The following is a 44541-nucleotide window of genomic DNA, read 5'->3' as shown; positions in this document are numbered from 1 at the left end:
GAGATCTTCTTGTCGTGCAGGAGGATGAAGGGGTCCTCCAGCTCGGCGGTCTGGCTCTGCTGGTTGTTGATGAAGTAGGGCGAGAGGTAGCCGCGGTCGAACTGCATGCCTTCGACGACGTCCAGCTCGTTGTGCAGGCTCTTGCCTTCTTCGACGGTGATGACGCCTTCCTTGCCCACCTTCTCCATGGCCTCGGCGATGATCTCGCCGATGGACTCGTCGCTGTTGGCGGAGATGGTGCCCACCTGGGCGATTTCTTTGTTGTCGGAGCAGGGCTTGGACAGGCTGGCCAGCTCGCTGACGGCGGCTTCGACGGCCTTGTCCATGCCGCGCTTGAGGTCCATGGGGTTCATGCCGGCGGCGACGGCCTTGAGGCCTTCGCGCACCATGGCCTGGGCCAGCACGGTGGCGGTGGTGGTGCCGTCGCCGGCGACATCGGAGGTCTGGGAGGCGACCTCCTTGACCATCTGCGCGCCCATGTTCTCGAACTTGTCGGACAGCTCGATCTCTTTGGCCACGGAGACGCCGTCTTTGGTCACGGTCGGGGCGCCGAAAGACTTCTCGAGCACGACGTTGCGGCCCTTGGGACCGAGGGTGACCTTTACTGCGTTGGCCAGGACGTTAACGCCGTCCATCATGCGGTTACGGGCGTCGGTGGAAAAGCGGACTTCTTTCGCGCTCATGGGTTGCTTACCTCGTTGTTCAGAGAATGGATGCTTCAGCTGCTGACGGCCGGGATCAGGACTCGATCACGCCCATGATGTCGTCTTCGCGCATGACGAGGAACTCGTCGCCGTCGAGCTTCACCTCGGTGCCGGAGTACTTGCCGAACAGCACGCGGTCGCCGACCTTGACGTCCAGCGCGCGGGTGTCGCCGCTGTCCATGAGCTTGCCGTTGCCGACGGCGATGATTTCGCCCTGGATGGGCTTCTCGGTGGCGGAGTCCGGAATGACGATGCCGCCGGCGGAGGTACGCTCTTCCTCCATACGACGGACGACGACGCGATCGTGCAGCGGACGGATGTTCATGCTTGCTTTCCCCTCAGCTTCTGGGTGGGTTAAGGATGTTGAGATGCCGGATGCCGGTGGCCCGCATGGGCCCGTCGGCGGGCACTGGAGCAGGCATCCCGGCTGTGTTAGCACTCAGCGGTAGCGGCTGCTAATAATAGGGCGCGCGCTTTGGGTGTCAAGTGCGGTTTGCCACAAGACGAGCGGGTAGCAGCGGTAGTGCGCCCTCACCTCGCCCCGGCATGCGCCAGACGCATGGCCAGCGTGCGGCGCGCCACGGGCGAGGCTCTTGGCGATGCGCCATCGGCGATGCGCATGTGTGCAACGCGCACGGCGATCGCCGTTGGAGGGGCTTGGCGGAGGCGCGACGAGGCTCAATCCTCGCGGCGCCAGTCGGCGTCGATGATGCGGGGTCGGTGGCCGCCGCCGAGGTCATCGTCATCGCGGCGGGGGCCGAGGGTGTCGACACGCACGTAGCGCAGGATCAGGGCGCGACGCAACGGTGGAATCAGCAGCAGGAAGCCTAAGATGTCGGTGAGGAAGCCCGGCAGTAACAACAGGAAGCCGGTCACCAGCAGTACGGCGCCGTCCAACAGCTCCAGGGCCGGCGCCTCTCCCCGGTCCATGGCCTGGCGCACGCGAAGCAGCACACCGAGGCCCTGCATGCGCACCAGGGCCCCGCCGATGACGGCGGTCAGCACCGACAAGGCGATGGTGGGCAGGGCGCCGATGAAAGAGCCGACCTGGATCAGGAAATACAGCTCCACCAGCGGAGCGCCAACGAAAATGAGCAGGAAAAGCCACATGGAATCGGTCTCGGGATCAGAACTGCGGTGGGCGCCGCCGAGCCATGCGGTGGGCGAGCACGCAGTGCGGCGACAGCGTCAAACCCGTAACGTCTGTCCGGAAAAGCCGATTCAAACCCCGGGGCTCGAGCCCGCGAATTCCGTTAGGCTATGCGCCCGCCGTCGCTGGCAGTTGTGGCACCGACGGCGGGCGCTGGCGCGGCCATGCGCTCATCCATCTCCAGCTGTCCCATCGCGGAGGCCGCCCGCATGTCGAACAACAACCCCGCCGATGTCCATGTGGTCTTTTGCACCTGCCCGGATGCCGCCGTCGCCGAATCCCTGGCCGGCGCAGTGGTCCAGGCGGGGCTCGCCGCCTGCGCCACCCTGCTGCCCGGCGCCGTGTCCATCTACCGCTGGCAGGGCCGGGTCGAGCGCGACAGCGAGGCATTGCTGATGATCAAGACCACGGCGGCACGACTGCCGGCGCTCACCGCGCGCCTGTGTGAGCTCCATCCCTACGACGTGCCGGAGGTGATCGCCCATCCCATCACCGCCGGCCACGACAGTTATCTCGATTGGGTTCGTCAATGCACAACTACCAACGCCTGATCGCACGCGCCCGCGGGCGCCGCAACCAATCAACGCGTCCGCTGCGCCGCCGCGGGTCGGGCCGCAGCGGCCCGATGCTTGCCTTGGTGGCGTTCTGCCAAGTGCTGGCGCTCGTCCCATCGCTGGCCCTGGGTGCCGCCGACGAGTTCCTGCAGCCGGATCAGGCCTTCCGCATTTCCGGGGAGGCGGCGGGGCCGGATGCCGTCATCGTCCGCTGGGACATCGAGCCCGGCTATTACATGTACCGCAGCAAGTTCCGCTTCGACAGCGACAGTCCCGGCATCACCCTCGGCCGCCCGGCGCTGCCGGCGGCCAAGGTCAAGCAGGACGAGTTCTTCGGTGAGGTGCAGATCTACCGGGATCGTCTCGAGGCCAGACTGCCCGTGGCACGGACCGCGGCGGCCGGCGACCTGGTGGCCATCGAAGCCAAGTCCCAAGGCTGCGCCGATGCCGGTCTGTGCTACCCGCCGCAGAAGCAGCGCATTCTGCTGGAGCTGCCGACGCTGGCGGCGGCGGACACGGCAGCCGTGGCGGCGCCGGCGCCCCCCCGCGCGGCATCCACGCCGGCGCCGGCGCCAAGTCTGGCCCAGGCGCTCACGGACGGCGGCGGCGCACAGTCGATGGGGCTCGGCATCGGCGACGACATCCTGCCGGTGGAAGAGGCTTTCCGCTTCACGGCCGACGTGGCGGCGGCGGACCGCCTCGCACTCACCTGGGATATTGCCCCCGGAACCTATCTGTACGAGGAGAAAATCGCGCTGGCCCTCGAGGACGCCGAGGGCGTGCAGATCGGTGCCTACGAGCTGCCGCCGGCGGAGGTGAAGCCGGACACGGTGCGGCCGGACGGCAGCATCGGCGATGTGGCCATCTATCAAGGCACCGTCGACCTGGCGGTGCCGCTCAGGCGCGGCGCCGCCGAGCCCACCGAGGTGACGCTGGTGGCCAAGTATCAGGGCTGCGCCGAGCGGGGCATCTGCTACCCGCCGGTGACCGAGCGCATCGCACTGGCGCTGCCGGCGGCCGCGCAGACCGTGGCGCTGGCCGACATGGAGCCGGCGGCGGTGGCCGGCGCCGGCGCGGGCGCGGCGCCCGCGCGCGTGTCGGAGCAGGATCAGATCGCCGCCCGTCTCGCCGATGCCGGCATCGTCGGCGCCATGGCCATCTTCTTCGGCCTGGGCTTGCTGCTGGCCTTCACGCCCTGCGTGTTCCCGATGATCCCGATCCTGTCCGGCATCATCGCCGGCCAGGGCGACAGCATCACCACCCGCAAGGCCTTCTTCCTGTCGTTGGCCTATGTGCTGGCCATGGCGCTGACCTATGCGGTGGTGGGCGTCATCGCCGGACTCTTCGGCGCCAATCTCCAGGCCACCTTCCAAAACGTGTGGGTGCTGGCGGCCTTCGCCGCGGTGTTCGTGCTGCTGGCGTTGTCCATGTTCGGCTTCTACGAGCTGCAACTGCCGAGCAGCTGGCAGAGCAAGCTCACGGAGATGAGCAACAAGCAGGAGGGCGGCACCCTCGCCGGCGCCGCCATCATGGGGGCGCTGTCGGCGCTCATCGTCGGCCCCTGCGTGGCGCCGCCGCTGATGGGCGCGCTCATTTTCATCGGCAAGACCGGCGATGCCGTGCTCGGCTTCTTTGCCCTGCTGGGTCTGGGCCTCGGCATGGGCGCGCCGCTGCTGGCCATCGGCACCTCCGCCGGCAAGCTCCTGCCGCGCGCCGGCATGTGGATGGACGCGGTCAAGGCCGTCTTCGGCGTGCTGCTGCTCGCGGTTGCGGTTCTGCTGCTGGAGCGGGTGCTGCCGCCGGCGGTCGCCATGCTGCTTTGGGGTCTGTTGCTGATCGCCTCCGGCGTCTACCTGGGCGCGCTCACCACCATCACCCAGGCGGCCGGCGGCTGGACCAAGCTGTGGAAGGCGCTGGGCCTGGCGCTGCTGGTCTACGGCGTACTGATGATCGTCGGCGCCGCCGCCGGTGGGCGCGACACCATCCAGCCGCTGCGCGGCATCGTCGCCGCCGGCGGCGGCCAGGCGGCGGCGCACAAGGCCTTCACGCCCATCAAGACCAGCGCCGATCTGGATCGGGAGATCGCCGCCGCCAGCGCCGCCGGCAAGCCCGTGATGCTGGACTTCTACGCCGACTGGTGTGTGTCCTGCAAGGAGATGGAGCGCTATACCTTCCCCGATCCGGACGTCATCGCCGCGCTCGATCAGTTCGTCGTGCTGCAGGCGGACGTCACCGCCAACGACGCCGCGGACAAGGCCTTGATGCAGGAGCGCTTCGGCATCCCGGGGCCGCCGGCGATGCTGTTCTTCGATGAAAGCGGCGAAGAGCTTCGCGGCTACCGCCTGGTGGGCTTCGTGCCCGCGGACGAGTTCGCGGCCCACCTCAACGAGATCGCCCAATGAATCCGGCCAAGGTGCTGGTGGTGACGGTGCTGGCCGGAACGCTCAGCATCGGCGCCGCCCTGTTCGGCGAGCGCTGGCTCGCGCAGCAGGACCTCGACCTCGGCCGCCGTGGCGACGACGGCCGCATCGCCGCGCTGCCCGAACTGCGCCTGCCCGACCTCTCGGGGCAACCGGTGGCCAGCGATACCTGGGCCGGGAAGGTGGTGGTGCTCAACTTCTGGGCCAGCTGGTGCCAACCCTGCCTGCGGGAGATGCCGATGCTCGATCAGCTGCAGCGTGGCGTCGATCCCGGCGAGCTGCAGGTGGTGGGGATCGCCATCGACGCCCGGCAAGCGGTGGAGCGCTTCCTGACCGAGCACCAGGTGAGCTACCAGATTTTGCTCGGTGACACGGCGACGGTGGCGCTCGCCCGTCGGCTCGGCAATCGCACCGGGGGCCTGCCCTTTACGGTCGTCTTCGATCCCCTCGGCCGGCGCGTCTTCAGCCAGACCGGCGAGATCACCGCAGAGCTGGTGCACACCCGCATTTTACCCCTGCTGAACCGAGAAACCGGCTGAATCAGCACGATTCCGTAGGCATCTGCATCGAAGTCCAATGCATTTGGGCTTTGTAATCCCGCGCAGTTTGCCGTAAATTGTAGGCAATAATCTGCGCACCACTTGTGCGTTCGATCGCCGCAGTTAGCGACGTATCGCCGAATTTTATGCGCTGCGCTTCCGTGTGGGGCACCGTGCGCCCAGCAGTCGTCCACACAGCCCATGGCCCAAATCCTTTGTCTCAACGGTCCGAACCTGAATCTGCTCGGCACTCGCGAGCCCGCCCAGTATGGTCGCGACACCCTGGCGGATATCGGCGCTCGCTTGTCGCAACAGGCCGAGGCCGCCGGGCATAGCTTGCGGCTGGTGCAGAGCAACGCCGAGCATGTGCTCATCGACGCGGTGCACCAGGGGGGCGCCGACGGTGTCGCCTTTGCGCTGGTCAATCCGGCGGGCTTCACGCACACCAGCGTCGCGCTGCGCGATGCCCTGCTCGCCGTCCAGCTGCCCTTTATCGAGGTGCACCTCTCGAACATCCACGCGCGCGAGCCCTTTCGGCGGCACTCGTATTTCTCGGACATCGCCGCAGGCACCATCACCGGGCTCGGCGCCGTCGGCTACGAGCTGGCGCTCAGCGCGGCACTGCGGCGACTCGGTCCCCACCCCTGCTGAGCGCGACGCTCGCACCACAGGCACCGGCGCCCGGCACCCCCGCGCCCAACACCACACCTAAGCCCTGAGGGCCGGCACAACCACATCATGGACATCCGCAAGGTCAAGAAGCTCATCGAGCTCCTCGAAGAATCCAACATCGCCGAGATCGAAATCCACGAGGGTGAAGAGTCCGTGCGCATCAGCCGCCACGGCAGCGCCCCCATGCACGCCATGATGCAGACGCCCGGCGCGGGCGCGGCCACGGCACCGGCGGCGGCGCCCACCGCCGGCGCCGCGGAGTCCGAAACAGAGCCGGAAGCGGACGAGGGCGCCATGGTGCGCTCGCCGATGGTGGGCACCTTCTATCGGGCGCCGTCACCGGGCAGCAAGGCGTTCGTCGAAGAAGGTCAGGACGTCAAGCTCGGTGACACACTCTGCATCATCGAGGCCATGAAGATCCTGAACCAGATCGAGTGCGAGAAGGCCGGTGTCGTGCGTCGTATCCTGGTGGAAAACGGTCAGCCCGTGGAGTACAACCAGCCGCTCTTCGTCATCGAATGATCGAGAAGATCCTCATCGCCAATCGCGGCGAGATCGCGCTGCGCATCCAGCGCGCCTGCCGCGAGCTCGGCATCAAGACCGTCGCCGTGCATTCCGAGGCCGACCGCGACCTCAAGCACGTGCTGCTCGCCGACGAGTCCGTCTGCATCGGTCCGGCGCCGTCGCGGGACAGCTACCTGCATATCCCCTCCATCATCAGCGCCGCGGAGGTGACGGACACCGTCGCCATCCATCCGGGCTACGGCTTCCTGTCGGAGAACGCGGACTTCGCCGAGCGCGTGGAGCGCTCGGGCTTCGTGTTCATCGGCCCCAAGCCCGAGACCATCCGCCTGATGGGCGACAAAGTCTCTGCCATCAAGGCCATGAAGCACACCGGCGTGCCCTGTGTGCCGGGTTCCGATGGGCCCATCGACGGCAGTAACAAGCACACCCTGGAACTGGCGCGGGAGATCGGCTATCCGGTCATCATCAAGGCCGCCGGCGGCGGCGGCGGTCGCGGCATGCGCGTGGTGCATTCCGACGCCACGCTGCTGAACGCCATTTCGCTGACGCAGGCGGAAGCGAGCGCCGCCTTCGGCAACGATACCGTCTACATGGAAAAGTATCTGGAGAACCCGCGTCACGTGGAGTTTCAGGTACTGGCGGACCAATACGGCAACGCCATCCATCTCGGCGAGCGCGACTGCTCCATGCAGCGCCGCCACCAAAAAGTGGTCGAAGAGGCGCCGGCTCCCGGCATTACCCAAGAGCAGCGCGCCTTCATCGGCGAGCGCTGCGCAAAGGCCTGTGAGCAGATTGGCTACCGTGGCCTCGGCACCTTCGAGTTCCTGTATCAGGATGGCGAGTTCTACTTCATCGAGATGAACACCCGCGTGCAGGTGGAGCACCCGGTCACCGAGATGATCACCGGGGTCGATCTGGTCAAAGAGCAGATCCTGGTGGCCTCCGGCCAGCGGTTGCGTTATCGCCAGGGCGACATCGACTGGCGCGGTCATGCCATCGAATGCCGGCTGAATGCGGAGCACCCGGAGACATTCCGCCCCAGCCCCGGCCGGATCAAGGAGTTCCACGGCCCGGGCGGCCCGGGCGTGCGCATCGACACCCACATCTATGCGGGCTATGTCGTGCCGCCCTATTACGATTCCATGATCGGTAAGCTCATCACCCACGGCGAGGACCGTGAGGTTGCGCTAGCGCGCATGTGTAACGCCCTGCGCGAGACCGTCATCGAGGGCATCGACACCAACATCCCGCTGCACCGGCAAATCATGAAGGATTCGGCCTTCCAGCAGGGCGGCGCGAATATTCATTACCTGGAGAAGAAGCTCGGCTTGTAGGCGACGCGGGGCCCCAGCAGCCCCGCATTCGCCGCCCCCAGAGCACCGCCACCCCAAGTCTCATCCCCAAAGCTTCGCTGCGCTGCCATGTCCTGGCTCCAACTCACCATCATCATCGCCCGCGACCACGCCGAGCAGACAGAGTCGACACTGGAAGAGGCCGGCGCCTTGTCAGTCACCCTGGACGATGCCGCCGACGAGCCCGACGATCGCCGTGCCGAGCCCATCGCCGGCGGCATCTGGGAGCCGGCGCCCGCGACCCAACCGCTGTGGCGGCGACTGCGCATCACCGCACTGTTCGCAGACGACGATGCCGGTGCGGCGGCGGCTGAGGCGGCCGCGGCGACGCTCGCCGAGGTCGCATTGTCACCACCCACCGTTGCCAATCTCGAAGATCGCCCCTGGGAGCGGGTGTGGATGGATACATTCGCGCCCACCCGCTTCGGCCAACGTTTGTGGGTCTGCCCGCGCGGAGAACGACCGCCGCAGGCGCAGGGGGCGGATTGGCAGGGCGTCGTGCTGGATCTGGATCCGGGGCTCGCGTTCGGCACCGGCCATCACCCCACCACGGCGCTCTGCCTGACCTGGCTGGACAGCCTGCGCCTGACCGGAAAACGGGTGCTGGACTACGGCTGCGGCTCGGGTATCCTCGCCATCGCGGCGCTCAAGCTCGGCGCCGCAGCGGCGCTGGCGGTGGACCACGACCCCCAGGCGCTGGATGCCACCGTCGACAACGCCATCGGCAACGGCGTGCTCGATCGCCTCACCGTCGCACGCCCGGAGCAGGTGCCGGCGACCACCGCCGACGTGGTGGTGGCCAACATCCTCGCCGGACCGCTCATGCAACTGGCACCGACGCTGGCACAGCTGGCGGCACCGGCGGCCGCGCTCGGTCTCTCCGGGCTGCTCGCACATCAGGCGACGCGGGTCGCCGATGGCTATGCGCCCTACTTCACGATGGAGCCCGCGGCGACACGAGACGACTGGGCACTGCTCACCGGACGACGGCGCTAGCATCGCAGCGCGGCGCGGCACCGCCCAATAGTTGCTGCGCCGGCAAGTACCCGGCGCTGCCGGGTGCGGCCCGGCGCCATGCTGCCCGCAGCGCCCGATGCACCGTTTTGTCGGCCGAAGACGGTCACTGCCCACCACCGCGAATCCTGCTGGCAGCGCCGAGTTTGGCTAAAATTTCGCGCTGATCCCTCTGCGCCGATGATTCATGCCACGCATGTCGACGAGTCCATCGATCCGCGCCAGTGACCGCGCCGCCGACCCCGCACGTCCGTCCGACGGGCGCGCGAGCGCCGGCGCTCGCGCGCCCGTGACGGGACTCGACATCGGCGGCATCAGACTGTCCAATCGCCTGCTGCTGGCGCCGATGGCGGGGGTCACCGACCGGCCGTTTCGCAGCCTCTGCCGGCGCCTCGGCGCCGGCATGGCGGTGTCCGAGATGCTCTCGGCGAATCCCGCACTCAGCGGCTCGCGCAAGAGCCGCGAGCGCGCCGATCACCGCGACGAGCCCGGCCCCATCGCGGTGCAGATCGCCGGCGCCAACCCGCAATGGCTGGCCGACGCCGCCCGCGCGAACGTCGATCAGGGGGCCGAGCTCATCGACATCAACCTGGGCTGCCCGGCGAAGAAGGTCTGCAGGGCCGCCGCCGGCTCGGCCCTGTTACGCGACGAGCCGTTGGTCGCACGCATCCTCGAGGCCGTGGTGGCGGCGGTGCCGGTGCCGGTGACACTCAAGACCCGAACCGGCTGGTCGCCACACACGCGCAACCTGCCGCGCATCGCCCGCATCGCCCGGGAAGCCGGCATCGCCATGCTCGCCGTCCACGGCCGCACCCGCGCCTGCGGCTACGGTGGCAGCGCCGAATTCGACAGCCTGCGGGCCCTGCGCGCCGAGGCCGGCCTGCCGGCGGAGTTCCCGCTGGTGGCCAACGGCGACATCGACAGCCCCGAGCGCGCGGCGCAGGTGCTGGCCTATACCGGCGCCGATGGGCTGATGATCGGCCGCGCCGCCCAGGGCCGCCCCTGGCTGTTTCGGGCAATCGATCATTACCTGGCCACCGGCGAGCATTTGCCACCACCGAGCAGCCACTGGATCTGCACCACGTTGATCAGCCACCTGGAGGAACTGTATCGCTTCTACGGCACCGCTCGCGGTGTACGGATCGCGCGCAAGCACATCGGCTGGTATCTGCGCGCGACAGCAACACCCGATCAGGGGAGACGACCAGTGCATAACAGCCCACGGGCCAGCGGCGGGAATGCAGCACAAGCTGCCGACGAGCATCCAGCACCGCCGGATGCACTGCACACACGCCAAATCCATCTCGACCGCATCAACCGGGTCGAGACACCAGAACAACAGACTCGCTTGGTCCGTGCCCTGTTCGAAGAGGCCGCGGATCTGGAGGACGCAGCATGACGAGCGCGACGGCAGCCAAGGTTACTCCCTTGCAAGCACAAGACACTGATTGGTCGGACCCGACCGTAATCGCCACCCGCCACGACGAGCCGCTGCGTGCATGCGTGCGCACCGCCGTGCGCACCTACCTGCACAACATGGACGGACAGGACGTGGCAGGCCTGCATCGCCTGGTCATGGACGAGGTGGAGCGTCCCCTGATCGAAACCGTGCTGGAGGCGGCGGGCAACAACCAGTCCGTGGCCGCACGCATGCTGAGCATCAGCCGCAGTACTTTGCGCAAAAAGCTCGCCGCCTATGCGACGGCGGACACCGGCGCAGAGCCCTGACACCACCGCCGGTGCCCGGGTGAGCATCGCCGCGGTGGCAGCGCCCGGGGCGTGGCACGCCGCGGCGCCCTGCGCGACCCGGCCGGCGATGGCATAATCGCCAGCGGAGCGCCGCGCCGAGCAGGTCGTCGCGCCGCTTGGCATGCGCGCCGGCCCGTGCGCTGCGCGTTGCATTGCGTCCCTTGCACGCCGCCCCCTGCTGTGCGCTCAGCCTTCGCGAGACCTTCCATGCAAGCTATCCGCCGCGCCCTCATCAGCGTCTCCGACAAGACCGGTCTGGCCGACTTTGCCCGCGCCCTCGCCGAGCGGGGCGTGGAGATCCTCTCCACGGGGGGCACCTCGAAACTGCTCACCGACGCGGACGTACCGGTGATGGAGGTCTCGGATCACACGGGCTTTCCAGAGATCATGGGCGGGCGGGTGAAGACGCTGCATCCGCGCATCCACGGCGGCATCCTCGGCCGGCGCGGTCTCGATGACGGCGTCATGCACGAGAACGAGATCAAGCCCATCGACCTGGTGGTGGTGAACCTCTACCCCTTCGAGGCCACCGTGGCCAGGCCCGGCTGCGACCTCGCCACCGCCATCGAGCACATCGACATCGGTGGCCCGGCCATGCTGCGGGCGGCGGCCAAGAACCACGCCGCCGTCGCGGTGGTGGTGGACGCCGCCGACTACGGCCGGGTGCTCGCCGAGATGGCAGACCACGGCGGCGCCGTCAGCGATGCGACCCGCTTCGACCTCGCCGTGAAGGCCTTCGAGCACACCGCCGCCTATGACGCCGCCATCGCCAATTACCTGGGCGCCGTCATCGAGCATCCGCAGGCACAACCGCCAACGGCGCAGACCGCCCTGCCGCGCACCTTCCACCTGCAGTTCAGCAAGCGCCAGGCCATGCGCTACGGCGAGAACCCACACCAGCGCGCGGCCTTCTATGTGGCCCGGGATGTGCCACCGGCGTCCGTCGCCGGTGCGCAGCAGTTGCAAGGCAAGGCGCTCAGCTACAACAACATCGCCGACACCGATGCGGCGCTGGAGTGTGTGAAGCAGTTCGCCGACGCGCCCGCCTGCGTCATCGTCAAGCACGCCAATCCCTGCGGCGTCGCCTATGGCGAGACCCTGCAGCACGCCTACGAGCGCGCCTTCGCCACCGATCCGGAATCCGCCTTCGGCGGCATCATCGCCGTCAATGCCGAGCTGGACGCGGCGACGGCGCAAGCCATCGTCGAGCGCCAGTTCGTCGAGGTCATCATCGCGCCCACGGTCTCGGCCGAGGCGGCGGCCTTGGTGGCCGCGAAGAAGAACGTACGCCTGCTCGCCTGCGGCGCCTGGGATGGCGCCCCGGCCCCCCACCTGGACTACAAGCGCGTCCTCGGCGGGCTCTTGGTGCAGGACGCCGATCTGGCGCTCACCGGCGAGCTGCGGGTGGTCTCCCGCCGCGCCCCGTCCGAGCAGGAAATGCGCGACCTGCTGTTCGGCTGGCGTGTGGCCAAATTCGTCAAGTCCAACGCCATCGTCTACGCCCGCGGGCAGCAGACCATCGGCGTCGGCGCCGGCCAGATGAGCCGCGTCAACTCCGCGCGCATCGCCAGCATCAAGGCGGAGCAGGCGGGGCTTGCCGTGCAGGACGCGGTGATGGCCTCCGACGCCTTCTTCCCATTCCGCGATGGCATCGACCAAGCCGCCGCCAACGGCATCGCCGCCGTCATCCAGCCGGGCGGCTCCATGCGCGACGAAGAGGTCATCGCCGCCGCCGACGCGCACGACATGGCCATGGTCTTCACCGGTATGCGGCATTTTCGCCACTGAGCAAGGGACGGCTATGCCCATCCACCCGACCGCCATCATCGAGCCCGGCGCCGACGTGCATGCCAGCGTGTCGGTGGGCCCGTACTCGATCATCGAGTCGGGCGCGGTGTTGGGCGCAGGCTGCGTGGTGGAGAGTTGCGCCCGTATCTACGGCCAGGCCCGGCTCGGGGGCAACAACCGCATTTGTCATGGCGTCACCCTGGGCACACAGCCACAGGATCTGGGCTATTCGCCGGACCGGGCCAAGCCGCTCACCATCGGTGACGACAACCAGTTCCGCGAGGGCGTCAACGTCAGCCACGGCATCAAGCACGCCGCTGGCACCCGCATCGGCAGCCGTAATCTGTTCATGGCCTACAGCCATGTGGGACACGATTGCAGCGTCGGCGACGACAATATCTTCGCCAACACCGCCACCCTCGCCGGCCACGTGGAGCTTGCGCATCATGTCTTCGTCTCCGGGCAGGTGGCGGTGCATCAGTTCTGCCGCATCGGCGCCTATGCCATGCTCGGGGGTGTCAGCGGCGTGTCACAGGATGTACCGCCTTATCTCATCGCCAATGGCCAGCGCGCACGCCTCATCGGTCTGAACGCGGTGGGACTCAAGCGCAACGGCTTCGATCAGGCCCGCCGCGCCCACATCAAGGCGGTCTACAAACGGGTGCTGCGCTCGGGCGCGCCGCTGGCCCAAGCCCTGACGCGCGCCGAACAGGAGTTGCCCGGGCCCGACACCGACGCCATCGTCGCCTTCTGCCGTACCTCCGAGCGCGGCATCATGGGCTTCGCCTGAGCCAACGGCACCATAACCCCGAGCAACACGAACCGACATCGCAGACAGGAACCGCAGATGGCAGCAGACGAGCCCTATCGCATCGAAGTGAGCGCAGTCAGCAACTATATCGCCGAGCAATCGGACCCCGCCGACAACCGCTTCGTCTTCGCCTACACCATCACCATCCGTAACACCGGCAGTATCCCCGCCAAGCTGCTGAACCGGCATTGGATCGTCACCGATGCCGACGGCAAGCAGCAGGAAGTGCGTGGCGCCGGCGTCGTCGGAGAACAGCCGCTTCTGCAACCCGGTGAGGCCTTCCGTTATACCAGCGGCACGCAGATCGCCACCCCGGTGGGGAGCATGCATGGCACTTACGACATGCTCGCCGACGATGGCACCCGCTTCGATGCACAGATCCCCGCCTTCTCCCTGGGAGACCGCGGGCGCCTGCATTGATCCGTAGCCTGTCTTCGCCTCGCCCCAGACACCCGCTCGCAGCGACACCATGGCCACCTACGCCGTCGGCGACATCCAGGGCTGCTACGACGAATTCCGGCGGCTACTGGACCACATCGAATTCGACCCCGCCCACGACAAGCTCTGGTCCGTCGGCGACCTGGTGAACCGTGGCCCCGGCTCGCTGGCCGTGCTGCGCTGGTTCAAGGCGCTGGGCGATCGCGCCGTGGTGGTGCTCGGCAACCACGATCTGCACCTGCTGGCACTCGCCGCCGGCAATCGGCGCCTGATCAACAAGCACACCATGGACGATGTGCTGACGGCGCCGGACCGCGACGAGCTACTGCATTGGCTGCGCCACCGGCCGCTGCTGCACCACAGCGATCACAAACGCTTCGCCATGGTCCACGCCGGCCTGCCGCCGCAGTGGGATCTGGCGCAGGCGCGGGCCTGTGCGCAGGAGTTGGAAGTCGCGCTGCGCGGCCCCGGCCATGTCGACTTCCTGCAGGCCATGTACGGCGACCAGCCCGATCAGTGGTCGAACGACCTGCGTGGCATGGAGCGCCTGCGCTTCATCACCAACGGCCTGACACGCCTGCGTTACTGCACCGCCGACGGTCGTCTGCTGCTGCACGAGAAGGCCCTGCCCGGCAACCAGCCGGACGCCGCCCTGCCCTGGTACAAGGTGCCGGGGCGTGCGAGCCGCGAGACCCGTATCCTGTTCGGCCACTGGTCCACCCTGGGCTATATCGCCGAGCACAATGTCTGGGCCCTCGACACCGGCTGCGTCTGGGGCGGCAGCCTGACCGCGGTGCGCGTGCGGCGCAAGAGGCCCATCAAGGTTTACGACCTCGACTGCGTTGGCCACCAGACCCCCGGCTGACTGACATCCATTCATCCGCTCAAGCAGTCTTTTGCCCATCGCGCCCCCGGCTGGCCTTGAGCGCCGGGCTCTTCGCGTCGCGGCTGATTGCCTATGCGCCTGCGATAACCCTCGATAACCGCGCACTGCCAACGATGACCGCCCTATCGATCGCGACTGCAAACGCCCCTGACCATACGCCAAGACTCCTCCGTCCGCCCCTGTCTGCAACGCGGGCGCACCCCCTCGACAAAGGGGATCATTGCTCGACTCCGTTGCTGAATGGGCCAGCATCCGTAGAGCAACTCAGCGCCCCAGTCGTGCGCCGCTTAGGAGCAGATTCAGCCCGCCCGCGTTCCGTGCTCCGGCATCGCTGCCTGCCGGGCCCAGTCATGCGAGTCCGACGACCACGGCCAGGAGACGGTCCAACTCGATCATTTGCTCTGGAGATAGCCGGCCAATCTTCGCACCGATTTTTGCGCTCGGAAGGGTGAGCAACCGATTGGGCTGAACTTGGGATGGTTTCTGCAACCCGTTTTCGGGGTCGGGCTTCAGCGTCAAGCGTAGGAGCGGTGCATCCACCAGATGGCCGGTGACGAGCGCCACGATCGTCGACTGCGCAACCTCATTGAGGAGGTCTGCCTGGATGACGACGGCCGGCCGGGGTTTGCCGTAATCGACCGGCGCCGCGACGGTGACAATATCTCCGCGGCGCATCAATCGCGCCAGTCGGCCGCGGCCTCGATGAAATCGAGGGTCTCGCGGTCATCGGCGTCTGCTTCGACCCGTGCAAGCTGTCGCCTGAGCTCATCGCAGAATCCCGGCTGCCGGGTGTCAGGCACCCAGAGAACGACGGGACGCAGGCCGCTCGCCGCGCGTTGCGCACGGTCGGCTGGATGCATCGGTGCTGGGTTCTGGGTCATTCGCGTCTCGTCGATCAGTGTAGCGTGACGCGTACAGTTTAATCTTAAAATCATCGGCTCGCGAACAGCGGGCGCCCCTTGCTAAGAAGACTCGCCGTCGCGGTCGTGGACTCGCACAGCCCCACATCTCGCGGCTGCGCCCGCCGCGGGGTTCCGAGCACTCTGGGCCACCGAAACCGCCTAGCCCATCTTTGACATTTTCCGGCGCGGATTTTCGGTAAGTCATGGGTCGAAGCCAGCGCACGGTGCTCAACCTCGGGCGCCATTTCGAGGTGCCGCAGGCGCAATGGCCGGCGTTGGCGCAGCGCATCGAGGCCTTGGTCGGCGGGCAGACGGAACTGTTTGTGGCGGACCTGGAACTACGCGGGGTTGAGGTGAAGACCAGGTCACCGGCGCAAGTCGCCGAGCAGTTCACCGACTACCGTGGCCCGCAACTGCATCGGGCGCCGTGTCGGACGAGTGGTTTCACAGCGGGTTATTCGCCCAGCAGCAAATCCTTCGCCGCGTTGATCTGTGCCGCCAGATAGTCGCTGCCACCGCGATCCGGATGCAGGCGCTGCATGAGCCGGCGGTGGGCGGCGCGGACGGCGTCGGTGCTGGCCCCGGGCTCCAAGCCGAGAATGGACCAGGCGTCGTCTTTGGTCATGCCGCGGGCTGCGGCCTGGCCCGTCGTGCCGCCCCCCTGCCCCGCGGCGCCGGCGGCGGCGTCCTCGCGCCAGTCCGGGTGCTCCCGGTCCAGGTAGGCGGTCAGCACCGCCGCCGAGCGGGCATCGCGCTCCTGATAGAGCTCCAGCATGCGCAGCAGCTGCGCCAATGTGAGCGCCGAGAGCTGCTGGCCGGCGAAGGGGCCCTCCAGCACTTCGCCGTCCATGGCGCCGCTGGCGTGCGCCAGGGAGACGTCGAGATAGCGGGTGCGGATGGACGACTGCCCACCGCCACCGGACGGATCGCCACCGGCCTGGCCGCCGCCACCCAGGCCGCCGCCCACGGGCCCGGGCCCCACCAGGCCCAAAGACTGCAGCATGCGGTGGAGTGCCGGCAGCGCCTGCAACAGGTGCAGCGCCCGAAACACCACCGGCACCGCCGCCGCCAGGGCGGCGAACAGGGGATTCAGCCGCCCGCTCAGCACCGCCAGCAGCAGCAGGCCGACGGCCACCCAGATGAGTGACTTGCGCAGGACAGCGGCCACCTGCTGCGGCGGCGTGCGGCGAAACCAATGCAAGAACCACCATAGCGCCACGCCGATGGCCAACAGGACGATCAGGCGACCCATTCTCGCCCCCCGTGAGCGCGTGCGAGCGGCATGGCGGTCATCGCTTCTCCAATTGGTGGGTGAGTTGCAGCACGGCGCCGCCGCGGCGCCGGCCGAAGTCCGTGAGCGCCTTGCGCCCGCCGGCGGCGAACACGGCAACCGCACTCAGCAGGTCTTTCAGCGCCTGCGGGCTGCGGTGGTCGAAGGGGCACCAGGCGCCGCCCGAGAGCCGGGCGATGTCCTTGAGCACCCGCTCGGCCTGGGGCTCGCGCCCCTCCTGGAAGACGAACACCGGCACGCCGAGCAGCCCCAGCTCGCCGGCGGCACCGGCGAGGCGGTCATGATCTTCTTCCACACAGTCGCCGACGAACACCAACGCATTGACGGACTTGCGGCCGGCCTCGGCTTTGGCATGCGCCAGCACGCGGGCGATCTGCGTCAGTCCGGCATTGCAGCGCACGCGCGTCATGCGCGGCAACAGCGCATCGGCGCTGGCGCACCAGGGCGAGGCGTGGAATTCCCGGAAGCCGCCGTAGTGGCACAACTGGACTTCCAGGCCGCCCAGGTCGCGGGTCTCGTGGAACATGGCCACCTGGATGTCCGCCGCCCGGTCCCAGGTGGGCTCGCGGCTCGCGGTGGCATCCATGGCGAAGATGAGCCGCCCGCGCGGGCCCGCCCTAGCCCGCGGCGGAGTCCGGGCTACCTGTTGCAGAAAGGCGTCGATCTCGCCGTCGGAGGACGGACGTTCGAGGTCTTTACGGGATCTTGTCATGAGTGCTGCGGGTTGAGCGTTGCAATGGCGGCGGATCAGTCGGCGCCGGGGCCATCAAGCGTGGGCACGTCGACACGATTGGACCCCGTTGATGATCGCAGGTGCCGCGATGTCGGATCGCCGCCGGCGCATCAGCGCAGATCCCCGGGGCGGTCGATGTCGCGTAATATGCCCGCATCGGCGACTGGTATGGTGACGATGCGGTCTGCCTGCGCCCGTAGCAATCCGCGGGCGCCCTGATCACCGCGCAAGTCGAGGAGCGCCTCGCGAAAGCCCGCCGCGAAGCCCACGGGATGCCCGCGGCGGCCGCCGAAGCTGGGCGCCGCGATGGCACAGCCCGCCGCCAGTGCGTCGGCGACGGCGCTGATGCTCGCCGGCTGCACGAACGGCATGTCCGCCAGCGCGATAAGCCAGCCGTCGGCATCGGTGCTGGCGCGCACCCCGCAGGCCAGGCTATGGCCCATGCCGAGGTGGGCATCCGCACAGGGCACCAGCGCGATACCGAGCCGTGCCAGCGCCGGCGCAACACCGGTCTCGGCGGCGCGCACCACGGCGTTGACCTCACAGCCCGCCGCCAATAGATTGCGTGCGGTGGCGACGGCCACCGGCGTACCGTCGGCGAGCGGCGCAGACAGCTTATCGGTGCCGAAGCGCCGGCCAGCGCCGGCGGCGAGCAACAGCGCACAGAGATGCATACAGCCTCGTCAGCGATTCCAGCATGCCGCGTGCCAGCGTCGGCTCGACATGACGGATCTCGCGAGTCGACAATAGCGCGCCGTTGGACCGGGGCAGCCGGGCGTCGCGGCGTCCATGCGGCCGGCAATCCACGCAGGCGACACATGCCATAGTCGTCATCCCTCGCGAACGACCGCCCAAGCCTATGACCATCAGCGACGACCTCGAACGCCTGCAGCGGCTCAAAGAAACCGGCGTCCTCAGCGACGACGAGTTCCAGCAAGCCAAACAGCGGGCTCTGGCCGGCGAATCGCCGTCGGCATCCACCGGCTCACTGCTTGCGGGGAGCGTCGAGGCGCGAACCCGCGAATGGGCCCTGCTGCTACACCTCTCGCAGCTGCTGGGCCTCGTGCTGCCGCTGGCGGGCTTCCTCGCGCCGCTGCTGATCTGGCAACTCAAAAAAGCGGAGCTACCGGCGATCGATGCCCACGGCAAGGTCGTCATGAACTGGATCCTGTCAGCGTTGATCTACCTCTTGGGAGCGTCCCTGCTGGTGCTGGTCTTCGTTGGCATTCCGCTGCTGCTGGCCCTCGTGGTGGTGGCGGTGGTGTTTCCGATCATCGGCGCCATCAAGGCCAACGCCGGCGAGCTTTGGCGCTATCCGCTCAGCATCGCATTCCTGAAATGACAGCGCGAGGAAGCGACGCCCGGCCCCGCCACTTGCGCCGTCTCGAGGCCCGCGGACGCGCGCCACGGGGAACGGCGGTGGCGGCGTATGTGCGCGCTTGCGCCCCGGCATCAAGGGGCGGTGCGGGGGGCCGCGAAGCTTTCCGCTCCAACTGCGCGGTCGGGCCGATGGCCGGCGCGGTTACAATCGCCCAATGCCACGCATGTCTGCAGACAGATGAGCCGCGACCGGTCTGCACCCGCGGCGCGCCCGGGCGACTGCCGGCGCACCGACCGAACACCCTCCATCGTCACCCTGCGACCGCAATCATTGCACTGAGGACCCGTTATGCTACTCAAGCTCGTTCGCGAAGGGCTCGGACGCACCATCGCCTTTATCGACCACATCACCCGTCCCAAGCCCATGCAGCGCACGCCCGAGGCGCAGCAAGAGGTTGAGCAGGCCCTGCACGGCCTGGCGCTGTATCAATACTTCGCCTGCCCCTTCTGCATCAAGACCCGACGCGTCCTGCACCGGCTCAACCTGCCGGTGGAGTTGCGAGACGCCCAGCACGACCCGGTGCATCGCAGCACGCTCGAGCGCGAAGGCGGGCGCATCCAGGTGCCCTGCCTGCGCATCGATTCGGCCGAGGGCACCCAGTGGCTGTTCGAATCCGACGAGATCATCCGCTACCTGGAGGGCCGCTTCGGCGCAACGGCACCCGCGCAACAGGCCGGCTGACGCACGCCGCCATGGCGCAGCGCTCCGGGCGCTCAGGCCAGTGCCTCTGGCCGCTGCTCCTCGCCGGCCTGCTCGCAGCCGCCGGCGCCGCCGCAGCGCAGGCCCCGCCGTAGCCCGATGGCGCATCGCCGGTGCCCGCCATCCCCTGGGCTCAGGCTATCGACAGCCTGGATCGGGTGGCGTTGCGCCGCCAGATCTCGCGCGCCGGGGGACGGATCAACCAGCGTGGGGATTTCGGTCACGCCCGCCGGCGGCATTGGCATGGGCCCCGTCGCCTGCACCTTGCAGCAGGGCCCCGACCCGCGGATGCCCCTGACTGGCCGCGTGCCAGGCGGCGCCATGCCCTTGCAGGTCCGGTAATGTCGCATCGGCGCCATGCGCCAGCAGGACCTGCACCGTCTCGGCATGGCCGCGGTGGGCCGACCAGATGAGCGGCGTGTAGCCTTCGGTCTGCTCCTGGATGTCGATCATCGCGCCATGTGCCAGCAGCAGTTCCACCACCGCAACATGGTTGTTGGAGGCGGCCAGCAACAGGGCCGTATAGCCGCCCTGGTCGGTGGCATCGACCACGGCACCGGCATCCAGGAGCCGCTCGGCGACTTGCCGGTGACCGTTGACGGCGGCCTTCATCAGCGGCGTCCAGTCGCAGCTGTCGCGCACGTTGGCATCGGCGCGGCGCTCGAGCAGGGCGTCCAGCGCGGAGATGTCGCCCCGCTCGGCGATCTGCAACAGGCTCGACGCCGGCGGCCGCTCGGGCGCGTCGTCGTCACCGCCCACCAGCAGCAATGGCGGCAGCGCCAGCAGCAAGGGCAATAGCCAGACAATCTTCGACATGGGTCAAATGGCAATGGGATGCGTTTGCATGGGAATGCCTGCATGATGCGCGCTCGGCGCGCCCGTGCCAATGCGAATCCGCAAGCAATAACAGCTCGATCAATGACTTCAAGATGATGTCGTCGGCGCAGCGCCCGGGGCGCGTGGCCTGAACTCTACACTAATGACAGCATGCAACGGCGTGCCGCCGGCGGCGCGTGCCGCCGGTCGCTTGCATCCATCCAACAGAAGGAGCATCGCGTGAGTCTCGTCGGAAGTCTGATCGCCATCTCGTTACTGCTGCTCGCGGCCCTCGGCATCGCCGGTGCGCTGCTGATGGGCCGCTCCAGCCGCAACGCCAACGCCGATGACCCGCGCCGGCACGACGACTGAGCCCAGCGCCACCTTAGGGTGTGCGCATGGGGGTCGGTCCATCGCCGCCGGTAATGGTCTCCGCCGGGGCGCACTGGCCGCGGCATGCGCCGGCGAGTGTCAGCGCATGGGCTCGCAAACGCCTCCGCGGCATTTCACGAGCAGGTTGTTGCGACCGACACACTCCACCTCGTGCACCTCGAAGCCGTCGGTCTCCTGTAGCAGCACCGCACCGCGTCCACCGAGCGCGCAGCCCCGCAAGCGCGCGAAGTCTTCGGCGTAGTAGGCCCAGAGGCCTGTGCGTCCTTGTCGATTGAGCACCAGCATCTCGTTGGGTGCGCCGCTGTCGGCGGGGGCTGTGGGCGCAATGGGCGACGGTCCCGTCACAGCGCCGTCGACGCCGGTGACCGCGCGCTGCGCCATGGCGCCCCGCGCATCGCCGCCGCGCCAGTCGTCAATGGCCGGCGGCGTCGTCTGCCCCGTCTCCGGCGATGCGCGTCCCGTGCGCGCCCTGGCATCGGCGGCTTCAGGCGCTGACGTGGGCGCCGGGCGCGCAGCCACCGCGGCTTGCGCCGCCCCTGCACTCACGGTGGTCGCCGCATCACCGAGGTCACCGACCGCATCCGTATCGGTGGCGTCGGCTTCGGTGGTGGCCAGCACCGGGACCTGCGAGCGCAGCTTGTCCCGCGCGGCGATCCAGGACGAGGTGAGAGCACTCAGCGAGATCAGCAGCTGGCTCTCGTAGTCGGCGGTGTAGTCGATACGCCGTTCCTCGGGCGTCCCCGGATTGCTGAGCACGAAGGCACGCAGCGCCACGACGGTGCCGTCGCTGCGCTCGGCGATGTCTGTCACGACCTGAATGCGTGGCGGGGCGAGGACGCTGCCGAGGGCCTGCGCCTGCGGGGCGTCGGGCGGCAGCTGGCGCTCCAGCACCAAGCGATTGGCGTCGGCGGTGAGGATTGTCCAACCCTTGGTACGTGCCGCCGCCATGGCCACGGAGCGCGCTTCCTGCAGCCGGGCCCCGGGAAGACTCACCCGCGGCAGATCGGCCAGATCACCCGCGTCGACCTGCCCGTCACCCCGCCCGGAGCGCTCCAGGCCCGCGCAGCCGGCCAGGGCAAGCAACAACAACAACAAGGTCAGGGTGCGCATGACTGTCAAGACCGAATGCTCCGTCTGGATTGCACGGATGGGCGGATGCCGACGGCGATTGCCCATGGCGATGCATCAGCCCTATGCCACTTGCGGGATGTTAGCATAACGCCCGATCGTACAGGCGTTTACGCCACCGATGGGCGCGCGGCCCGGGGCTGGGTGGGGAGCTGGGCACCGGCTCAAGGTGCGGCAGGCGCCTCGATGAGCTCCACGGCATTGGCATCCGGATCGCGGCAGAACAATGCGCGCCGACCCGAGCGACTGACGGTGAAGGGAATGTCGGCGGCTCGTAGACGGGCGGCTATCGTGTCGAGGTCGTGGACGAGCAGCGCGACATGGCGATCGCGTCCGCCGTGGGCGGGGCGGTCGGTGACAGGATCGGGGTTGGGCAGCTCGAGCAGGTGGATTTGCTGCGGGCCAATGTCCAGCCAGGCGCCGGCGAAACCCAGGCTCGGGCGCTCGGCGGACACCGGCAAGTCCAACAGATCGCGGTAGAAGCCGAGGGCCCGCTCGGTGTCAGTCACCAGCAGGCTGACGTGGTGCAGAGCGTTGACCATTGCCATGGGTTTCGCGTCCTCGCGGTTTCGCGGCGACGAGCCCATCGCCTATACTGACAGATTACGCGTTCGATAGATCCCGCCTCGAGCCCCATGCCGGCGCTCGGTCGACACAGCCTCCGCCCCCAGCATGAATCCCCGACTGGACCGCCTGCAACCCTATCCGTTCGAGAAGCTCGCCGCGCTACTGGCGACGGCGACGCCACCATCCGGGCTCGCGCCCATCCGGCTGTCCATCGGCGAGCCCAGGCATCCGACACCAACCCTGATCACCGCGGCCCTGGCGGCCAACCTGAACGGCGTGGCCACGTATCCTGCCACACGCGGCATGCCAATGCTGCGGCAAGCCATCGCCGAGTGGCTGACCCGCCGGTTCCAGCTGCCGCCGGACGCCCTGGACGCGCAGCGCCATGTGCTGCCGGTGAACGGCACGCGCGAGGCGCTGTTCGCCTTTGCCCAGGCGGTGGTGGACGCGGAGGCAGATGCGCTGGTGCTGCTGCCGAACCCGTTCTACCAGATCTACGAAGGCGCGGCGCTGCTGGCGGGCGCGCAACCCCGGTTTCTCCCCTGCACCGCCGCCAGCGGCCATCAGCCGGACTTCGAGACCGTGGATGCGGCCAGCTGGGACCGCTGCCAGCTGCTCTACATCTGCTCGCCGGGGAACCCCAGCGGCGCCGTGCTGAGCCAAGCGACGCTGGTGCGGCTCATCGAGCTCGCCGAGCGCCACGACTTTATCATCGCCGCCGACGAGTGCTACAGCGAGCTCTACCCGCAGGAGACCGAGCCGCCGGTGGGACTGCTGCAGGCGGCGGCCGCCGCGGGCAATACGGGCTTTCAGCGCTGCGTCGTCTTCCATAGCCTGTCGAAGCGCTCCAACGCACCGGGGCTGCGCTCGGGCTTCGTCGCCGGCGACGCCGACATCATCCGGCGCTTCCTGGCCTATCGCACCTATCACGGCTGCGCCATGGCGCTGCCGCAGCAGCACGCCAGCGCCGCCGCCTGGCGGGACGAGCAGCATGTGGTGGACAATCGGCGCCTGTACCGCGAGAAGTTCGACGCCGTGCTGGCGGTGCTCCGGGGCGTGCTGGACGTCGACCGGCCGGCGGGCGGCTTTTACCTGTGGCCGCAGACGCCGCTGGACGATACCGAGTTCGCCCGGCGCCTGTATGCCGAGCAGCATGTCACCGTGCTGCCCGGGCGCTTTCTCTCGCGCCCCACGGACGACGGCGATCCCGGCCGGGGCCGCGTGCGCATGGCGCTGGTGGCCCCCCTCGCCGAATGCGTCGAGGCCGCCGAGCGCATCGCCCACTTCTGCCGCCAACTCTGAGATCAGCCCCCCAGGGCGGGGCCCGCGTCGGCGACGGCGGCGCGCCCCCGGCACCGCTCACACCGCAGCACCGAGGAACCCATCATGTCCGACAGCCAAGCCATCATCGACAAGGCCTTCGAGCGCCGCGCCGACATCACTCCCCGACATGTCGAGACACACGTGCGCGATGCCGTGCTCGAAACCATCGACCGCCTCGACCGCGGCGAGCTGCGGGTCGCCGAGAAGACCAGCGGCAGCTGGGTGGTGAACGACTGGGTGAAAAAGGCCGTGCTGCTGTCTTTCCGCATCGAGGACAACCAGTTCATCAAGGGCGGCTTCACCAACTACTACGACAAAGTCCCGTCCAAGTACGCGGACACCAACTCGCGGGAGTTCCGCGACGGCGGTGTGCGCGTGGTACCGCCGGCGACGGCCCGCCGTGGCGCGTACATCGCCCCCAGCTGCGTGCTCATGCCAAGCTATGTCAACATCGGCGCCTACGTGGACTCCGGCACCATGGTCGACACCTGGGCCACCGTCGGCTCCTGCGCGCAGATCGGCAAGAACGTGCACCTCTCCGGCGGTGTGGGCATCGGCGGCGTGCTGGAGCCGGTGCAGGCCGCACCCACCATCATCGAAGACGACTGTTTCATCGGCGCCCGCTCCGAGATCGTCGAGGGCGTGATCGTCGGCCAGGGTGCCGTCATCTCCATGGGTGTCTACATCGGCCAGAGCACCAAGATCTACAACCGCGAGACCGGCGAAGTCATCTACGGCCATGTGCCGCCGGGCGCGGTGGTGGTCCCCGGCAATCTGCCCGCCAAAGACGGCAGCCACAGCCTCTACTGCGCCGTCATCATCAAGCAGGTGGACGAAAAAACCCGCGGCAAAGTGGGGCTCAACGAGCTGCTGCGCGATATTTGATGGTCCCATGACACTCTATGGCATCGCCAACTGCGGCACGGTCAAGAAGGCACGCGCCTGGCTCGACGAGCGCGGCATCGACTACGTCTTCCACGACTACAAGCGCGCCGGCCTGGATGAAGCCACGCTGCGCAGCTGGGTGGCCGAGCTGGGCTGGGAGCACCTACTCAACAAGCGCGGTCAGATGTGGCGCAAACTGCCGCCGGCGGTGCGAGACCATCTGGATGAGGCAAGCGCCTTTCAGGTGATGCTGCAGACACCCACCATCATCCGTCGTCCCGTGCTCGACATCGGTGGCAGCCGCCACGTCGGCTTCACCGAGGACCAATACCAAGCGCTCTTCGCATCATGACCAAACAGCCCTCCGCCACCGTGCGGCTCGCCTGCGAGCTGATCAGCCGCCCGTCCGTCACCCCCGAGGACGCCGGCTGCCAGGCGTTGATGATGGCGCGCCTGGAGCGACTCGGGTTCCAGCTCGAGCCCATGCGCTTCGGTGAGGTGGACAACTTCTGGGCCAGACGCGGCGACGAGGCCCCGGTGTTTTGCTTCGCCGGCCATACCGACGTGGTACCGCCCGGTCCGCTGGAGCGCTGGGACACCAACCCCTTCGAGCCCACCATCCGCGACGGCATGCTCCATGGCCGCGGCGCCTGCGACATGAAAGGGGCGCTGGCGGCCATGATCACGGCCACCGAGGGCTTCCTCGCCGTCCATCCGGACCACGCGGGCTCCATCGCCTTCCTGATCACCAGCGATGAGGAAGGCCCGTCCATCGATGGCACGCGCAAGGTGGTGGAGGCGCTGGAGGCGAGGGGCGAAAAGATCGACTACGCCCTCGTCGGCGAGCCTTCCAGCAAGGCGCGCCTGGGCGATATCGTCAAGCACGGCCGCCGTGGCAGCCTCACCGGCAAGCTGTACATCCAGGGCAGGCAGGGCCACGTGGCCTACCCCCAGTTCGCGGACAACCCCATCCACCGCGCGGCTCCGGCGCTCGCGGCCCTGGCGGCCGAGCAGTGGGACCAGGGCAACGCGCATTTCCCGCCCACCAGCTTTCAAATCTCCAACGTCCATGCGGGCACCGGCGCCGACAATGTCATCCCCGATGCCCTCGCCGCCGTGTTCAACCTGCGCTTCTCCACCGAACAGACCCCGGAAGCCATCCAGGAGCGCGTCCACGCCATCCTCGACGCCCACGGCCTCGACTACCAGCTCGACTGGCGCCTCTCCGGCCTTCCGTTCCTGACCCCCGCCGGTGCCCTGCTCAACGCCGGCCTCGACGCCATCGCGGCGGTCACCGGTGTGATCGCGGAGCCCAGCACCAGCGGCGGCACCTCCGACGGGCGCTTCATCGCACCCACCGGCGCCGAGGTGCTGGAAGTCGGCCCGGTGAACGCCACCATCCACAAGGTCAACGAGTGCGTGGCGGTGAAGGAGCTGGATCAGCTCGCGGCGATCTACGCGGAAATGCTGCGGCGGCTGCTGACTTGAGGTGCCCGTCGCGGGCAGCCGCCCGCCCCCCCCTCAGCGCACGCGCTCGATCCGGTACTCCTCGATGCGGGCACCGCAGGCGCGCATCTGATCGGCGTCCAGCTCCCGACCGCGCAAAGCGGCGGGCAGCGTGAGTGAAAGATGCAGATAGCGCGCGCCACGCGCGCAGACGTCCGCGGCGAGATTCACCGGTAGCGAGCCGATGACCCGGTCGCCGGACGTGACGGTCTCGGGGTCCAGATGCGCCACCACCGCATCGACCACCAGGCCTTCCTCGGCCGCCCAGTCGTGGGCGCCGGGATGGCGCGATACGAAATACGTCGTCATCGATGCAACTTCTCCTGCAATCGCTGTAGGGCTCGATGGGGGATGAGCTTAAGCCCCCTGTGCCACCTGTCGGCGTCCGCAAGCTTGCCAAACCGGCGACCGGCGCATGCCCGGTCCATCCTGAACGCCGTGATCACAGGCTTCAGGAGGACAAGAGATGCGCATGGCCGCTTATTCGACAACCCTGGTGGTGCTGGCCAACTCGTGCAAGCACAACGGCCGCTGCGTCGCCGGCAAGGCAATCACGAACCGGCGCTTCGGTCGCTGGATTCGACCCACCAGCGCCCATCGCAGCGGCGCGCTCTATGCCGATGATCTGCCCGTGCTCGGCGGCCCGCTCGCGCCGCTGGATGTGGTCGAGGTACCGCTGTCACACCAGGCGCCGGCCGGCTTCCAGGCGGAAAATTATCGCATTGCGCCCGGGAAGCTCTGGGTCAAGCGCGGCCGGCTGAGCACGGCGGCGCTGAACCGCGCCGTGGACCCGGCGGGCGCACTCTGGCTCGACGGCTACTCCAGCGGCGGCGGCGACAACGACCGGGTGCCGGAACAGCGCCTGGGCGAGGCCGACGGCTCGCTGCGGCTGATCGGACCGCTGCCACTGCATCTGCAGGTGGTCGGTGGGCGCGTGCGAGCGCGTTTCGAACATGCCGGCCGGATCTACAACCTCAGCGTCACCGACCCCTGGGTCAAGGCCGCCTATACCGGGCGCCTGGATGGCTGGTACGGTTTTGGTGAAGCCTTCCTGTGCCTGAGCCTGGCCCCGGTCTTTAACGGCTTCGCCTACAAGCTGGCTGCGGCCATCATTCCTGTCAACGCGGGCTAAACGCCATGTCTTCGATGCTCTACACCATCGGCCATTCCGCTCACACGCTCGAGGCCTTCCTGGAATTGCTGCAACGGCATGCGATCGGCGCGATCGCCGATGTGCGCTCGCAGCCGGTCAGTCCTCGCCATCCGCAATTCAATCGCGAACCCCTGCAGGCGGCGCTGCGCAAGGCGGGCTTGCAGTACGTGTTCCTGGGGCGGGAGTGCGGCGCGCGCAGCGAGGACCCCGCCTGCTATGAGCAGGGCAAGGTTCAGTACGAGCGCCTGGCGTGCACCGAGCGATTCCGTTCCGGCGTGGAGCGGATCTGCGCCGGCGCGGAGCGTTACCGCCTGGCGCTGCTGTGCGCCGAGCGCGATCCACTCAGCTGCCATCGCACGATCCTCGTCGCCCGCGCGCTCGTCGCGCAAGGGCTGGAGGTCCAGCACATCCTGGCCGATGGCAACCTGGAAACGCAGGCGCAGGCAATCGAGCGCCTGCGCGCGCAGCTGGGTCTGCAGCAGCCGGACTTGTTCTGCGACGAGGCCGACTTGGAGGCGCTCGCCTACCGCCAGCAGGGCGCGCGCATCGCCTACACCCTACCGTCTGCCACCGACGGCCAGACAACGATTGCGGAGCCCCGCCGATGATGCTCTCTACCATCGGATTCACGCAGAAGGGCGCCGAGCGGTTCTTCTCGAGCCTGAGCGAGGCCGGCGTGCGGCGCGTGCTCGACATACGGCTGAATAATCGCTCGCAGCTCGCCGGTTTCGCCAAGCGCGACGATCTGCGCTACTTCCTGCGGGCCCTGTGTGGGATCGACTACCAGGAGATCCCGAGTCTCGCGCCGACACCGGCGATCCTCGACGCTTACAAGAAAAACGGCGGCGACTGGGCGGCCTATGAGCAGCAGTTCCTGGCGCTGCTCGCACAGCGACAGGTGGCGCAGACGCTTGATCCAGGGCTGTTCAAGGACGCTTGCCTGTTGTGCAGCGAGCACACGCCCGAGCGCTGCCACCGCCGGCTGGTCGCCGAGTACCTGGCGGCGCAGTGGGGCGGGATCACGATCCGGCATCTGACCTGAGCTACCGCTCGCCCAGTCTACGGATCATCCAGCGCTTGAGTCGGGCGCCACATTCGGTGGCCAAGAAAAATAGGATGCTGGCATAATGAGGATGCTCGCCTGGATCCGGCGGCATTTTGTGGTGGGTCGCAAGCTTGCGAACCTCAGTGATCGTCGGGCACCGGCATAGACTCTGGGCAGTGTTCGCTGGTGGGCAGGCTGGAGTAGCACCGGCACCGCCGACGGCACGGTCATGGCCAGCTTGAGGTAACAAAGAGGATAGTTCGATGACGACCAACGCCGTCGATGCCGCCGATGCCGCAGCCCCTCAGCGGCAGATTCTGTTGGTCGTCACCGGCCTGACACCGCAGGTGGTCACCGAGACCATCTACGCGCTCTGGAAGCATGATCCGACACTGGTCCCAACCGAAGTCCACCTGATCACCACAGCACTGGGCGCCGAGCACGCCCGGCTCAATCTGCTCTCGCCGCGGATCGACTGGATGGGCCGGCTGCAACGCGACTACCGGCTGCCGGCGATCGACTTCAGCCCCGCGCGTATCCATGTCATCCCCGGCGCCGACGGCGGTGGTCTGGACGATATCCGCAGCCCCGATGACAACGTTCGGGCGGCCGACTTCATTACCGGGCTGGTCCGACAGCTCACCGCCGATGAGCACAGCACGCTACACGTCTCGATCGCTGGCGGGCGCAAGAGCATGGGCTACTTCGTCGGTTATGCCCTGTCGTTGTTCGGGCGTGCGCAAGATCGCTTGTCGCATGTGCTGGTCTCGGCACCATTCGAGAGCCACCGCGAGTTCTACTACCCGACGCCCAACGAGTGTCCGATCCATGTCCGACAGGGAGACAAGGAGGTCACCTACGACTGTCGTCATGCCAAGGTCGACCTCGCCTGGATTCCCTTCGTGCGCCTGCGCTCGGCCCAGCATGAGCCGATGCTGACGGGGAACACGCCCTTCTCGGCCTGCGTCAGCACAGTCCAGGAAGCCCTTGCCGAACACGAGCTGGTCATGGATCTGCGCGGCAAGCGGATTCGTGCTGGCGGCCAGATCATCCGGCTGCCACAGACCGAGCTGGCCTTCCTGTCCTGGTTTGCCCGCCGCGCCAAGGCCGACCAGCCGCCCTTGCCCGGCATCACCTTCAAAGACATCGAGCAGCGCGCCGAGCCCTACCGTGACGCCTACGTCGCCGAGCTGCGCCGCATCGATCCGCTGCTCGATGAGGACGGTAAGACGCTGCGCGCCAACGGCCTGCGTCATGGCATGACGCCTGAGTACTTCAACGCCAAGAACGCCAAGCTCAACAAGACACTGACTCAACGCCTCGGCGCCCTGGCGGCACGCCCCTACCAAGTGCTGCAGGAGGACGCAGGAGCGGGGTACTCGCTGGCGTTACCGCCGACTGCGATCCACTACGCGGCGCTGCCAGCGGACGGTTCGCAAGCTTGCGAGCGCGGTGCGGCGTCGACGACCTGAGCGAGCATTGCGTTCTGCAATCGGTCGCCGCGCGGCTGCGCGACGCCCCTGTTACCCAACGCGATCGCCATTTGCCCAAGGAGTCATCGACCCATGTCCCAAGCCTCCCCGACCACCCTGGTCAGCTTTCTCGGCCGGGCGCGCCTCGATCCCAAGACCGGTTATCAGGTCGCGCATTATCGCTTCGCCGACGGCACGACCAAGGAAACCCCGTTCTTTGGCCTGGACTTGCTCGAAGTGGCCCAGCCCGATCGACTGGTCGTGCTGGGCACCTCCGGCAGCACGTGGGACGTGCTGATCGAGCAGTGCGCGGTCGACGGGGAGGAAGAGGAACTGCGTCTGCGGCTGATCGAGGCCGCCAGCGAGCAGCGGGTCGACGCATCTTTGCTCGCGGCCGTCGAGCCGCTGGTGGAGCGGGCGCTCGGCGTGCGCTGCCTGCTGCGCCTGATCGACTATGGGCGCGACGAGCAGGGGCAGGCGCGCATCCTCGAGACCATCGCCGAAGCCGTACCCCGGGGGCGGGTTGTCATCGACCTCACGCATGGCTTCCGCCACCTCGCGGCCATCGGCGCCTTGTCGGCCTTCTTCCTCGAGCGCGTGCGCGGCCTGCGGGTCGAGGGGCTCTATTACGGCGCCCTCGACATGCGCGAGCAGGGGGTGACCCCCGTGGTACGCCTCGATGGCCTGATGACCATCGAGCACTGGCTGGATGCCCTGAGCCGATTCGACCAGAACGGCGATTATGGCCTGTTCGCGCCCTTGCTGGAACGCGACGGCGTCCCCGCCGACAAAGTGCGCTGTCTGGTGGAGGCCGCCTTCTTCGAGCGGACGCTGAACCTCGCCGACGCCCGGCGCCGTATCCTGACCTTTCTGCCCGTGCTCGACACCCCGCTGAACGGCGTCTCGGCGCTGTTCCGCCCGGCGCTGGCCGAGCAGCTGGATTGGGTCCGCGCAGCGGGCTTGATGGCCTATCAGCACCGCCTGGCCCGGTTCTATCTGCGCCAGGGCGACTATGTGCGCGCCGCCATCCTCGGTTTCGAGGCGGTGATCACGCGCGAGTGCGACCGCCGCAAATTTGGTCAGCACGACCATCAGCAAGACCGTAAGCCCGCCGAGGACGCCTTCGAAGCAGAAATCCGCGCGGGCGAGCATCCGCGCGCCGTCGCCGAGGGCTATTGGATGCTGAAAAACCTGCGCAATGCCCTCGCCCATGGCAATCCGGCGTCATTGATTCATGTGCGACAAATCGTCGTCAATCCGCAGCGCCTGCCCGGAGCGCTGAACGATGCACTGCAGCGCGTCCTGGGCTGAGAGCACTTTCCAGCCCGCTTGGGCGAACCCTGTGCAAGGAGTCTTCCCCGTGCCCGACCACCTTGAAGCCACCTACCAGATCGTCACGCCGATGTTCATCGGCGGTGCGGACCAAACACCCGACGACGGCATCCGTCCACCCACGCTGAAAGGCGCGCTGCGGTTCTGGTGGCGGGCGTTGCATTGGGGGGAGTGTTTACGCGAGGCGCAGACCGAGGCCGCCGCATTGCAGGGCTTGCATCAGCGCGAGGCGCGGCTGTTCGGTCTCGCCGCCGACGGCGCGGGCAGCGGGCAAGGATGCTTTCTGCTCCAGATCAAAACCGAGACACACCAGTGCGTCAAAGCGAACCTGCCGACGGCGATCGCAGGGCATCAATACCTGTTGGGCCAGGGCTTGTATCACTTCAAGGAGCAGTATCTCCGCGAAGCCATGGGTACTGGCGAAATGCGGGTGACGCTGCGTTTCCGTCCCGGCACGGCGACGGACGATCGCACTTCGATCGCCAAGGCGATGCTGGCCCTCGGATTGTTGGGCGGCCTGGGCAGCCGCGCCCGCAAGGGATTTGGCGCGCTCGCGATTCAATCACTCGAAGGTTGTCCCCTCACAGTACCCACAAACGCCGACCAAACACGTGCCTGCTTCGAGACGCTGATCACCGAGCGACTCGACGCCTTGCCCCCCTTGACCGCTTTCAGTGCCCAAACACGTATCGACCTGATTACAGCCCACACGTCCGATCCCTGGACGTTGCTCGGCGAGCTCGGCGCCGAGATGCAGCGCTATCGCAGTTGGGGCCAGAACGGCCAGGTTGCGGGCGCGCCGGCAGAGCGCAACTTCCCTGACGACCACGACCTGGCCCAGCGGGCCGCGGCTGGTGAAACCGTCGCAACGCACCCTCGGCGCGCCCTCTTCGGCTTGCCCCACAACTACTATTTCAGCTCGACCAAAGACAAGCTGGAAATCAACGCCGTGGCGCCGAAGCGCGAGGGTGGCTGGAGCGACCTTGGTACCTATCGGCGCGCGTCGCCGTTATTCCTGCATCCGCATCAGTTTCCGGATGGCTCGATGGCAGCGGTCATCGCGCTGTTGCCCGCGCAGTTCCTACCCGACGACTGGCGGATCGGCTTGAAAGACAAACGCGCTCCGATGCGCCGGGTCGATGTCAAGCCCGACTGGCGCGTCATCCATCGCTTCATGGACCGTTTCGCCGGGCGCAACACGCTGCTGGAGGCGCGCTCATGAGTGAGCAAACCTTCCACTTCACCCTCGGCCCGGTGCAGGGCTTCGTCGCCCAGGCGCGGCGCACGCGCGATTTCTGGGCCGGCTCCTTCCTGCTCTCCTGGCTGGCCGGTGCCGCGATGCAGGCGGTCAAGCAGCAAGGTGGCACCATCGCGTTCCCGAAGCCCGACGACGAAGCCATCGCCTGGCTGACGGGCGCCGGCCGGGGCAAGCCACCCCGCCAGGGCAGCATTCCCAACCGCTTCAAGGCGATCCAATGCAGGGTGCCGGACACCTTCGAGCCCGGGCGCGTCACCGAGACCGTGCACCAGGCTTGGCAGGCACTGGCCGAGGCGGTCTGGCGGCACGACCTGAGCCACTTGCCCGCGAACAGCACCACCCGCGCGATCTGGGACCGGCAGATCAACGGCTTCTGGGAGATCAGCTGGGTGCTGGGCGAGGCCAGCAACCTGCTCGACCGACGCAAGAACTGGCGCAGCCATCGACCGCCCGAAGAAGGTGGCGTGAAGTGTTCGGTCATGGCCGGCTGGCAGGAGCTCTCGGGCGCCGTGCGGCCTGGTGACGACACGCTGGAGGCATTTTGGGGGCCGCTGCGGCGGCGGTCGCCGCGCGACTTCGACGAGGCGGAGCGCCTCTGCGCCATCGCCTTCGTCAAGCGGCGCTTCGTCGCCGTATTCGCCGACGTGCGGGCGCCGATGCCGAGGCCGCAGTCGGATGACTGGACCCTGCACGGCTGGCGGCTCGATGGCCAGATGCCCTCGACCCTTGATCTGGCCGCCGCGCACTGGGTGGCGCGGCTGGCCGGGGCCGACGGCGCGGCACTGCAACGGCTGCACACGGCGACCAATGCCCTGCTCGATGAGCCCTCCGACCGGGGACTCGCTCTGCCGCGCTGCGTCCGTGAGACCGACAACCCACAGCTGGCCGGGCTGCATACGAGCGCCCTGTTCCCCCACGTGCTGGACAACCCCAAGCTTTGCCCGGATCGCAGGCGGGTGCAGGCGGTACGGCGCGCGCTGAAAGACCTCGCGTGCCAGCGTGCGCCAGCACCCTTCTACGCCATCCTGCTCATGGACGGCGACAGCCTGGGGCAATTGCTACAGGAGGGCAATGCGAAGACGCCGGAGATGATTTCCGCAGCGCTCAACCGCTTCACCGGCGAGGTGCCGAACTTGGTCGACGCGCACAGTGGATTTCTGATCTACGCCGGCGGCGACGATGTGCTCGCGCTCCTGCCGCTGGAGAGCGCCCTCGGCTGCGCCGCCGCCATTCGCACGGCCTATCTGGATGCCTTCAACTGGGCTTTCGCGACCAACGAGCCTCCCTCGACCCTCTCGGGAGCCGTCACTTTTGCCCATGTCAAGATCCCGCTGACCCGCCTGCTGCACGACAGCCATCACCTGCTCGACGACATCGCCAAAGATGCAACCGGGCGCGATGCCCTGGCGGTGCGGGTGGTGAAGCAGAGCGGCGAGACGCTGCAATGGGCGCGGCCCTGGGCCTGCGCCTGGAGCGAGCGGGCACCGCAGCAGCGACTGGCGATCGAGCAGATTGCCGAGGAGTTCGCGGCCCAAACCACCGATGCCCTGGGGAGCGAGGCCGGCGCGTTCAGCAATCAGTTCTTCTATCGCGTGCGCGAGCGCTTTCAGTTCCTCAATCCGCCGAAGCAGTCGCCGCACGACACGGCGGTCTTCAGTCAGAAAGAGGCGACCGCGCTGCTGGCGGTGGATTACCTCGCCTCGGGGGCCAATCGCACGCGCAAGCTGACCTTACCCCAAGCCCAGCACCTGATCCGCCCGCTGCTGGAACAGTGCTATCCGGTGCGCCGCGTGCCGGCCGATCAGGCGCCGCCAACCGGTAGCACGCCCCTGTCCTGTGGCGACCCCCAAGCCGGCGTCACCTATCACCAGCAGCCGTGCCTGGAAGCCGACGGTGCGCTGCTGGTGCGTTTCCTCGCGCAGAAAGGAGCCGACGACGCATGAACGAAACCCTGCAATGGCGCTTCGATCCGCTCGATACCTGGTTCTTCCGCGAGGCGCGCGGCTTCGAGACCAGCGGCCACAACGAGCTGAGCAGCCTGTTTCCGCCGCCGGCGCGCACCGTCGCCGGCGCCCTGCGCACCCTGATCGGCGAGCAGCGGGGCGTGGACTGGACACGCTTCCCCACGGCGGAGGAGTACGCCGAGCTGCGCAGCCTGATCGGCGCGGGCGATCAACTTGGTCAACTGTGGCTGCGCGGTCCCTACCCGCTGCTGGACGGCGAGCGCCTCTATCCCATGCCACTGCATGTGCTCAGCAAAGACGGCGCCTACCGCTTTCTGCGACCGGGCGCCGAAGACAAGCCGGTGCAGTGCGACCTGGGCCGGGTACGCCTGCCGGAGATCGCCGACGGCGACGCCGGACCACTGCCCGGCGCCAAGCCGCTGGAAGGGCACTGGCTCAAGTGCGATCAGCTGCGACGGGTGCTCGCCGGCGAGCCACCCACGCAAGTCATCCAGGCCAGTGCGCTCTACGACGAGGAGCCACGGCTCGGCATCGCCCGCGACAACCGGCGCCGCACCGCTCACGACGGACTGCTGTACCAGACCCGTCACTTGCGCCCGCGCGCTGGCCTGGCCATCGGTGCCGAGACGCGCGGCCTGCCCGCCGAGCTGGTCCCCGCGTCCGGCACCATCCGCTTCGGCGGCGAGGGCCGCCCGAGCGCCGTCAGCCTGATGCCCGTCGCCCCCAAGGGCTCCGCGCTGCCATTACCGCCCGCGCCACCGGACCGGCACCTGCTGCTGATGCTCGTGACCCACGCCGACTTCGGCGACCGCACCGACGGCGAGGGGTGGCTGCCCCCCGGCTTCGTGCCCAGCGAGCGGGACGGCATTCGGGTCTGGCAGGGCGCCATCGAGGGCATCCGCCTGACCCTGGAATGCGCCGTCATCGGCAAGGCCGTGCGCGAGGGCGGCTGGGATCTCGCGCAGCGGCGCCCGCGGCCGGTGCGCAGCCTCATCCCCGCGGGCAGCCTCTATTTCTGCACCCTGGACGACGCCACCGATGCCGGCGCCGCCATCGACACCCTGCACGGCCGCCAGATCGGCCGCGACACCGCCCTCGGCCGCGGCGAGCTGGCGGTGGGACTTTGGCCGCACGCAATGAAGGAAGACCGATGAGCAAAACAGCCCTGCTCGGCCTGCTGGCCGAGACCTCAATCCATGCCGGCACCGGACAGAGTGGCGGCGTCATCGACCTGCCCATCCAGCGCGAGGCGCACACCGCCTGGCCGGTGATCTATGGCTCGGCGGTCAAGGGGGCGCTGCGCGCCGGTGCCGAAGAGGCCGGCGTGCCCTGGCTGACCCAAGTCTTCGGTCCCGAGACCGCCAACGCCTCCGAGCACGCCGGCGCCCTGTTGGTGGGCGATGCGCGCCTGCTGCTGTTGCCGGTGCGCTCGCTCACCAGCCACTTCAAGTGGGTCACCTGCCCGGCGCTGCTCAAGCGCTTCGCCGCCGACTGCGCCCGGCTGAGTCTGGAGGACCTGGCGCCGACGGCGATTCCCACGATCGAGGAGCGGGACCGGGCACTGCTGCCCGAGCAGACCAGAGAAGCGCTGTATCTGGAGGAGTTCCGGCTGCGCAGCGAGGCCGCCGATTTCACCGCCATTATCCCGGTGCTGGCGCAACTGATGGGCCGCCCGGATGCCGAAGATGCGCTGCGCAGGCAGCTCGTATTGGTGGCCGACGACCGCTTCAGCCATCTGGCCCAGTTCGCCACCCCGGTCAATGCCCATGTCCGCATCGACAATCGCACCAAAACAGTGGAGCCCGGCGCGCTTTGGTACGAGGAAACCCTGCCGCCCGAGACCCTGCTGACGGTGACATTACATGCCCAGGCGGTGCGACAGCAGGAGCAGACCAAAACCGCTGCCGAGGTGCTCGCCCATGTCACCGATGAGCTGTTCGGTCAGCGTCCCTACCTGCAGCTCGGCGGTAACGAGACCGTCGGCATGGGCTGGTGCAAGGTCAGTGTGCAGCGCGTAGGAGAGTCAGCATGAGCAAGCACCCCAAGAGTCCCAGCGCGAAGTCATCCGCCTCGGTGCCGACCACCGCTGCGGCGACCAGTGTGCGGCGTAGACCGGCTGCGTCCGCTGACGCCCCCGCAGCACCTGCCGCATCCAGCCCTCGCCAAGCCACGCCGCCATCCCCGGCCGGCTTGCCGACCGACGCGCCAGAGGGCGAGTCTCTTGAGGCAACGCCCGAGCAGCAGCGCGCCCGCTTTGCCCTGGAGCGCATCCAGGCGCTCGCCGTGGAGTGGCGCGAAGAGACCAAAGCACAAAAGGAATTCAACAGCTATGCCAGCGCCATGCCGTTCATGATCCGCGCCAATGGGCTGGGACAGACCGCCGCCTTCTATCGGCGTAAGGGCACCAAGCACGTCTACTACCGGCTCTATGCGCTGCTCGGCGACTGGCTGTCCCAGCCGGGGCGTCCCTTCGCCGATCATCCGGATGATCTGCTCGAGGCCATCACCCACAGCAATCAGGACATCTACCTGGCCGCCCAGATCGAGGCCCTGCTGTTCCTCCACTGGGTGAAGACCCTGGCCAGCGCCTTCCTGGCGCGCGAAGAGGCGCCGCCACCAGCCGACACCACGGAGGTGGCAGGATGACGTTACCGCTCTATCTCGATCATCAGGCACCCCGCACGCTGCCCGAGCACGGCCATCGCGGCCTCTGGTACGAGCGGTTCTTCGATCGCTACGCGCCGGCGCAGGACTGGACCGTGCCGGACGAAGGCAAGCTCCAATGGATTCAACAGACGGCCGCGAGGCCTGCGGGTGATGCCAACGCCCTCGATCAGGCCGCGCAACGTCAGCTCGCGCTGGTCACGGCCCTGGGTGGCCGCGGCGCCGTGTTCAAGGCCGACTGGCACCTCGCCACCGGGCTCGGGCTACCGCATCCGGTCGAGAACGGCTTCGCCTGGCACCCCACGCTGGGTGTGCCCTACCTGGCCGGCAGCGCGGTCAAGGGGCTGGTGCGCGCCTGGGTCGAGATCTGGGACGAGACGCTGGACGCGCATCAGCGCAAGCGCCGGCTGGACACCTGGTTCGGCTTCGCCGATCAACCGGTCGACGCGCACGACGGGTCGCCGCCCCGCAACGCGAGCCAGGCCGGCGCCTTCCACTTCTTCGATGCCCTGCCGATCAAGCCGGTCGGCCTGCGCGCCGATGTGATGACCCCACACCAGGGCAAATGGTACGAGCAAGGCGACGCGATCGAGGACTGGCGGCGCGAGCCGGAGAAAGTGCCCGCCGACTGGCATGCCCCGGTGCCGGTGCCCTTCCTGGTCGCCAACAAGCCGCAACTGCTGTTCGCCATCGCCCCGCGCCAGGCCGCAGCCGCTGATGAGCTCGCGGCGGTCTTCAACGCGCTGAAGGATGCCCTGGCATGGCTCGGCGCCGGCGCCAAGACCGCGGTTGGTTACGGGCTGATGCAGGCGTCTGCCGAGCAGACTGAAGCCCTTCACATAGAACTGGTGAAAGCGCAGCAACAGGCCGCGCTGGAAAGGCTTTCGCCACAACAACAAGTCCTGCTGACCGTGCGCACCGAGTTCGAGAACACCTATCAGCGCAAGGGCGTCAAGCCCGATGCCGGCGGCGCCTTCATGGCCAAGGTCCGCGATCTACTCGATCAGGGCCTGGATTGGCCCGCACAAGAGCGGGCTGAGCTCGCGACACTAATCGAGGCCATCTTTGCCCATGCGGGCTGGGGCAGCGGCGCCAGGAAGCGCGATCGCAAAGCACGGCTCGCCAAGCTGCGCGCCTGAGCCGCCGTCTCTCAAGCCGCCTCACGCTTGCCCAGCTGCTCCGCGAGCGTCGCCATGGCTTGCAATTACCCGATGCGCCAATCCCGCGGATTCGCGCGCATCCGGGCGAGCGTCTTATCCGTTTTGGTCATGCCGGCATGATACTGCGAGCGATACTGGCTTGCAGATCGAAGGGTCGCCGCAGCGGCGCCTGGCGTGCTCGCAAGCTTGCGAAAGCAGACGGCGGCGCGCGTTGTGGAGACCATGGCAGCACGCTTCACCGCCGGCCACGGCCATAACCGCCAGGGAGTCGACTACACATGTTCCAACGCCTCTATGAGCTCAGCCAATGCCTGCCGGCGCGTGCCGCCTGGGAGCGGCTCAATGAAGGGCTGCCCGCACATTACGATCGGGGGCTGGCTTTGTGCTTCGATGCCGATGGCGGCTGGTGCGGCGTGCGCACTTACCAGGGCAACCAGGGCGTGCTCTACCGCTCGGGGCCGCCCAATGGCACCGATTTCACCCCGTGCTGCAAGTTCTCGGGTCCGGATTCGGCCAAGACCCTGGCGCGCCTGTCGCGGGCCGTCGCCCAGCTCGCCGCGGCCGCAGAACTCGACGTGTCGGAGCGTGACTGGCTCACCGCGACCCTCACCACCTTCGAGCGCGAGCGTGAGGCAATCCTGGAGGCTGTGCGTCAGGCGCGCGCCGCCGCTGGCATCGACGACAAGACGCACTGCGGCTATGTCTACTGGGCCGACGCCCAGATGCAGCCGGTGTATGGCTGGACGGCGCTGCGCGAGCGCGTGGTGCGCCAGGTGCGCGAGGGCTTCGCCGACAAGGGCGGCGCACGTGACGGTGCCGTATGCGGAGTCTGCGGCGGCGATGACCGGCGCGTCTACGGCAATTTTTCGGTGCTCGCCTGCTACAACCTCAACAACCCCGGCAGCATCGCCGGCGGCTTCCGTGCCGATCAAGCGCACCGCAATTTCCCGGTGTGCGGGGACTGCGCGCTGACCCTTGCCGACACCTTCACCTTCGCCGAGAACCACCTCAGCAGCACCATGGCCGGGCAGACCTACCTGGTGCTGCCCTACAGCAACGCCCCCGAGGTGCGCGAGCAACTGCGATGGCGGCTGGGCCAACGGCCTCAGCGGTACGCCCTGGGCAAGGCGCGCGATTTGGTCGCCGACGAATGGGCGCTGGTGGACGAGTTCGCCCAGGCCGGCGATCAGCTCGCCCTGGCGCTGATCTTCTTCAGGCAGCAGAACGCCGCCTGGCGGGTCCAGGCCGAGGTCCAGCAGCTGCTGCCGAGTCGCCTGCAGACCCTGCATGCCGCGGCGCAGGCCATCGCACGGGCCGACGACCTCATCGCCGAGAACAGCAAGGGAGAAACGCAGCCGGTGCGCATCGGCGCCCGCACCTTCCAGACCTTCTCGGGTGCCGGCGACAAGCCCAGCGCCGAGACCCTGCGCGACTGGCTGACCGCCCTATTCGCCGGCAAGCCGATCGTCCGCCGGCATTTCCTGCATGCGCTGGTGGCCAAGCTGGTCGCCACCGGTCGCGCCAATCCGAGCCTGCTGCATTGGACCACGCGCCAAGCCTGGGGCTTGTATCGCTATTGTGTCCGTGTCCAGCTCATCGTTATCAACCCCACGGAGGAGCCCCCGCCGATGTCCGATGTCATCCCGGAGAGTCCGTATGGACGTTATGTGCGTGCGCACGCCGAGTTCTTCCGCCGCCCCGAGCTGGTGGTGGCGTTCCTGACCGGCTGCTATGCCGCGACCGTCGCCTCGGTGCAGCGCCGGGAGCGCGATGCCGCCCCCTTTACCAAGAAGTTCATCGGCCGCCTGCTCAACCGCCAGCACCTGCGGCGACTCTACCGCGAAGGCCATGCCAAGTTGGCCCAATACGACAAGCTCGGCTACGTGATCACCGGGCTCGATCCGGACCTGGCCCAAGCCTGGGTCGCCTGTGCCGATACCTGGGCGGTCAGCGACGAGGAGGCCACCTTCGCGTTTACCCTCGGCTACAGCCTGGCCTACCGCATCGGCGAGCTGGAGCGGCTTGCGAGCGCCAGCGATGACGCCGCAGCCGCCGACGCGCCGGCGGCAACGCCCAATGCTGAACCCCAACCAGCGCCCTGAACCGCCCCCCGCCCTGCCCGTCCACCCCCGTCAAGGAGACCGACTGCATGACAGCCCTTACCCACCGCTACGAGATCCTGTTCCTCTACGAGGCCAAGGACTGCAACCCCAACGGCGATCCGCTCGACGAGAACCGCCCGCGCACCGACCCCGAGACCGGCGAAGCGACCATCAGCGACGTGCGCATCAAGCGCACCGTGCGTGACTACTTCCTGAGCCAGGAGCCCGATGTCGAGGCGCGCCTCGGCGCCGGCCGCGAGGTGCTGATCCGCGATACCCTCAAGGGCGACGGTCATCTGGCCGAAGGCAAAGACCGCGCCGAACAATTCCTCGCGGCCACCGCCAAGGACAAGAAGGGCGAGGCCAAGCGGCAGGCGCTGCAGGACGCGGTGCTCGCAGGCTGCGTCGATGCGCGCCTGTTCGGCGCCACACTGCCGCTCGGCAAGAACGCACCGTCGCTGCAACTGACCGGTCCGGTGCAATTCGCCGCCTTCAATCGCTCGCTGCACCGCGTCAGCCCCACCCTGGTCCAGCAGACCGCCGCCTACGCCGGCAGCGCCGCGGCCAATCAAAAATCCTTCGCCGAGCGCTGGCTGTTGCCCTACGCACTGATTGCCGCCTATGGCGTGGTCAACGAGACCGCGGCGCGCACCACCGGGCTCAGCGACACCGACCTGCAACTGCTGCTCGCCGGACTGTGGCACGGCACCGCTGCGCTCAACAGCCATTCCAAGATCGGCCATGATCCATTGCTGTTGGTGGTGGCCCAGTACCAGCCCGGTCATCGCCTCGGCGCGCTGCCGCGGCGGATCGGCCTCAGCGACCAGCGCACGGAGGACACCGCGCTGCGCTCCACCCGCGACTTCCGGCTCGACGTCGGCGAACTGCTCGATGCCTGGTGCGGGTTTCCCGCCCTCACCGAGCTGCGGGTCATGCACGATCCGCGTCTGCGCTGCCAGGCGCATGGCGCAGCGGGGCCGTTCGCAGAGTTGGCCGGGCAGGCCGGGCTGCCGGTCAAGGATCTCGTGCTGGAGCACTGAGCATGCGCACCCTCACCCTCGAGATCGCCGGCGACTACGGGCTATTTAAAAAGCCCTATTCGCCGATGAGCCCGGTGAGCTATCCACTGCCGCCGCCGCCGTCGGTGCTGGGCATGCTCGGCGCCATCCTGGGGCTGGACAAGGGCGCCTATCACCAGGCGCTTGGCTGGGAGCAGGTGCGCATTGGCATCGGGCTGCGCGCGCCGGTGCGGGTGTTCCGCGCCGCCCTCAACCTGCTGCAGACCAAAGACGGGACCGATGCCTACTTCCGCCCGCGTGCGGGCCAGAGCACGCACACCCAGGTGCCCTGCGAGCTGCTGCGCGAGCCGCATTTTCGCCTCCACGTGGCCGGCCTGCCCACAGCGCTGGCCGATGCGCTGGCCGTGCAACTGCGCGCCGGGCGCAGCGCCTACACGGTCACCCTCGGACTGGCGAACTGCCTAGCGGATGTGCACTGGATCGGCGAAGCCGAGGCCGAGCCCATCGCCGCGGACGCCTGGGCGGCGAGCACGGCGGTGCCGCTCACCGACGGCGTACAGATCCATTACGAGGACGCACGCCGCTACCAGCGGCTGCGGCTCCCGACCCGCATGGACGCTACGCGCACCGTACACCGCTACCAGGAGATCGTGCTGGCCGAGGACGGACAACCCCTGCACGGCCAAGGCGGCACCGGAGTCTTATATGCCCTCGACGACGCCATCATCGCCTTTCTCTGAGACCTTTGCGCATCCGGGCGATCCCCTGCCGGTGCATCTGGAGCGGGTCGCACAGCGCGCCGCCGCGAGCATCGCCGGCACGGCACACCCCGCGATCCGTATCATCGCCTTCGGCGCCGGGCTGTTCCACGACCTCGGCAAGGCCACGCCCTGGTTCCAGGCCTATCTGCTGCACGCCGGCCGGCGCTCGGCCCTGACCCATCATGCCGAGCTCGGTGCGCTACTGGCCTGGTGGTACAGCGCCGGACTGGACTGGCCCCTGTGGCAGCGCCTGGCGGTGTTCATCGCGGTGCGCCGCCACCACGGACCACTGACATTCCAGGAGTGGCCGGCGCTGCTGGAGCAGACCCGCGCCGCATGGCGCGAGCCCGAGCACCCGCTGCGGCGGCAAGTCGCGGCGCTGGACCTTGGCGGCATCCACGCCTGGCTCAGCGCGGTGGCGGCCCGCAATCCACAGATGGGCTTGGCCGAGACGCCCGAGCCACTCACCCCGGCACACATCGAGCAACGCCTGCGTGAGCGCCAGGCGAGCGGCTCGAGACTGCGCCGCGCCTTCGGCGGGCTCGATGAGGCATTGGCGATGCTGGCGGGGTTCGGTGCCCTGCTGGCGACCGACAAGACCGATGCCGCCCTCCAGGGCGGGCAGATCACCCGTCAACAGCTGCCGGCCCATGCCGTCGCCCACTACAAAGCCAATCATCTGGCCCCAGGACCGCGGGCCACCGCCCTGCATCGGCGCCGCGAGCAGATCGCCGTCACCGTCACCGACACCTGGCAGGCCAATCTGAATCAGCGGCTGCTGACGCTGACCGCACCCACCGGCGCCGGCAAGACCCTGACCGTGCTGCACGCGGCGCTGCAAGCCCGCGCCGCCCTCGCAACCCTGACCGGCACGCCGCCGCGTCTCATCTATTGTCTGCCCTTCACCTCGGTCATCGATCAGAACCATGCCGTCTTCCGCGCCGTGCTGCGCGCCAATGCGCTGGCCGATCAGGAGGATCGCCTGCTCAAGCATCACCACCTCACCGACAGCCTGTTCCGCACCGAGCAGGCCGAGCACCAGGCCGACGGCGCCGGCCAGTTGCTCACCGAAACCTGGCAGAGCGAACTGGTGGTGACCACCTTTCATCAGTTGCTGCATTCCCTGCTCAGCGCGCGCAATGCCAACCTGAAACGCGCCGGACAGCTCACCGGTGCCATCGTGCTGCTCGACGAAGTGCAGGCGCTGCCATTGCGCTACTGGGAAGCCCTGCGCCAACTGCTCATGGCAGCCGCGCGTACCTTTGCCACCCGCTTCGTGCTGCTCACCGCCACCCGACCGCTGATTTTCCAGCCCGGCGACGCCATCGAGCTGTTGCCGGATCATGCGGCACACTTCCACGCCCTGACCCGCACCCGGCTGCAGGCGCACCATCGCGAGCCACTTACGCTGCGCTGTTTCGGCGAGCGGCTGATCACCGAAATGCGCCAGCACCACCAGCCAACACTCATCATCCTCAACCGGCGCCGGGCCGTGCGCCAACTCTTCGAGGCGCTGCGGGCAGCCCTGCCCGCACGCCCGCTGATCGCCTTATCAAGCGATCTGACGCCGCTCGACCGGCGCGCGCGCATCCGTCTCATCCGGCGCCTGCTGCGCCAGGGCCGGCCGGTGATTGCCGTGAGCACCCAACTGGTCGAGGCCGGGGTGGATTTCAGCTTCCCCGTCGTGCACCGCGACCTGGCACCGCTGGACGCCATCATCCAGGCCGCCGGCCGCTGCAATCGCCATGGCGAGAACGGCTCCGCGCCTGGTGTGGTGCATCTGTGGCAGATCCAGGACAGTCAGCCCGACGGTCAGCCCGGCGAAGCACTCTGGCGGCGTGTCTATGACCCGGCCTTGATCGAGGTGACCCAAGAGACGCTCAGCGATGCCGAATGCTGGGACGAACGTGCGTTCCTGGCGCTGACCGAACGCTATTTCTGCGGCTGCCGGGCACGCCAGGATCAGCAGCGGGTAGACCTGCAGCTCACCCAGGGCGACCTGGGCGGCGTGGAGCACGCATTCCGGTTGATCGAGGAGCCGCCCAAGGTGGCCCTGTTCATCGTCCGTACCCCCGCCGATCAACGCCTTTGGGAGCGCTACCAACGGCTTCGCGACGACCCGCAGCTATCCCCGGCAGAGCAGGAGCGCGCCTTTCGCGCCTTCAAACGAGCGTTCTACGAGCGGGTGATCCAGGTCCAGCCCCACGCTGCGGCAGGGCTCGAGCGTGACCAAGTCCACCACCTCAAGGCCGGCGCCGAGACCTATGATCGGGCCGCCGGCTTCCGCGCGATGCCAGGAGACACGCCGACATGCATCCTCTAGCCCAGATCCCCTACGCCCAAGTCGAGCTGCGCTGGGATCGCCCCGTGCCGGGCAAGGCGGCG

The 44541-nt window shown here is 68.1% G+C and carries 48 protein-coding genes; 36 read left to right on the top strand and 12 right to left on the bottom strand.

The window, feature by feature from the left end; genetic code table 11:
- The 3 genes from groEL to QZ588_RS10930 form a co-directional block, all read right to left on the bottom strand.
- Positions 1-683, bottom strand: a 683-nt coding sequence (gene groEL, locus QZ588_RS10940) for a chaperonin GroEL (RefSeq protein ID WP_295542616.1), incomplete at its 3' end; no start/stop codon positions are given.
- Positions 684-738: 55 nt separating this feature from the next.
- Positions 739-1029 carry a co-chaperone GroES gene (gene groES, locus QZ588_RS10935; protein ID WP_295542614.1) on the bottom strand — a complete coding sequence of 97 codons (291 nt, stop codon included), beginning with the start codon at positions 1027-1029 and terminating at the stop codon, positions 739-741.
- A 353-nt stretch (positions 1030-1382) separates the two neighbouring features.
- Entirely contained in the window at positions 1383-1814 is a 432-nt protein-coding gene (locus tag QZ588_RS10930; protein WP_295542613.1) for an FxsA family protein, read from the bottom strand.
- A 249-nt stretch (positions 1815-2063) separates the two neighbouring features.
- Between QZ588_RS10930 and cutA the strand changes: the two genes are divergently transcribed.
- From cutA to QZ588_RS10865, 13 genes are all read left to right on the top strand, one after another.
- A complete protein-coding gene (gene cutA / locus QZ588_RS10925) occupies positions 2064-2405 on the top strand; it encodes a divalent-cation tolerance protein CutA (RefSeq protein ID WP_295542612.1) in 342 nt (113 codons plus the stop codon).
- Positions 2406-2479: 74 nt separating this feature from the next.
- Entirely contained in the window at positions 2480-4810 is a 2331-nt protein-coding gene (dsbD, locus tag QZ588_RS10920) for a protein-disulfide reductase DsbD (RefSeq protein WP_295542610.1), read from the top strand.
- Complete coding sequence (locus QZ588_RS10915) at positions 4807-5367, top strand: TlpA disulfide reductase family protein (RefSeq protein WP_295542608.1); 561 nt, start codon at positions 4807-4809, stop codon at positions 5365-5367. The genes dsbD and QZ588_RS10915 overlap by 4 nt, the downstream gene beginning before the upstream one ends.
- Before the next feature lie 201 nt (positions 5368-5568).
- On the top strand, positions 5569-6018 hold the full coding sequence (gene aroQ / locus QZ588_RS10910) for a type II 3-dehydroquinate dehydratase (RefSeq protein ID WP_295542606.1): 450 nt from the start codon (positions 5569-5571) through the stop codon (positions 6016-6018).
- 87 nt (positions 6019-6105) lie between these two features.
- A complete protein-coding gene (gene accB, locus QZ588_RS10905) occupies positions 6106-6561 on the top strand; it encodes an acetyl-CoA carboxylase biotin carboxyl carrier protein (RefSeq protein WP_295542605.1) in 456 nt (151 codons plus the stop codon).
- Positions 6558-7898: an acetyl-CoA carboxylase biotin carboxylase subunit gene (accC, locus tag QZ588_RS10900; protein WP_295542604.1), complete on the top strand. Its 1341-nt coding sequence runs from the start codon at positions 6558-6560 to the stop codon at positions 7896-7898. Before accB ends, accC begins: the two co-directional genes overlap by 4 nt.
- 87 nt (positions 7899-7985) lie before the next feature.
- On the top strand, positions 7986-8912 hold the full coding sequence (gene prmA, locus QZ588_RS10895; RefSeq protein ID WP_295542602.1) for a 50S ribosomal protein L11 methyltransferase: 927 nt from the start codon (positions 7986-7988) through the stop codon (positions 8910-8912).
- A gap of 214 nt (positions 8913-9126) precedes the next feature.
- Positions 9127-10329, top strand: coding sequence for a tRNA dihydrouridine synthase DusB (gene dusB / locus QZ588_RS10890; protein ID WP_295542599.1), 1203 nt, complete (start codon positions 9127-9129; stop codon positions 10327-10329).
- A gap of 29 nt (positions 10330-10358) precedes the next feature.
- The gene (locus QZ588_RS10885) at positions 10359-10658 is read left to right on the top strand and encodes a helix-turn-helix domain-containing protein (RefSeq protein ID WP_295542597.1); all 300 of its coding nucleotides are present in this window, start codon (positions 10359-10361) and stop codon (positions 10656-10658) included.
- Between the two features lie 228 nt (positions 10659-10886).
- The gene (gene purH, locus QZ588_RS10880; protein WP_295542595.1) at positions 10887-12467 is read left to right on the top strand and encodes a bifunctional phosphoribosylaminoimidazolecarboxamide formyltransferase/IMP cyclohydrolase; all 1581 of its coding nucleotides are present in this window, start codon (positions 10887-10889) and stop codon (positions 12465-12467) included.
- Between the two features lie 13 nt (positions 12468-12480).
- Positions 12481-13257 carry an acyl-ACP--UDP-N-acetylglucosamine O-acyltransferase gene (gene lpxA, locus QZ588_RS10875; protein WP_295542593.1) on the top strand — a complete coding sequence of 259 codons (777 nt, stop codon included), beginning with the start codon at positions 12481-12483 and terminating at the stop codon, positions 13255-13257.
- A gap of 57 nt (positions 13258-13314) precedes the next feature.
- Positions 13315-13698, top strand: coding sequence for a Co2+/Mg2+ efflux protein ApaG (apaG, locus tag QZ588_RS10870; RefSeq protein WP_295542591.1), 384 nt, complete (start codon positions 13315-13317; stop codon positions 13696-13698).
- 49 nt (positions 13699-13747) lie between these two features.
- Entirely contained in the window at positions 13748-14581 is an 834-nt protein-coding gene (locus QZ588_RS10865) for a symmetrical bis(5'-nucleosyl)-tetraphosphatase (protein WP_295542589.1), read from the top strand.
- A 369-nt stretch (positions 14582-14950) separates the two neighbouring features.
- Here the strand turns inward: QZ588_RS10865 and QZ588_RS10860 are convergent, their stop codons facing one another.
- On the bottom strand, positions 14951-15277 hold the full coding sequence (locus tag QZ588_RS10860) for a type II toxin-antitoxin system PemK/MazF family toxin (RefSeq protein WP_295542587.1): 327 nt from the start codon (positions 15275-15277) through the stop codon (positions 14951-14953).
- Positions 15277-15483 (bottom strand): antitoxin MazE family protein, encoded by a 207-nt coding sequence (locus QZ588_RS10855; protein WP_295542585.1) that lies wholly within the window; start codon positions 15481-15483, stop codon positions 15277-15279. The genes QZ588_RS10860 and QZ588_RS10855 overlap by 1 nt, the downstream gene beginning before the upstream one ends.
- A 224-nt stretch (positions 15484-15707) precedes the next feature.
- Here QZ588_RS10855 and QZ588_RS10850 point away from each other — a divergent pair, with 224 nt between their 5' ends.
- A complete protein-coding gene (locus QZ588_RS10850) occupies positions 15708-16010 on the top strand; it encodes a hypothetical protein (RefSeq protein ID WP_295542583.1) in 303 nt (100 codons plus the stop codon).
- Here the strand turns inward: QZ588_RS10850 and QZ588_RS10845 are convergent.
- The 3 genes from QZ588_RS10845 to QZ588_RS10835 form a co-directional block, all read right to left on the bottom strand.
- Complete coding sequence (locus QZ588_RS10845) at positions 15959-16756, bottom strand: molecular chaperone DnaJ (RefSeq protein WP_295542582.1); 798 nt, start codon at positions 16754-16756, stop codon at positions 15959-15961. The genes QZ588_RS10850 and QZ588_RS10845 overlap by 52 nt on opposite strands.
- A 37-nt stretch (positions 16757-16793) precedes the next feature.
- A complete protein-coding gene (locus QZ588_RS10840) occupies positions 16794-17507 on the bottom strand; it encodes a VWA domain-containing protein (protein ID WP_295542580.1) in 714 nt (237 codons plus the stop codon).
- A gap of 131 nt (positions 17508-17638) precedes the next feature.
- Positions 17639-18202 carry a nucleotidyltransferase family protein gene (locus QZ588_RS10835; protein ID WP_295542578.1) on the bottom strand — a complete coding sequence of 188 codons (564 nt, stop codon included), beginning with the start codon at positions 18200-18202 and terminating at the stop codon, positions 17639-17641.
- Between the two features lie 185 nt (positions 18203-18387).
- Between QZ588_RS10835 and QZ588_RS10830 the strand changes: the two genes are divergently transcribed.
- Together QZ588_RS10830 and QZ588_RS10825 are read left to right on the top strand one after the other, a co-directional pair.
- A complete protein-coding gene (locus tag QZ588_RS10830; protein WP_295542576.1) occupies positions 18388-18870 on the top strand; it encodes a DUF4870 domain-containing protein in 483 nt (160 codons plus the stop codon).
- Between the two features lie 327 nt (positions 18871-19197).
- Positions 19198-19590 carry a glutathione S-transferase N-terminal domain-containing protein gene (locus QZ588_RS10825; protein ID WP_295542574.1) on the top strand — a complete coding sequence of 131 codons (393 nt, stop codon included), beginning with the start codon at positions 19198-19200 and terminating at the stop codon, positions 19588-19590.
- A 216-nt stretch (positions 19591-19806) separates the two neighbouring features.
- Here the strand turns inward: QZ588_RS10825 and QZ588_RS10820 are convergent, their stop codons facing one another.
- On the bottom strand, positions 19807-20424 hold the full coding sequence (locus tag QZ588_RS10820; RefSeq protein ID WP_295542572.1) for an ankyrin repeat domain-containing protein: 618 nt from the start codon (positions 20422-20424) through the stop codon (positions 19807-19809).
- A 240-nt stretch (positions 20425-20664) separates the two neighbouring features.
- Here QZ588_RS10820 and QZ588_RS10815 point away from each other — a divergent pair, with 240 nt between their 5' ends.
- The gene (locus QZ588_RS10815) at positions 20665-20796 is read left to right on the top strand and encodes a hypothetical protein (protein ID WP_295542571.1); all 132 of its coding nucleotides are present in this window, start codon (positions 20665-20667) and stop codon (positions 20794-20796) included.
- Positions 20797-20895: 99 nt separating this feature from the next.
- On the opposite strand, the gene QZ588_RS10810 is transcribed toward QZ588_RS10815, so the two are convergent.
- Both QZ588_RS10810 and QZ588_RS10805 read right to left on the bottom strand, forming a co-directional pair.
- Positions 20896-21936, bottom strand: a complete 1041-nt coding sequence (locus tag QZ588_RS10810) for a hypothetical protein (RefSeq protein ID WP_295542569.1) — start codon at positions 21934-21936, stop codon at positions 20896-20898.
- A gap of 173 nt (positions 21937-22109) precedes the next feature.
- Positions 22110-22493 (bottom strand): VOC family protein, encoded by a 384-nt coding sequence (locus tag QZ588_RS10805; protein WP_295542566.1) that lies wholly within the window; start codon positions 22491-22493, stop codon positions 22110-22112.
- A gap of 124 nt (positions 22494-22617) precedes the next feature.
- Here QZ588_RS10805 and dapC point away from each other — a divergent pair, with 124 nt between their 5' ends.
- The 4 genes from dapC to dapE all read left to right on the top strand — a co-directional run bounded on the left by dapC (position 22618) and on the right by dapE (position 26208).
- Positions 22618-23814: a succinyldiaminopimelate transaminase gene (gene dapC, locus QZ588_RS10800; protein WP_295542565.1), complete on the top strand. Its 1197-nt coding sequence runs from the start codon at positions 22618-22620 to the stop codon at positions 23812-23814.
- Positions 23815-23898: 84 nt separating this feature from the next.
- The gene (gene dapD, locus QZ588_RS10795) at positions 23899-24720 is read left to right on the top strand and encodes a 2,3,4,5-tetrahydropyridine-2,6-dicarboxylate N-succinyltransferase (RefSeq protein ID WP_295542563.1); all 822 of its coding nucleotides are present in this window, start codon (positions 23899-23901) and stop codon (positions 24718-24720) included.
- A gap of 7 nt (positions 24721-24727) precedes the next feature.
- Entirely contained in the window at positions 24728-25072 is a 345-nt protein-coding gene (locus QZ588_RS10790; protein WP_295542562.1) for an ArsC family reductase, read from the top strand.
- The gene (gene dapE, locus QZ588_RS10785) at positions 25069-26208 is read left to right on the top strand and encodes a succinyl-diaminopimelate desuccinylase (protein ID WP_295542561.1); all 1140 of its coding nucleotides are present in this window, start codon (positions 25069-25071) and stop codon (positions 26206-26208) included. Before QZ588_RS10790 ends, dapE begins: the two co-directional genes overlap by 4 nt.
- 33 nt (positions 26209-26241) lie before the next feature.
- On the opposite strand, the gene csx16 is transcribed toward dapE, so the two are convergent.
- Positions 26242-26535 carry a CRISPR-associated protein Csx16 gene (csx16, locus tag QZ588_RS10780; RefSeq protein WP_295542560.1) on the bottom strand — a complete coding sequence of 98 codons (294 nt, stop codon included), beginning with the start codon at positions 26533-26535 and terminating at the stop codon, positions 26242-26244.
- Positions 26536-26698: 163 nt separating this feature from the next.
- Here csx16 and QZ588_RS10775 point away from each other — a divergent pair, with 163 nt between their 5' ends.
- The 15 genes from QZ588_RS10775 (at position 26699) to cas3 (ending at position 44479) form a co-directional block, all read left to right on the top strand.
- Positions 26699-27358 carry a hypothetical protein gene (locus tag QZ588_RS10775; protein ID WP_295542558.1) on the top strand — a complete coding sequence of 220 codons (660 nt, stop codon included), beginning with the start codon at positions 26699-26701 and terminating at the stop codon, positions 27356-27358.
- A gap of 14 nt (positions 27359-27372) precedes the next feature.
- Positions 27373-27987: a DUF488 family protein gene (locus tag QZ588_RS10770; protein ID WP_295542556.1), complete on the top strand. Its 615-nt coding sequence runs from the start codon at positions 27373-27375 to the stop codon at positions 27985-27987.
- The gene (locus QZ588_RS10765; protein ID WP_295542554.1) at positions 27984-28421 is read left to right on the top strand and encodes a DUF488 family protein; all 438 of its coding nucleotides are present in this window, start codon (positions 27984-27986) and stop codon (positions 28419-28421) included. Before QZ588_RS10770 ends, QZ588_RS10765 begins: the two co-directional genes overlap by 4 nt.
- A 266-nt stretch (positions 28422-28687) precedes the next feature.
- Positions 28688-29896 carry a CRISPR-associated ring nuclease Csm6 gene (gene csm6, locus QZ588_RS10760; RefSeq protein ID WP_295542553.1) on the top strand — a complete coding sequence of 403 codons (1209 nt, stop codon included), beginning with the start codon at positions 28688-28690 and terminating at the stop codon, positions 29894-29896.
- A 93-nt stretch (positions 29897-29989) separates the two neighbouring features.
- A complete protein-coding gene (gene csx2 / locus QZ588_RS10755; RefSeq protein WP_295542552.1) occupies positions 29990-31207 on the top strand; it encodes a TIGR02221 family CRISPR-associated protein in 1218 nt (405 codons plus the stop codon).
- A 49-nt stretch (positions 31208-31256) separates the two neighbouring features.
- On the top strand, positions 31257-32450 hold the full coding sequence (cmr1, locus tag QZ588_RS10750) for a type III-B CRISPR module RAMP protein Cmr1 (protein ID WP_295542551.1): 1194 nt from the start codon (positions 31257-31259) through the stop codon (positions 32448-32450).
- On the top strand, positions 32447-34429 hold the full coding sequence (gene cas10, locus QZ588_RS10745) for a type III-B CRISPR-associated protein Cas10/Cmr2 (protein WP_295542550.1): 1983 nt from the start codon (positions 32447-32449) through the stop codon (positions 34427-34429). Before cmr1 ends, cas10 begins: the two co-directional genes overlap by 4 nt.
- Entirely contained in the window at positions 34426-35604 is a 1179-nt protein-coding gene (locus tag QZ588_RS10740; RefSeq protein WP_295542549.1) for a type III-B CRISPR module-associated Cmr3 family protein, read from the top strand. The genes cas10 and QZ588_RS10740 overlap by 4 nt, the downstream gene beginning before the upstream one ends.
- Positions 35601-36482 carry a type III-B CRISPR module RAMP protein Cmr4 gene (cmr4, locus tag QZ588_RS10735; protein WP_295542547.1) on the top strand — a complete coding sequence of 294 codons (882 nt, stop codon included), beginning with the start codon at positions 35601-35603 and terminating at the stop codon, positions 36480-36482. Before QZ588_RS10740 ends, cmr4 begins: the two co-directional genes overlap by 4 nt.
- A gap of 158 nt (positions 36483-36640) precedes the next feature.
- Entirely contained in the window at positions 36641-37096 is a 456-nt protein-coding gene (gene cmr5 / locus QZ588_RS10730) for a type III-B CRISPR module-associated protein Cmr5 (protein ID WP_295542545.1), read from the top strand.
- Positions 37093-38253: a type III-B CRISPR module RAMP protein Cmr6 gene (gene cmr6, locus QZ588_RS10725; protein WP_295542543.1), complete on the top strand. Its 1161-nt coding sequence runs from the start codon at positions 37093-37095 to the stop codon at positions 38251-38253. Before cmr5 ends, cmr6 begins: the two co-directional genes overlap by 4 nt.
- Before the next feature lie 299 nt (positions 38254-38552).
- Positions 38553-40376 (top strand): TM1802 family CRISPR-associated protein, encoded by a 1824-nt coding sequence (locus tag QZ588_RS10720; RefSeq protein ID WP_295542541.1) that lies wholly within the window; start codon positions 38553-38555, stop codon positions 40374-40376.
- A gap of 47 nt (positions 40377-40423) precedes the next feature.
- Positions 40424-41416 carry a type I-B CRISPR-associated protein Cas7/Csh2 gene (gene cas7b, locus QZ588_RS10715; RefSeq protein WP_295542539.1) on the top strand — a complete coding sequence of 331 codons (993 nt, stop codon included), beginning with the start codon at positions 40424-40426 and terminating at the stop codon, positions 41414-41416.
- Positions 41417-41418: 2 nt separating this feature from the next.
- Entirely contained in the window at positions 41419-42135 is a 717-nt protein-coding gene (cas5, locus tag QZ588_RS10710; protein WP_295542537.1) for a CRISPR-associated protein Cas5, read from the top strand.
- Positions 42101-44479 carry a CRISPR-associated helicase Cas3' gene (gene cas3 / locus QZ588_RS10705; RefSeq protein WP_295542535.1) on the top strand — a complete coding sequence of 793 codons (2379 nt, stop codon included), beginning with the start codon at positions 42101-42103 and terminating at the stop codon, positions 44477-44479. The genes cas5 and cas3 overlap by 35 nt, the downstream gene beginning before the upstream one ends.
- Positions 44480-44541: the final 62 nt, after the last annotated feature.

Origin of the sequence: uncultured Thiohalocapsa sp. (assembly GCF_913062725.1) — a bacterium.
In the GTDB taxonomy this organism is placed as follows: Bacteria; Pseudomonadota; Gammaproteobacteria; order Chromatiales; family Chromatiaceae; genus Thiohalocapsa.
The sequence above is the reverse complement of the archived record's forward strand: the minus strand, read 5'-3'. Positions and strand labels throughout refer to the sequence as shown.

Coding starts and splice junctions, on each gene's coding strand:
- QZ588_RS10840 (WP_295542580.1), bottom strand. CDS start 17,507: ATGACAAGATCCCGTAAAGACCTCGAACGTCCGTCCTCCGACGGCGAG.
- aroQ (WP_295542606.1), top strand. CDS start 5,569: ATGGCCCAAATCCTTTGTCTCAACGGTCCGAACCTGAATCTGCTCGGC.
- prmA (WP_295542602.1), top strand. CDS start 7,986: ATGTCCTGGCTCCAACTCACCATCATCATCGCCCGCGACCACGCCGAG.
- QZ588_RS10915 (WP_295542608.1), top strand. CDS start 4,807: ATGAATCCGGCCAAGGTGCTGGTGGTGACGGTGCTGGCCGGAACGCTC.
- dapC (WP_295542565.1), top strand. CDS start 22,618: ATGAATCCCCGACTGGACCGCCTGCAACCCTATCCGTTCGAGAAGCTC.
- QZ588_RS10790 (WP_295542562.1), top strand. CDS start 24,728: ATGACACTCTATGGCATCGCCAACTGCGGCACGGTCAAGAAGGCACGC.
- QZ588_RS10830 (WP_295542576.1), top strand. CDS start 18,388: ATGACCATCAGCGACGACCTCGAACGCCTGCAGCGGCTCAAAGAAACC.
- dapE (WP_295542561.1), top strand. CDS start 25,069: ATGACCAAACAGCCCTCCGCCACCGTGCGGCTCGCCTGCGAGCTGATC.
- apaG (WP_295542591.1), top strand. CDS start 13,315: ATGGCAGCAGACGAGCCCTATCGCATCGAAGTGAGCGCAGTCAGCAAC.
- dsbD (WP_295542610.1), top strand. CDS start 2,480: ATGCTTGCCTTGGTGGCGTTCTGCCAAGTGCTGGCGCTCGTCCCATCG.
- QZ588_RS10850 (WP_295542583.1), top strand. CDS start 15,708: ATGGGTCGAAGCCAGCGCACGGTGCTCAACCTCGGGCGCCATTTCGAG.
- cas10 (WP_295542550.1), top strand. CDS start 32,447: ATGAGTGAGCAAACCTTCCACTTCACCCTCGGCCCGGTGCAGGGCTTC.
- QZ588_RS10770 (WP_295542556.1), top strand. CDS start 27,373: ATGCTCTACACCATCGGCCATTCCGCTCACACGCTCGAGGCCTTCCTG.
- dusB (WP_295542599.1), top strand. CDS start 9,127: ATGTCGACGAGTCCATCGATCCGCGCCAGTGACCGCGCCGCCGACCCC.
- csm6 (WP_295542553.1), top strand. CDS start 28,688: ATGACGACCAACGCCGTCGATGCCGCCGATGCCGCAGCCCCTCAGCGG.
- cutA (WP_295542612.1), top strand. CDS start 2,064: ATGTCGAACAACAACCCCGCCGATGTCCATGTGGTCTTTTGCACCTGC.
- QZ588_RS10835 (WP_295542578.1), bottom strand. CDS start 18,202: ATGCATCTCTGTGCGCTGTTGCTCGCCGCCGGCGCTGGCCGGCGCTTC.
- QZ588_RS10825 (WP_295542574.1), top strand. CDS start 19,198: ATGCTACTCAAGCTCGTTCGCGAAGGGCTCGGACGCACCATCGCCTTT.
- QZ588_RS10865 (WP_295542589.1), top strand. CDS start 13,748: ATGGCCACCTACGCCGTCGGCGACATCCAGGGCTGCTACGACGAATTC.
- accB (WP_295542605.1), top strand. CDS start 6,106: ATGGACATCCGCAAGGTCAAGAAGCTCATCGAGCTCCTCGAAGAATCC.
- csx16 (WP_295542560.1), bottom strand. CDS start 26,535: ATGACGACGTATTTCGTATCGCGCCATCCCGGCGCCCACGACTGGGCG.
- cmr4 (WP_295542547.1), top strand. CDS start 35,601: ATGAGCAAAACAGCCCTGCTCGGCCTGCTGGCCGAGACCTCAATCCAT.
- QZ588_RS10765 (WP_295542554.1), top strand. CDS start 27,984: ATGATGCTCTCTACCATCGGATTCACGCAGAAGGGCGCCGAGCGGTTC.
- groES (WP_295542614.1), bottom strand. CDS start 1,029: ATGAACATCCGTCCGCTGCACGATCGCGTCGTCGTCCGTCGTATGGAG.
- cmr6 (WP_295542543.1), top strand. CDS start 37,093: ATGACGTTACCGCTCTATCTCGATCATCAGGCACCCCGCACGCTGCCC.
- purH (WP_295542595.1), top strand. CDS start 10,887: ATGCAAGCTATCCGCCGCGCCCTCATCAGCGTCTCCGACAAGACCGGT.
- lpxA (WP_295542593.1), top strand. CDS start 12,481: ATGCCCATCCACCCGACCGCCATCATCGAGCCCGGCGCCGACGTGCAT.
- dapD (WP_295542563.1), top strand. CDS start 23,899: ATGTCCGACAGCCAAGCCATCATCGACAAGGCCTTCGAGCGCCGCGCC.
- QZ588_RS10775 (WP_295542558.1), top strand. CDS start 26,699: ATGGCCGCTTATTCGACAACCCTGGTGGTGCTGGCCAACTCGTGCAAG.
- QZ588_RS10855 (WP_295542585.1), bottom strand. CDS start 15,483: ATGACCCAGAACCCAGCACCGATGCATCCAGCCGACCGTGCGCAACGC.
- accC (WP_295542604.1), top strand. CDS start 6,558: ATGATCGAGAAGATCCTCATCGCCAATCGCGGCGAGATCGCGCTGCGC.
- QZ588_RS10845 (WP_295542582.1), bottom strand. CDS start 16,756: ATGGGTCGCCTGATCGTCCTGTTGGCCATCGGCGTGGCGCTATGGTGG.
- QZ588_RS10930 (WP_295542613.1), bottom strand. CDS start 1,814: ATGTGGCTTTTCCTGCTCATTTTCGTTGGCGCTCCGCTGGTGGAGCTG.
- QZ588_RS10820 (WP_295542572.1), bottom strand. CDS start 20,424: ATGTCGAAGATTGTCTGGCTATTGCCCTTGCTGCTGGCGCTGCCGCCA.
- cas7b (WP_295542539.1), top strand. CDS start 40,424: ATGACAGCCCTTACCCACCGCTACGAGATCCTGTTCCTCTACGAGGCC.
- QZ588_RS10740 (WP_295542549.1), top strand. CDS start 34,426: ATGAACGAAACCCTGCAATGGCGCTTCGATCCGCTCGATACCTGGTTC.
- QZ588_RS10860 (WP_295542587.1), bottom strand. CDS start 15,277: ATGCGCCGCGGAGATATTGTCACCGTCGCGGCGCCGGTCGATTACGGC.
- cas5 (WP_295542537.1), top strand. CDS start 41,419: ATGCGCACCCTCACCCTCGAGATCGCCGGCGACTACGGGCTATTTAAA.
- cas3 (WP_295542535.1), top strand. CDS start 42,101: ATGCCCTCGACGACGCCATCATCGCCTTTCTCTGAGACCTTTGCGCAT.
- QZ588_RS10805 (WP_295542566.1), bottom strand. CDS start 22,493: ATGGCAATGGTCAACGCTCTGCACCACGTCAGCCTGCTGGTGACTGAC.
- QZ588_RS10720 (WP_295542541.1), top strand. CDS start 38,553: ATGTTCCAACGCCTCTATGAGCTCAGCCAATGCCTGCCGGCGCGTGCC.
- csx2 (WP_295542552.1), top strand. CDS start 29,990: ATGTCCCAAGCCTCCCCGACCACCCTGGTCAGCTTTCTCGGCCGGGCG.